The 57246-nt window shown below is 60.3% G+C and carries 53 protein-coding genes and 7 pseudogenes (1 of these 60 only partly in view); 39 read left to right on the top strand and 21 right to left on the bottom strand.

Features of this window, described 5'->3' with window-relative positions; genetic code table 11:
- The 14 genes and pseudogenes from AC0L7P_RS22165 to AC0L7P_RS22100 form a co-directional block, all read left to right on the top strand.
- Window positions 1–637: the 3' portion of a carbohydrate ABC transporter permease gene (locus tag AC0L7P_RS22165; RefSeq protein WP_473436295.1), read on the top strand. 245 nt of this gene lie to the left of the window's left edge; 637 of the gene's 882 nt are visible here — the last part of the coding sequence; the start codon falls outside the window, past its left edge; it ends in the stop codon at window positions 635–637.
- Between the two features lie 12 nt (window positions 638–649).
- Window positions 650–1705: an ABC transporter ATP-binding protein gene (locus tag AC0L7P_RS22160; protein ID WP_473436294.1), complete on the top strand. Its 1056-nt coding sequence runs from the start codon at window positions 650–652 to the stop codon at window positions 1703–1705.
- A complete protein-coding gene (locus AC0L7P_RS22155; RefSeq protein ID WP_473436293.1) occupies window positions 1702–2187 on the top strand; it encodes an ester cyclase in 486 nt (161 codons plus the stop codon). The genes AC0L7P_RS22160 and AC0L7P_RS22155 overlap by 4 nt, the downstream gene beginning before the upstream one ends.
- Before the next feature lie 10 nt (window positions 2188–2197).
- Window positions 2198–3528: pseudogene (hisD, locus tag AC0L7P_RS22150) on the top strand (histidinol dehydrogenase).
- A complete protein-coding gene (locus tag AC0L7P_RS22145) occupies window positions 3525–4280 on the top strand; it encodes an SDR family NAD(P)-dependent oxidoreductase (protein ID WP_473436292.1) in 756 nt (251 codons plus the stop codon). Before hisD (AC0L7P_RS22150) ends, AC0L7P_RS22145 begins: the two are co-directional and overlap by 4 nt.
- On the top strand, window positions 4280–5293 hold the full coding sequence (locus tag AC0L7P_RS22140) for a LacI family DNA-binding transcriptional regulator (RefSeq protein ID WP_473436291.1): 1014 nt from the start codon (window positions 4280–4282) through the stop codon (window positions 5291–5293). The genes AC0L7P_RS22145 and AC0L7P_RS22140 overlap by 1 nt, the downstream gene beginning before the upstream one ends.
- A 2-nt stretch (window positions 5294–5295) precedes the next feature.
- A complete protein-coding gene (locus tag AC0L7P_RS22135; protein ID WP_473436382.1) occupies window positions 5296–6306 on the top strand; it encodes a nuclear transport factor 2 family protein in 1011 nt (336 codons plus the stop codon).
- Window positions 6303–7286 carry a nuclear transport factor 2 family protein gene (locus AC0L7P_RS22130; RefSeq protein WP_473436290.1) on the top strand — a complete coding sequence of 328 codons (984 nt, stop codon included), beginning with the start codon at window positions 6303–6305 and terminating at the stop codon, window positions 7284–7286. The genes AC0L7P_RS22135 and AC0L7P_RS22130 overlap by 4 nt, the downstream gene beginning before the upstream one ends.
- Window positions 7283–8245 carry an ester cyclase gene (locus AC0L7P_RS22125; RefSeq protein WP_473436289.1) on the top strand — a complete coding sequence of 321 codons (963 nt, stop codon included), beginning with the start codon at window positions 7283–7285 and terminating at the stop codon, window positions 8243–8245. Before AC0L7P_RS22130 ends, AC0L7P_RS22125 begins: the two co-directional genes overlap by 4 nt.
- Window positions 8246–8388: 143 nt before the next feature.
- Window positions 8389–9354, top strand: coding sequence for a cupin domain-containing protein (locus AC0L7P_RS22120; protein WP_473436288.1), 966 nt, complete (start codon window positions 8389–8391; stop codon window positions 9352–9354).
- 39 nt (window positions 9355–9393) lie between these two features.
- Window positions 9394–10517 (top strand): annotated as a pseudogene (locus AC0L7P_RS22115) (cobalamin-independent methionine synthase II family protein).
- Window positions 10514–11212, top strand: coding sequence for an alpha/beta fold hydrolase (locus AC0L7P_RS22110; protein ID WP_473436287.1), 699 nt, complete (start codon window positions 10514–10516; stop codon window positions 11210–11212). Before AC0L7P_RS22115 ends, AC0L7P_RS22110 begins: the two are co-directional and overlap by 4 nt.
- On the top strand, window positions 11209–11901 hold the full coding sequence (locus AC0L7P_RS22105) for an RraA family protein (RefSeq protein WP_473436286.1): 693 nt from the start codon (window positions 11209–11211) through the stop codon (window positions 11899–11901). The genes AC0L7P_RS22110 and AC0L7P_RS22105 overlap by 4 nt, the downstream gene beginning before the upstream one ends.
- The gene (locus tag AC0L7P_RS22100) at window positions 11898–13247 is read left to right on the top strand and encodes an amidase (protein ID WP_473436285.1); all 1350 of its coding nucleotides are present in this window, start codon (window positions 11898–11900) and stop codon (window positions 13245–13247) included. The genes AC0L7P_RS22105 and AC0L7P_RS22100 overlap by 4 nt, the downstream gene beginning before the upstream one ends.
- On the opposite strand, the pseudogene hisD (AC0L7P_RS22095) reads toward AC0L7P_RS22100, so the two are convergent.
- Window positions 13232–14523 (bottom strand): annotated as a pseudogene (hisD, locus tag AC0L7P_RS22095) (histidinol dehydrogenase). The gene AC0L7P_RS22100 and the pseudogene hisD (AC0L7P_RS22095) overlap by 16 nt on opposite strands.
- Before the next feature lie 490 nt (window positions 14524–15013).
- Here hisD (AC0L7P_RS22095) and AC0L7P_RS22090 point away from each other — a divergent pair.
- The 4 genes and pseudogenes from AC0L7P_RS22090 to AC0L7P_RS22075 form a co-directional block, all read left to right on the top strand.
- Window positions 15014–15307 (top strand): annotated as a pseudogene (locus AC0L7P_RS22090) (hypothetical protein); the annotation flags it as partial.
- Between the two features lie 149 nt (window positions 15308–15456).
- Window positions 15457–16089 (top strand): Calx-beta domain-containing protein, encoded by a 633-nt coding sequence (locus AC0L7P_RS22085; RefSeq protein ID WP_473436284.1) that lies wholly within the window; start codon window positions 15457–15459, stop codon window positions 16087–16089.
- 40 nt (window positions 16090–16129) lie between these two features.
- A pseudogene (locus AC0L7P_RS22080) lies at window positions 16130–16744 on the top strand (Calx-beta domain-containing protein); the annotation flags it as partial.
- Between the two features lie 107 nt (window positions 16745–16851).
- Window positions 16852–19332, top strand: coding sequence for a Calx-beta domain-containing protein (locus tag AC0L7P_RS22075; RefSeq protein ID WP_473436283.1), 2481 nt, complete (start codon window positions 16852–16854; stop codon window positions 19330–19332).
- Here AC0L7P_RS22075 and AC0L7P_RS22070 read toward each other — a convergent pair.
- The 8 genes and pseudogenes from AC0L7P_RS22070 to AC0L7P_RS22035 all read right to left on the bottom strand — a co-directional run bounded on the left by AC0L7P_RS22070 (window position 19322) and on the right by AC0L7P_RS22035 (window position 27322).
- Entirely contained in the window at window positions 19322–19729 is a 408-nt protein-coding gene (locus tag AC0L7P_RS22070; protein ID WP_473436282.1) for a PIN domain-containing protein, read from the bottom strand. The two genes, AC0L7P_RS22075 and AC0L7P_RS22070, sit on opposite strands and share 11 nt — an antisense overlap.
- On the bottom strand, window positions 19729–19971 hold the full coding sequence (locus AC0L7P_RS22065; RefSeq protein WP_473436281.1) for a type II toxin-antitoxin system Phd/YefM family antitoxin: 243 nt from the start codon (window positions 19969–19971) through the stop codon (window positions 19729–19731). Before AC0L7P_RS22065 ends, AC0L7P_RS22070 begins: the two co-directional genes overlap by 1 nt.
- A 71-nt stretch (window positions 19972–20042) precedes the next feature.
- A pseudogene (locus AC0L7P_RS22060) lies at window positions 20043–21817 on the bottom strand (CocE/NonD family hydrolase).
- A gap of 74 nt (window positions 21818–21891) precedes the next feature.
- A complete protein-coding gene (locus AC0L7P_RS22055; RefSeq protein ID WP_473436280.1) occupies window positions 21892–23469 on the bottom strand; it encodes an ABC transporter substrate-binding protein in 1578 nt (525 codons plus the stop codon).
- A gap of 4 nt (window positions 23470–23473) precedes the next feature.
- A complete protein-coding gene (locus tag AC0L7P_RS22050) occupies window positions 23474–24508 on the bottom strand; it encodes an ABC transporter ATP-binding protein (RefSeq protein ID WP_473436279.1) in 1035 nt (344 codons plus the stop codon).
- Window positions 24505–25470, bottom strand: coding sequence for an ABC transporter ATP-binding protein (locus AC0L7P_RS22045; protein ID WP_473436278.1), 966 nt, complete (start codon window positions 25468–25470; stop codon window positions 24505–24507). The genes AC0L7P_RS22050 and AC0L7P_RS22045 overlap by 4 nt, the downstream gene beginning before the upstream one ends.
- Window positions 25467–26354 carry an ABC transporter permease gene (locus AC0L7P_RS22040; protein ID WP_473436277.1) on the bottom strand — a complete coding sequence of 296 codons (888 nt, stop codon included), beginning with the start codon at window positions 26352–26354 and terminating at the stop codon, window positions 25467–25469. Before AC0L7P_RS22040 ends, AC0L7P_RS22045 begins: the two co-directional genes overlap by 4 nt.
- Window positions 26351–27322 (bottom strand): ABC transporter permease, encoded by a 972-nt coding sequence (locus AC0L7P_RS22035; protein WP_473436276.1) that lies wholly within the window; start codon window positions 27320–27322, stop codon window positions 26351–26353. The genes AC0L7P_RS22040 and AC0L7P_RS22035 overlap by 4 nt, the downstream gene beginning before the upstream one ends.
- Before the next feature lie 130 nt (window positions 27323–27452).
- Between AC0L7P_RS22035 and AC0L7P_RS22030 the strand changes: the two genes are divergently transcribed.
- Entirely contained in the window at window positions 27453–28343 is an 891-nt protein-coding gene (locus tag AC0L7P_RS22030; RefSeq protein ID WP_473436275.1) for a LysR family transcriptional regulator, read from the top strand.
- A 27-nt stretch (window positions 28344–28370) separates the two neighbouring features.
- On the opposite strand, the gene AC0L7P_RS22025 is transcribed toward AC0L7P_RS22030, so the two are convergent.
- Window positions 28371–29528, bottom strand: coding sequence for a replication initiation protein (locus tag AC0L7P_RS22025; protein WP_473436274.1), 1158 nt, complete (start codon window positions 29526–29528; stop codon window positions 28371–28373).
- A 484-nt stretch (window positions 29529–30012) separates the two neighbouring features.
- Here AC0L7P_RS22025 and AC0L7P_RS22020 point away from each other — a divergent pair, with 484 nt between their 5' ends.
- Both AC0L7P_RS22020 and AC0L7P_RS22015 read left to right on the top strand, forming a co-directional pair.
- Window positions 30013–31392 (top strand): AAA family ATPase, encoded by a 1380-nt coding sequence (locus AC0L7P_RS22020; RefSeq protein ID WP_473436273.1) that lies wholly within the window; start codon window positions 30013–30015, stop codon window positions 31390–31392.
- 1 nt (window position 31393) lies between these two features.
- Window positions 31394–32488, top strand: a complete 1095-nt coding sequence (locus tag AC0L7P_RS22015; RefSeq protein WP_473436272.1) for a ParB/RepB/Spo0J family partition protein — start codon at window positions 31394–31396, stop codon at window positions 32486–32488.
- Between the two features lie 26 nt (window positions 32489–32514).
- Here the strand turns inward: AC0L7P_RS22015 and rraA are convergent, their stop codons facing one another.
- The 7 genes from rraA to AC0L7P_RS21980 form a co-directional block, all read right to left on the bottom strand.
- The gene (gene rraA / locus AC0L7P_RS22010; RefSeq protein WP_473436271.1) at window positions 32515–33018 is read right to left on the bottom strand and encodes a ribonuclease E activity regulator RraA; all 504 of its coding nucleotides are present in this window, start codon (window positions 33016–33018) and stop codon (window positions 32515–32517) included.
- Window positions 33015–34532, bottom strand: coding sequence for a carboxypeptidase M32 (locus tag AC0L7P_RS22005; RefSeq protein ID WP_473436270.1), 1518 nt, complete (start codon window positions 34530–34532; stop codon window positions 33015–33017). The genes rraA and AC0L7P_RS22005 overlap by 4 nt, the downstream gene beginning before the upstream one ends.
- On the bottom strand, window positions 34529–35536 hold the full coding sequence (locus tag AC0L7P_RS22000; protein WP_473436269.1) for an ABC transporter ATP-binding protein: 1008 nt from the start codon (window positions 35534–35536) through the stop codon (window positions 34529–34531). Before AC0L7P_RS22000 ends, AC0L7P_RS22005 begins: the two co-directional genes overlap by 4 nt.
- Window positions 35533–36525, bottom strand: a complete 993-nt coding sequence (locus tag AC0L7P_RS21995; RefSeq protein WP_473436268.1) for an ABC transporter ATP-binding protein — start codon at window positions 36523–36525, stop codon at window positions 35533–35535. Before AC0L7P_RS21995 ends, AC0L7P_RS22000 begins: the two co-directional genes overlap by 4 nt.
- Complete coding sequence (locus AC0L7P_RS21990) at window positions 36522–37364, bottom strand: ABC transporter permease (RefSeq protein WP_473436267.1); 843 nt, start codon at window positions 37362–37364, stop codon at window positions 36522–36524. Before AC0L7P_RS21990 ends, AC0L7P_RS21995 begins: the two co-directional genes overlap by 4 nt.
- A complete protein-coding gene (locus tag AC0L7P_RS21985; protein ID WP_473436266.1) occupies window positions 37361–38299 on the bottom strand; it encodes an ABC transporter permease in 939 nt (312 codons plus the stop codon). Before AC0L7P_RS21985 ends, AC0L7P_RS21990 begins: the two co-directional genes overlap by 4 nt.
- Before the next feature lie 67 nt (window positions 38300–38366).
- A complete protein-coding gene (locus AC0L7P_RS21980; RefSeq protein ID WP_473436265.1) occupies window positions 38367–39944 on the bottom strand; it encodes an ABC transporter substrate-binding protein in 1578 nt (525 codons plus the stop codon).
- 147 nt (window positions 39945–40091) lie between these two features.
- Between AC0L7P_RS21980 and AC0L7P_RS21975 the strand changes: the two genes are divergently transcribed.
- From AC0L7P_RS21975 to AC0L7P_RS21940, 8 genes are all read left to right on the top strand, one after another.
- Window positions 40092–41081, top strand: coding sequence for a GntR family transcriptional regulator (locus tag AC0L7P_RS21975; protein WP_473436264.1), 990 nt, complete (start codon window positions 40092–40094; stop codon window positions 41079–41081).
- Complete coding sequence (locus tag AC0L7P_RS21970) at window positions 41078–41779, top strand: creatininase family protein (RefSeq protein ID WP_473436263.1); 702 nt, start codon at window positions 41078–41080, stop codon at window positions 41777–41779. Before AC0L7P_RS21975 ends, AC0L7P_RS21970 begins: the two co-directional genes overlap by 4 nt.
- Window positions 41780–41795: 16 nt before the next feature.
- Entirely contained in the window at window positions 41796–42794 is a 999-nt protein-coding gene (locus AC0L7P_RS21965; RefSeq protein WP_473436381.1) for a ketopantoate reductase family protein, read from the top strand.
- Window positions 42791–43552, top strand: a complete 762-nt coding sequence (locus tag AC0L7P_RS21960) for an SDR family NAD(P)-dependent oxidoreductase (RefSeq protein ID WP_473436262.1) — start codon at window positions 42791–42793, stop codon at window positions 43550–43552. The genes AC0L7P_RS21965 and AC0L7P_RS21960 overlap by 4 nt, the downstream gene beginning before the upstream one ends.
- Complete coding sequence (locus AC0L7P_RS21955; protein ID WP_473436261.1) at window positions 43549–43938, top strand: hypothetical protein; 390 nt, start codon at window positions 43549–43551, stop codon at window positions 43936–43938. Before AC0L7P_RS21960 ends, AC0L7P_RS21955 begins: the two co-directional genes overlap by 4 nt.
- Window positions 43896–44069 carry a M20/M25/M40 family metallo-hydrolase gene (locus AC0L7P_RS21950; protein WP_473436260.1) on the top strand — a complete coding sequence of 58 codons (174 nt, stop codon included), beginning with the start codon at window positions 43896–43898 and terminating at the stop codon, window positions 44067–44069. The genes AC0L7P_RS21955 and AC0L7P_RS21950 overlap by 43 nt, the downstream gene beginning before the upstream one ends.
- A 7-nt stretch (window positions 44070–44076) precedes the next feature.
- Window positions 44077–44817, top strand: a complete 741-nt coding sequence (locus AC0L7P_RS21945; protein WP_473436259.1) for a peptidase dimerization domain-containing protein — start codon at window positions 44077–44079, stop codon at window positions 44815–44817.
- Window positions 44818–44922: 105 nt separating this feature from the next.
- The gene (locus tag AC0L7P_RS21940; RefSeq protein ID WP_473436258.1) at window positions 44923–46257 is read left to right on the top strand and encodes an amidase; all 1335 of its coding nucleotides are present in this window, start codon (window positions 44923–44925) and stop codon (window positions 46255–46257) included.
- Here AC0L7P_RS21940 and AC0L7P_RS21935 read toward each other — a convergent pair whose 3' ends face one another.
- The 3 genes and pseudogenes from AC0L7P_RS21935 to AC0L7P_RS21925 form a co-directional block, all read right to left on the bottom strand.
- A complete protein-coding gene (locus tag AC0L7P_RS21935; protein WP_473436257.1) occupies window positions 46258–46500 on the bottom strand; it encodes a hypothetical protein in 243 nt (80 codons plus the stop codon). It abuts the gene before it with no gap.
- 13 nt (window positions 46501–46513) lie between these two features.
- Window positions 46514–46933: a hypothetical protein gene (locus tag AC0L7P_RS21930; protein ID WP_473436388.1), complete on the bottom strand. Its 420-nt coding sequence runs from the start codon at window positions 46931–46933 to the stop codon at window positions 46514–46516.
- Window positions 46934–46984: 51 nt separating this feature from the next.
- Window positions 46985–47143 (bottom strand): annotated as a pseudogene (locus AC0L7P_RS21925) (LysR family transcriptional regulator); the annotation flags it as partial.
- A 102-nt stretch (window positions 47144–47245) separates the two neighbouring features.
- On the opposite strand from AC0L7P_RS21925, the gene cuyA reads away from it, so the two are divergent.
- The 6 genes from cuyA (at window position 47246) to cuyB (ending at window position 52109) form a co-directional block, all read left to right on the top strand.
- On the top strand, window positions 47246–48310 hold the full coding sequence (gene cuyA / locus AC0L7P_RS21920; protein ID WP_473436256.1) for a D-cysteate sulfo-lyase: 1065 nt from the start codon (window positions 47246–47248) through the stop codon (window positions 48308–48310).
- A 31-nt stretch (window positions 48311–48341) separates the two neighbouring features.
- On the top strand, window positions 48342–49205 hold the full coding sequence (locus tag AC0L7P_RS21915; RefSeq protein ID WP_473436255.1) for an amino acid ABC transporter substrate-binding protein: 864 nt from the start codon (window positions 48342–48344) through the stop codon (window positions 49203–49205).
- Window positions 49206–49266: 61 nt separating this feature from the next.
- Window positions 49267–49983, top strand: a complete 717-nt coding sequence (locus AC0L7P_RS21910; RefSeq protein WP_473436254.1) for an amino acid ABC transporter permease — start codon at window positions 49267–49269, stop codon at window positions 49981–49983.
- 3 nt (window positions 49984–49986) lie between these two features.
- Window positions 49987–50643 carry an amino acid ABC transporter permease gene (locus AC0L7P_RS21905; RefSeq protein WP_473436253.1) on the top strand — a complete coding sequence of 219 codons (657 nt, stop codon included), beginning with the start codon at window positions 49987–49989 and terminating at the stop codon, window positions 50641–50643.
- Complete coding sequence (locus tag AC0L7P_RS21900) at window positions 50640–51368, top strand: amino acid ABC transporter ATP-binding protein (RefSeq protein ID WP_473436252.1); 729 nt, start codon at window positions 50640–50642, stop codon at window positions 51366–51368. The genes AC0L7P_RS21905 and AC0L7P_RS21900 overlap by 4 nt, the downstream gene beginning before the upstream one ends.
- 33 nt (window positions 51369–51401) lie before the next feature.
- Window positions 51402–52109 carry a cysteate racemase gene (cuyB, locus tag AC0L7P_RS21895; RefSeq protein ID WP_473436251.1) on the top strand — a complete coding sequence of 236 codons (708 nt, stop codon included), beginning with the start codon at window positions 51402–51404 and terminating at the stop codon, window positions 52107–52109.
- Window positions 52110–52122: 13 nt separating this feature from the next.
- Here the strand turns inward: cuyB and AC0L7P_RS21890 are convergent, their stop codons facing one another.
- Window positions 52123–53037: a LysR substrate-binding domain-containing protein gene (locus tag AC0L7P_RS21890; protein ID WP_473436250.1), complete on the bottom strand. Its 915-nt coding sequence runs from the start codon at window positions 53035–53037 to the stop codon at window positions 52123–52125.
- A gap of 159 nt (window positions 53038–53196) precedes the next feature.
- Between AC0L7P_RS21890 and AC0L7P_RS21885 the strand changes: the two genes are divergently transcribed.
- The 4 genes from AC0L7P_RS21885 to AC0L7P_RS21870 form a co-directional block, all read left to right on the top strand.
- Complete coding sequence (locus AC0L7P_RS21885; protein ID WP_473436249.1) at window positions 53197–54804, top strand: ABC transporter substrate-binding protein; 1608 nt, start codon at window positions 53197–53199, stop codon at window positions 54802–54804.
- 65 nt (window positions 54805–54869) lie between these two features.
- A complete protein-coding gene (locus AC0L7P_RS21880; protein ID WP_473436248.1) occupies window positions 54870–55847 on the top strand; it encodes an ABC transporter permease in 978 nt (325 codons plus the stop codon).
- Window positions 55848–55905: 58 nt separating this feature from the next.
- Window positions 55906–56754 carry an ABC transporter permease gene (locus AC0L7P_RS21875; protein ID WP_473436247.1) on the top strand — a complete coding sequence of 283 codons (849 nt, stop codon included), beginning with the start codon at window positions 55906–55908 and terminating at the stop codon, window positions 56752–56754.
- Window positions 56751–57246 (top strand): ATP-binding cassette domain-containing protein (locus AC0L7P_RS21870; RefSeq protein ID WP_473436246.1); only part of this gene is annotated, 496 nt, incomplete at its 3' end. The genes AC0L7P_RS21875 and AC0L7P_RS21870, both read left to right, overlap by 4 nt.

Genomic DNA, 57246 nt, shown 5'->3' with positions numbered 1-57246 from the left:
CTGGCGCTCGGTTGTCAATACCGCGTCGATCACCGTGCTGGTGGTTGTCATCTCTCTTACGCTGGGCACGCTGGGCGGTTACGCATTGGCGCGCTCGGGGTACAAATACACGTTCTGGCTGCTGATGGCGGCGCTGGTGTTTCGGGCGATGCCCCATGTGACACTGGTGTCGGGGTATCTGCTGCCGTTCTTCCAGCTCAATATATGGGGTTATCAACTGACCACGGTGATTGTGCTGGTCGCGATCAATCAACCGTTTACTTTGTGGATGCTGCACAGCTTTTTCCTGTCGATCCCCAAAGACCTGGACGAGGCGGCAATGGTTGATGGCTGCACCCGGTTTCAGGCATTCCGTCTGGCGATCATCCCGGTCATGTGGCCGGGCGTCATCACAACAGGGCTGTTCAGTTTCCTGCTGGCCTATAACGACTTTACCGTCACCTCGATGCTGCTGACGCAGGAAAACGCCACCATGATCCCCAAGATCAACGGCTTTCTGGGCTCCACACAAGAGGAAGGCAAAGTCATGTATGCGGTCGCTGCGGTGGTTTCGGCAATCATCCCGCTTTTCGCACTTATCATGTTCTTCCAACGCCAAATCGTGAGCGGTCTGACCGCTGGCGCCGTCAAAGGATAAAGGGGCATCACTATGGCCAGACTTCAACTCAAGAACGTCAATAAGCGCTGGGGCTCCTTTGTTGGTGTCGATAACTTCAATCTCGACATTGCGGATGAAGAGTTTCTTGTGCTGCTCGGCCCCTCGGGCTGTGGCAAATCCACGACCATGCGAATGATTGCAGGGCTTGAAGACGTTACCGACGGTGACATCATCCTGGGCGACCGTGTCGTCAATGATCTTGAACCCAAAGACCGTGATATATCCATGGTGTTTCAGTCTTACGGTCTTTATCCAAACCTGTCGGTCTATGAAAATATCCGGTTTCCGCTGCGGGTGCGCAAGGTTGCCAAGGAAAAGCACGACGAGATGGTGATGAACGCCGTCCGCATGACCGAGCTCGAAGATTTCATGCACCGTCGCCCCGCCGAATTGTCCGGCGGTCAGCGTCAGAGGGTGGCATTGGCGCGGGCCATCGTGCGCAAACCCACCGTGTTCCTGATGGACGAACCCCTGTCGAACCTCGACGCCAAACTGCGCGTCAGCACCCGGGCGCAGATCAAGAACCTGCAATCCAAGCTCAGAACCACCACCGTCTATGTGACCCATGACCAGATCGAGGCGATGACACTGGCCGACCGCGTGGTTGTTATGAACGCGGGCAAGATTCAACAGGTCGGCACACCAACCGACATCTATGACATGCCCGCCAATACATTCGTAGCCAGCTTTATCGGCTCGCCCGCGATGAACCTGGTTCAGGGCAAATTGGCAAACGGCGTGTTTGAGGGCGAAAGCATCCGGGTAGAGGGCCTGCCCACCGGCCCGTCGGGGGATGTCACCCTGGGGTTCCGCGCCGAAGATGCCGAACTGGTCAACAGTGACGGTCAGATTTCGGCGCCGATGTATTCGATCGAACTTTTGGGCGAAGCGTCGATGATCACCTGGCGGCTGGCGGGCGCGCTTGTGTCGGTCAAGACGCACAAGGATTATCGCGCGGACATCGGCGATATCGTTCAGGCCAGCATCCCGGCAGACATCTGCCACCTGTTCGACACCGCAACCGGTGAAAGGATTGCCCTGTCATGAATGCTGTTGAAGTGACCGAAGCGACACGTCAGGTTATCCTGCGAATGGAAGCGGCGCTGGCGGACAATGCCAACGACATGGAACGCCATTTCCACGAAGATTTCCGCTGGATCGGCAATCAGGGGTGCGGCACCAAACATGGCTTGCAGGCCTTTCGCAACAACTGGCAACTGCCCCTGCGCGCCGCCTTTACCGATCGTGACTACAAGACCGACCGGTTTATATGCGAAGGCGAATGGGCATCCTGTTTCGGGCATATCGAAGGCACCCATTCGGGCCTTTTCATGGGCATCGCACCCACCGGCAAACGCGTGAAAATCCCTTATATGGACTTTTGGAAAATCGAAGACGGCCGGATCAAAGACAACTGGGTCTCGGTCGATTTTGCCGCTGTCCTTGCCCAGCTTGGCCGCGACGTGTTCGCCGGTCAGGGCTGGGAACATTTTGATGATGGCACCCTGGTGCCCAACCACCCTGCATGAGGATATTGATATGACTGTAACCTATCTCAAGCGGGGCAAGCCCGAGGCAGAACGCGCAGCAGACGACACGGCGGTGCGCGCCACTGTCGAAGCAGCCCTGAAAGATATCGAAACCCGGGGCGATGCCGCCGTGCGCGACATGGCCGAGAAATTCGACAACTACAGCCCCGAAAGCTATCGCTTGTCGGACGATGAAATTCAGGCGCTGATCGCCAAGGTCGATCCCCGCGATCTGGACGATATCCGGTTTGCACAGACGCAGGTGCGCAATTTTGCCCAGGCACAGCGCGACAGCATGCTGGATATCGAAATCGAAACGATGCCCGGCGTGTTTCTTGGCCACAAGAATATCCCCGTGCGGTCGGTCGGCTGCTATGTGCCGGGTGGCAAATTTCCCATGGTCGCGTCGGCACATATGTCCGTTGCCACCGCCGCCGTTGCCGGGGTGCCCCGGATCATCGCCGCCACCCCCCGTTCAAGGGCGAGCCGAATCCGGCGGTGATTGCCGCAATGCATCTTGGCGGCGCCCATGAAATCTATGTGCTGGGCGGGATTCAGGGCATCGGCGCCATGGCCCTTGGAACCGAAGCGATCGCGCCCGTGCATATGCTTGTCGGGCCGGGCAACGCCTTTGTGGCCGAGGCCAAGCGGCAGCTTTTCGGGCGCGTCGGGATTGATCTGTTTGCCGGCCCGACGGAAACCATGGTCATTGCCGACACAACCGCCGCCGACGCCGAACTCTGCGCCACCGATCTTCTGGGTCAGGCCGAGCATGGCTATAACAGCCCTTGCGTGCTGCTGACCAATTCGGAAAAGCTGGCCCGTGATACGATGGCCGAAATCGACCGTATTCTGAAAATCCTGCCCACCGCCGACACCGCATCGGTAAGCTGGCGGGATTACGGTGAAGTCATCGTTTGCGATACCTATGATGAAATCCTGGCGGTTGCGGATGATATCGCAAGCGAACATGTGCAGATCATGACCGACCGCGATGATTGGTTTCTTGAGAACATGACCTGCTATGGTGCCCTGTTCCTTGGCCCGCGCACCAACGTGGCCAACGGCGACAAGGTGATCGGCACCAATCACACCCTGCCCACCAAAAAGGCCGGGCGCTACACCGGCGGTCTTTGGGTTGGTAAATATCTGAAAACACACAGCTATCAGCGTGTAACGACAGATGAGGCCGCCGCCGACGTTGGCGCCTATGGATCGCGCCTGTGCATGTTGGAAGGGTTCGTCGGCCACGCCGAACAATGCAACCTGCGCGTCCGCCGGTACGGCAGGATCAATGTACCCTATGGTGAACGCGCGCCCTATCGGGATGCCGCAGAGTGACGCTCCCGCAGACGCCTTCCATGCGCCTTGATGGCAAACGCGCCCTTGTAACGGGCGCGTCCTCCGGGATCGGGCAGGCCTGCGCGGTTGCCTTGGCAGAGGCGGGCGCCCATGTGGTCTGTGCGGCCCGGGGCGCGGCCAAATTGCAGGCAACAGTTAATGAGATGGCAAACCGGGGCTGGTCCGCCGAAGTGCTTGTGCTGGATATGTCCGACCTTGACGCCCTGAAAGACACACTGGCACAACAGGCCGCCTTTGACATCGTGGTGAATTCCGCCGGATTGGCGCGCCATTCTCCTGCCCTGAAAACAACGCCTGCGGATTATGACGCCGTGATGGGGCTGAACCTGCGGGCCGCGTATTTCCTGTCGGCCTATGCCGCCGAACGCATGACCGGGGCCGGGTCAATCATCCATATCAGCAGCCAGATGGGCCATGTCGGCGGGGTGGATCGTGCGGTTTATTGCGCGTCGAAACACGGGCTAGAGGGCATGGTAAAGGCGATGGCGATCGAATGGGGCCCGCGCCAGATCCGCATCAACACCATTTGCCCGACATTCATCCGCACCCCATTGACCGCCGCAACATTCGACAACCCCGACCGGGCCGCATGGATCGCCGACAAGATCAAGCTGGGTCGGGTGGGCGACGTCGAAGACATCATGGGCGCGGTGCTGTATCTGGCGTCGGGGGCGTCATCACTGGTCACCGGCACCTCGATGTTGATTGACGGAGGTTGGACAGCCGACTGATGGCCATAGATAAAATCACATCGCTGCAAGTCGCAAAGCGGGCGGGCGTCAGCCAATCCGCCGTCAGCCGTGTCTATACGCCGGGGGCTTCGGTTTCAAAGGCGACACGGGAAAAGGTTCATAGCGCTGCCGCCGCATTGGGGTATCGCCCCAATATTCTGGCGCGTGCAATGATCACCGGGAAAAGCCGGATCATCGGCCTTGTCGTGGCATATCTGGAAAACCAGTTTTACCCGGAAGTGGTTGAACGTCTGTCCATTGCCTTGCAGGCCAAAGGCTATCATGTGCTGGTGTTCATGTCGTCACCGACCGTTGGTGATGTGCAGGGTGTCATGCGGGAAATCCTGGATTATCAGGTCGATGGAATCGTGCTGGCGTCGGTGTCCATGTCGTCGGAACTGACGGCCCGGTGCCATGACCATGGCATTCCCATCGTGCTGTTCAACCGCGATCAGGACGATCCTCTCATGTCGTCGGTCACGACCGACAATTATCGGGGCAGCCGCGAAATCGCGGCGCATTTTGCGGCCCTCGGTCATACAAAGATCGGATATATCGCCGGGTTCGAAGGGGCATCAACCCAACGGGACCGCGAAAAAGGGTTCCGCGACGGGCTGGAAGAGGCCGGGCTTGCCTTGTCGTTCCACGAGGTTGGCGGATTCGAATACAAGATGGCCCGCAGCGCCGCACTTGAGATGTTCGCCGGTCGCAACCGCCCCGATGCGGCGTTTGTCGGCAACGACCATATGGCGTTTGCGGTGATGGATGTCTTGCGCAGCAAATTGGGTTTGCGCGTCCCCGATGACGTGAGCATCGCAGGTTTTGACGACGTGCCGATCGCCGCCTGGCCTGCCTATGATCTGACCAGCTATCGCCAGCCGATCAACCGGATGGTCGCCCAAACCGTGGATATATTGCTGACACGCATCGCCGACGCCGAAACGCCGGCGCAAAAAATCAAAATACAGGGTGAACTGATCTTGCGCGGTTCAACCAAGGCAACAGAGGGATGACAATGCACGGTTTCGATTCAAAATGGCGCGATGTGCCTGACTTTATCATCGGCATCACCAAAGAAATTTGGGAGGATCGCAAAATCGGCGCGTTGCGTGGCCTTTACGCGGATGGGCTGATCGTGCGCTCGCCTGCCTCTGTGGTCGTTGACAATTCCAACGTGATCGCGGCCACCATGGCGACGCTGGCCGAATTTCCGGATCGCGAATTGCTGGGCGAAGATGTGATCTGGTGTGACGATCCGGCCGGTGCAACGGAAACCTCAGACGCTTATCTGTCGTCGCACCGGCTGATCTGTACGGCAACGCACACCAACCCCGGCATGTATGGCCTGCCGACAGGGCGGCGTGTCGCGTACCGGATTCTTGCCGATTGTGCGATCCGCGACGGGGCGGTTTATGACGAATGGCTGGTGCGTGACCAATCGGCAATCGTGCGCCAGCTTGGGTTTGATCTGGTGGAGTGGACCCGCGATCTGATCGCGCGCGAAGGTGGCCCCGACGCCTGTGTGCGCCCCATGACCCCCGCCACTGACATCGCCGGCCCCTATGACCGGGCGGGCAACGACAACCCTTGGGGCCAACGCTATGCCGACATAATCAACGCGGTAATGGCGGCCGATCTGGATGTGATTCCGCGCCATTATGACCGCGCCTGCGCCCTGCATTACCCTTGCGCAACCGACGGTCAGGGATGGCGGCAGGCCGATGAATTCTGGATGGGGTTACGCGCGGCGTTTCCCTCTGCGACGTTCAAAATGGAACACATCATTGGCCGCGACGATCCGATGATGCCGCCCCGCGCCGCACTGCGCTGGTCGCTGCATGGCACCCACAGCGGATGGGGCCGTTTCGGCACGCCCACGGGGGCCGACGTTTATATCATGGGCATGTGTCACGCCGAATTCGGCCCATTCGGGGCAGGCGAACCGACGATCCGCCGCGAATACGCATTGATCGACGAAACTGCGATTTGGAAACAGATACTTCTGCATACAGGACAGCACCCATGAAGGGCTTTTCAAACCAGTTCAAAGATCTTCCCGATTATATCCTGAAGATCACCAAGGAAATATGGGAGGATCGCGGCCTTTCGACCCTGCATCACTATTATGGCAAAGATATTCCCATGCGCTTTCCCTCGGGGTTGGTCACGGGCAATGCGGGTGTGATTGACGGCACGCTGGCGACGCTGGCGGAATTTCCCGACCGGCAACTGCTGGGCGAGGATGTGATCTGGTCACAAGATGCCACGGACCCTGACCGCTATCTTTCGTCGCACCGTGTGCTTACGACCGGCACGCACACCGGTCATGGCGCGTTCGGGCCGCCCACCGGCAAAAGCTTTGTCATTCGTGTCGTCGCTGATTGTGCCGCCAAAAACGATGTGATCGACGACGAATGGCTGATCCGCGACGTGGGCGGAATCGCGCGGCAACTGGGCTGGGAACCGGCAGAATACGCACGGTTTCAGATCGCACAGGAAGGCGGGCCGGAAACCTGCCAGCGCCCGTTCCACCCCCGTGACGATGTGACCGGCCCCTATACCGGCCGCGGAAACGACAACGAATGGGGCGCGCGGCTGGCCGATATCCTGACCCGGTTGATGGACAAGGATTTCACCGTCATCCGCAGCGAATACGACCGCGCGGTGCGGTGTGAACATTGGGGGTCGCGCGGTGGCTGGTCCTTTGATTTTGCCGAAACCGATTGGATGCGCCTGCGGTCATCCTTTCCCACGGCGAAATTTGAAATTCACCATGTTGTCGGGCGGTCCGACCCCGGCACGCCGAACCGCGCCGCCGTGCGATGGTCCCTGACCGGCAAGCACAGCGGCCACGGGTTTTTCGGCGCACCCACAGGGGCCGATATTCACGTCATGGGCGCGACCCATGCGGAATGGGGTGAATGGGGCCTGCGCCGCGAATTCACAATTCTGGACGAAGTCGCGATCTGGAAACAAATCCACTTGCACACCGGAGATGTCGCATGAGCCGCTTTGCAAATCTGCCCGACTATATTCAGGGCGTCACCTATGAGATCTGGGAAGGGCGCCAGATTGCGTCACTGCACAAATCCTATGGCAAAGATATGGTCATGCGGTCTTCGGCCGCCCTGATCATTGGCACCGAGGGCGTGATCAAAGACACCCTTGCCAGTCAGGCCGCCTTTCCTGACCGCGAAATTCTGGGCGATGATGTGATCTGGTCGGGCAACGAAAAAGACGGCTATCTGTCGTCCCACCGTTCGGTCATCACCGGGCGGCACACAGGGCATGGCGTGTTCGGCGCGCCGACCGGCAAGGTGGTGACCACACGTTGCATCGCCGATTGTTTTGTCCAGAACGATGTCATCACCGATGAATGGCTTTGCTATGATTTTTCGTCGATGGTTCAGCAATTGGGCCATACACCGCGCGATTGGGCGGCGGCGTCGATCATCCGCGAAGGCGGCGCAGACAAGGCCGTGCGCCCCTTTACCCCCGATCAGGATCGCCCCGGGCCTTACAAGGGCACGGGCAATGGCCATGAACTGGGCGACCGGCTGGGCGATATTCTGACGCGCATAATGGATTATGATGTTGCGGTGATTGGCGAAACCTATGACCGCGCCGTCAGCATCTATCACGCCGGTGGCGTTACCGGCTGGACCCGCCCTTTTGCCGAAGCACAGTGGATGCAGTTGCGCAGCGCCTTTCCCGACGCCAAATTCAAGGTGCATCACCGGATCGGGCGCGACGACAAAGGCGAGCCGGATCGTGCCGCCGTCCGCTGGAGCCTGACGGGCCACCACACCGGATATGGCGTGTTCGGCGCGCCGACCGGTGCGCCGGTTCACATCATGGGCTTTACCCATGCCGAATTCGGCCCCTGGGGGCTGCGCCGTGAATGGAGCCTCTGGGACGAAGTCGCGATCTGGAAACAGATCCTGCTGCACGAGGCACAGAAATGATCTGCAAGGCGCGCAGACTTTTGCATCGTCACGGCTTTCTGGCCAGCCGCCGCGCGCGCCGGCTGAACCTGCGCCCACCGGGATAAACCACCCCCCGAAAGCAGCATGACCAGACCCTCACGACATTCTCAGGAGAGACCAGGATGACTCCATCAGAAATGGAAAAACGCATCGTTCGCTATGGCGATCTGATGCCCTGCAAGACAGCCTTTATCGACGCCCATACCCCGGGCAGCGATCAAAAGGAAAATTTTACCATCATCGGCGGCGGTGTGTCCGAAAGCGCGGATCAGCACGTTCATATCGCCGATCAGGTCGGTTTCAACATCGGTGCAGCGGGTCAGCCGCCCCATTGCCGCAATTCTTTGCACAGCCACCGCACGGCAGAGGTGTTTTTTGTTCTGTCCGGGCGCTGGCGCTTTTTCTGGGGGCGTTGGGGGGACGCGGGCGAGGTGATCCTAGAAGAAGGCGACATCATCAATATCCCGACAGGCATCTTTCGCGGCTTTCAGAATGTCGGCACCGATTACGGAATGATCATGGCGGTGCTTGGCGGTGACGACGCCGGGGGCGGTGTGATCTGGGCACCGCAGGTGATTACGGACGCTGCCGATCACGGGCTTGTTCTGGGCGAAAACGGCAAGCTTTATGACAGCAAGAAGGGCCAGAGCCTGCCGGATGGCGTAAAACCGATGCCCCTGCTGAGTGACGAGCAGTTGAAGGATTACCCCGAACCCACAACCCGCGACGTGATCCCGAACTACGTCGCGCGCTATTACGATCTTTATGCGATGGGCGATTCAGAGCCTGCAAAGGTGATCGGCGAAAACGGCATTCTGCGCGACAAACCGGGGTTCGAGGTTGATTTCATCACCCGCGGTTCGGCCCCGTCGGAAATGCACAGCCACGACAAGAACGTTGTTCTGATGCCCATGCGCGGTCACTGGAAACTTGACTATGACGGCGGCAGCGCCACGCTCAACCCTGGTGATACGGTGGCGATTCCGCCCAATGTCGCGCACCGGATTGCGCCGTCGATGACCGGTGAGGCATCGCTTTACCGCGTCACCCAAACCGCCGATCCCGCTGGCCTGACCTGGCAGGGTTAAACCCTGAATCAGCCCGGACCCAAAACAAAAGAGGCCCCCATGACCAAAATCCTGACCAGCCACGTTGGCAGTCTTCCCCGCACCCAAAAAGTGGTGGATTTCATCTTTGCCCGCGAAAATGGCGCGGATTACGATCAGGGGGCCTTTGACACCGCAATGACGGCGGCGGTATCGGAAACCGTCCGCCGGCAGGTTGCGGCGGGTGTCGATATTGTCAGCGACGGCGAAACCTCCAAGATCAGCTATGCCACCTATGTCAAAGATCGCTATACCGGCTTTGACGGCGACAGCCCGCGCAACGCGCCTGCTGACCTCAGGCAGTTTCCGACATTCCTCAAACGTCTGGCCGCCGAGGGGGATCGCCGCAATACGCCCGGCCCATGTGCGTGGGCGAGGTAAGGTCGAAAGGCCAGAACGAGCTGGAAAAGGACATCGCGAACCTCAAGGCGGCGATGGCCGAACACGGGGCGGAACGGGGGTTTATGAATGCGGCCAGTCCCGGTGTGATTTCCCTGTTCCTGCAAAACGATTTTTACCCGACCCGCGAGGCCTATCTGGCCGCTTTGGCCGATGCCATGAAGGCGGAATACGAAACCATCGTGGCCAGCGGCCTTGATCTGCAACTGGATTGCCCTGATCTGGCGCTGTCGCGGCACATGCTGTTCAATGACCTGAGCGATGATGAATTTCTCAGCATCGCCGCCAGCCATGTCGAGGCGTTGAACCACGCCCTGCAAGATGTGCCGCAAGACAAGGTGCGCATTCATATCTGCTGGGGTAATTACGAAGGGCCGCATGTTTGCGACATCCCGATGTCCAGGATGTTCGACACGCTGATGAACGCCAAGGCACGCTATACGCTGTTTGAAACCTCGAACCCGCGTCATGGCCATGAATGGGCCGTGTTCCGCGACCGCGCGGCCGATATTCCCGATGACAAGGTGCTGGTGCCGGGCGTTGTCGATACCACAACCAATTTTGTAGAACATCCGGAATTGGTGGCCGAACGCCTGCGCCGGTTTACCGATATCGTCGGCAAGGAACGCGTCATCGCCGGAAGCGACTGTGGCTTTGGCACCTTCGCGGGGTTCGGCGCCGTCGATCCCGACATTGCCTATGCCAAGCTTGCCTCGATCGCCGAAGGCGCAAAGCTGGCCTCATGATACCGCTGGTTCTGCTGCCCGGAATGATGTGTGACGCGCGATTGTTTGCGCCGCAGATCGCCGCGTTTTCGGCGCATCGCGTGGTGCATGTCGCGCCGATCAACGGGGCCGATAACATTGCCGCACTGGCGGCGCATGTTCTGGCTGCCGCGCCGCCGCGTTTCGCACTGGCCGGACTGTCGATGGGCGGCATCGTGGCGATGGAGGTGATCCGGCAAGCGCCCGACCGGGTGGACAGGATCGCCCTGCTTGATACCAATCCCAAGGCCGAAACCCCGCAGGTCGCGGCGATCCGTGAACCGCAGATTACCAAGGCACTGGCCGGGCAGATGCGCGCCGTGATGCGCGACGAAATGAAGCCGCGCTATCTGGCGGATGGCCCTGCACGACAAGAGATCCTGGATATGTGCATGACCATGGCCGACGATCAGGGCGCCGAGGTGTTCGTGCGCCAGTCCCGCGCCCTGCAAACCCGCCCCGATCAGCAGGACAGCCTGCGCCGCATCAAGGTGCCCACGCTGGCCCTGTGCGGGCGCGAAGACACGCTTTGCCCGATTCACCGGCACGAACTGATCTGCGACCTGGTGCCGGGGGCCACGCTGGCCGTGATCGACGGCGCGGGCCACCTGCCGACGCTGGAACAACCTGAATTCACAAATGCCGCGCTCACCCGCTGGCTGGAGGCTGACATATGACACCCGATCTTCTTGCGCTGTTGCGCTCTGTCGATACACCCACCGTCTGCAACGCCATCGAGGTGGCGCAGGGCAAACGCGGGTTCAACGCCTTTACGCGCGGCACGATGTTGATCAACGACCCGCAGGGCGTGATTGTCGGCTATGCCAGCACGGCCAAAATCGCCGCCGTGACCCCGCCAGACGAAGCGCCGGATGTGATCCGTGCCCGGCGCATGGCCTATTACAAACAAATGGCCGAGGCGCCCCAGCCTTCGGTCTGTGTGGTCGAGGACGAGGATTTTCCCAATGCCATCGGCGCCTTTTGGGGCGAGGTGAATACGACGATCCACAAAGGGTTTGGCATGTCCGGCACACTGACCAACGGGGTGATGCGCGATCTGGGCGATATGGCGCCGGATTTCCCCGTCGTCGCCGGATCACTTGGCCCAAGTCATGGATTTGTGCATGTCACCGCGCTGAATGGCCCTGTCGCGGTGTTCGGCCTGACGGTGCGCCCCGGTGATCTGATTCATGCCGACCGGCACGGCGCCGTCGTTGTCCCCCCCGAGGTCATCGGCCAACTGGCCGGGGCCATCGGCAAGATGCAGGACACCGAAGGATTGGTTCTTGGGCCGGCACGGGAACCGGGATTCGATTTCGCCCGCTTCGAGGCCGCCTGGGCAGAATTCGAGCGCGCCCGGACATGACCCGCAACCCTGCCGACCTGTCGATCACCGAGGCAGGGGCGGCCCTGCGGTCAGGCACCTTGTCGGCTGTCACGCTGACCAGGGCACATCTTGACCGGATTGCCGAACGAAACCCGGTCATCGGCGCGTTTGTCCATGTGGCAACCGAAGATGCGCTGAGCGCTGCCCGCGCCGCCGATACCGCCCTTGCAGAGGGCCGCGATTGCGGGCCGCTGCATGGTATTCCGTTTGGGATCAAAGATATCTTTGACGTGGTCGGTTGGCCCGTGCGCTGGGGATCGCGCCTGCAACAGGCTCGTATCGCCACAATCACCGCCCCGGCGGTGCAAGCGATGCTCGATGCCGGGGCCATTCCGCTGGGGCTGGTCGCGACATATGAACTGGCCACGGTCGGCCCAGATCTGCACAGCCTTTATCCGCAACCGCGCAACCCCTGGAACCATAACCACGTTACCGGCGGGTCGTCGTCGGGGTCGGCAGCGGCAGTGGCATCGGGCATGGTGCGCGTGGCCCTCGGAACCGATACCGGCGGATCGGTGCGCAGCCCTTCGGCCTATTGCGGGGTTGTCGGGCTGAAACCCACCTTTGGGGCGGTGTCGCTGGATGGTGTGATGCCCCTGGCAACAGCGTTGGATCATGTGGGGCCGATAGCGCGACAGGTGACTGAGGCCGCGTTGGTTTTTGCGGTTCTGTCGCAAAGCGCCCCGGCAGATCGGCGCGACATTTCGGGAATGACCATCGCCTATGGGCGCAATTGGTGTGCCGACACGGCCGCCGATCCGGCCTTGCCTGCCATGATGGATGACGCCGCATCGGTGCTGACCCTTTGTGGCGCGCAAGTGGCCCTGACCGATCTGCCGGATTACGCGGCGGTTGAGGCCCCGGCCGCGCAGATCATTCTGGCAGGTGAATTTGCATCACATGGTGCCGCCATCACAGCGCATCCCGGCGTTGTCGGCCCGGCGGCGGCAAACAGCATTCTGTCGGGGCAAGCCATCTCAGCGGCGCAATTGGCGGCGGCGCAGAAATCCATGCGCAGCTTTGGCGATGCCGTCGATGCCATACTGGCCGTGCATGACGTTCTGATCCTGCCCACAACGATGGCCCCCGCGCCATTGTTCAGCGCCTTTGCCGACGGCAAAACCGTGTGGACAGCCATGCGCACCCTGCCCTTCAACGTAACAGGCCACCCGGCGCTCAGCATTCCGATGGGGTTTGCCGATGGCCTGCCACTTGGGGTGCAGATCATCGGGCGGCACGGTGACGAAGCCACCCTGTGCCGGGTCGGCGCGGCGTTCGAAGCCGCCACCGACCACAGCGCGATTGATCCCTACTTGTCAGCCTGAAGCCGGTCCAGCCGCAATTGCGCCGCGCGCCGGTGACCGTCCAACCCCTCGCTTGTGCTCTGACGTACGGCGGGGGGGCCACGGCCATTACGCCTTCGGGTTCCATCCACTGATGGGTCGCGATCTTGACATATGTGCCAACCCACAGCCCCCCGGTATAGCGCCCCGCCGCCATGGTTGGCAGCGTATGGTTCGTGCCACAGCATTTGTCGGAATACACCACACTGGCCAGCTCACCGATGAACAACGACCCATAGTTGCGCAGCTTTTTCGCAAAGGCCTTGGGATCAGCGGTGTGAATTTGCAGATGCTCTGCCGCGATGTGATCGGAATAGGCGATCATCGTCGCCTCGTCCTTGCAAACGGCGATTTCGCCGTAGGCACGCCAGGCCTGTTCGGCAGTTTCGGCGGTGGCCAATTCCGCAAGCTGGCGCTCGACTTCGTCCTTAACGGCCTGCGCCAATGCGCCATCGGTGGTGATCAGGCCCACCCGCGTGCGCACATCATGTTCGGCCTGGGCCAGAAGATCGGTCGCGATCATTTCGGCATCGCCGGTGTGATCGGCAAGGGTGTAAATCTCGGATGGCCCGGCAAGCTGATCAATACCGACCGGCCCGAACACCTGACGCTTGGCTTCGTTGACGAATGCATTTCCCGGCCCGACGATCTTGTTCACCGCAGGCACGGTTTCGGTGCCGAATGCCATTGCCGCAATCGCCTGCGCGCCACCAATGCGGAAAATCCGGTCCGCGCCCGCCAGATGACACCCGGCAATCATGGCGCGATGGGCGTTCGGCGGCAAACAGGCGATCACCTCGTCCACACCGGCGACCTTGGCCGGCACGATGGTCATGATCGGCGCCGACAGAAGCGGATAACGGCCACCCGGCACATAACAGCCCACCCGTTCGATGGGAATTATGCGATGCCCAAGGTGAACACCCTTGCGCACCTCAATTTCCAGCGGCAACATTGTTCCCAGTTGCGCTTCGGCAAAACTGCGTACGTTTGCAATAGCAAATTCAGTGTCTTCCCGCGTTTGCGGGTCAAGCTCGGCCAGGGCCGACTCGCGGTCCTCAAGGGACACCTCAAAGGCCGTCAGATCGCTCTTGTCGAATTTCGCGGCAAACTCGGCCACCGCCGCATCACCCCGATCCATGACCGAAGCAAGGACTTTACTGACGGTTTCAGCGATATCTGACACATCAGACCCACCGATAGGCTGCGGCGTACAGATTTGTTCAATTCCGTCAAATGATGTGGCAGGCGAAGACATGGGGTGTTTCCTTTGCAAGTTTGTGTGTCACACGAGCTTGCCGCACTTTACCGAAAGCCGGACTTAATGCAATCGTATTCATAAGCTAAATCGCCACCCTCTTCACCATACGCCGGGCACGGCAGGGGTGCCCCTGCTCACGCAGGGACAGGTTTGACAACGCACGCGGGCGTACTATCCACTCGCCGTCCGCGCCGTGACGACGCGGTTTGGCAAAGCCACACGTCGACCCGCGCTTCGCATGCTTCACGAGCATTTGCCGGACCGCGGCTCAGGTGGCGTTGCGAAATCACCCGACGCCTGAAAGCGGCCAGCAGTATCGCCAGACCTGCCCGAAACAGCGCCAGACCCAATCATGTTCAGTGCATATGACACGCTGTCAAAGGGCTTGATCTGATCGGCTTAGTGTCACAATGTTTCAGCAATTGCGTTTCTTTCGTCGATATTGCCTGAAGCCTAATAAAATCGATAAATTTCAGAGGAGAGAATTATGATTCATGTTTCGATGTCCAGCGATGCGGTTGCCGAAAGCTCCAGCAATTACCTGCGGTTTGTCGTGACCCTGTCAGAGGCCCCGGTCAACGCCGTGACGATGAATTACCGGACCCTGCTGAACGGCACCGCGACCGACGACGATCTCTATTTCAACTCGACCCATGGCAACACCAACGGCACCGTGACATTCGCCGCCGGTCAAACCTCGGCCAGCATCTATATCAACGTGGCCTCTGACACCGTCGACGAAATCGACGAGTCAGTCACCATGGAATTGTTCAATCTTTCAAGCGGCGCCACATTCGCGGGGGGCAACCCCTGCTGCGCGCGACAGGCATCATTCTGGACAATGACGGGGCCGGGTCCAACCTCGCGCTGCATGTCTCAGACCCGGTGTTGGTCGAGGATGACAGCGGCAGCCAGGACGCGATCTTTGAAGTGCGCCTGTCGCAACCTGCGGCCAGCGCATTCACCGTCACCTATACCACAGCGGATGGCAGCGCGGTGGCCGGTCAGGATTACACGGCGACCTCCGGCAGCCTGTCGTTCGCCACGGGCCAGGACGTGGCCTATGTGACCGTGCCGGTCTCTGGCGACATGACGCCCGAATTCACCGAGACATTCGATCTCGTGGTCACCCCGCCCGCCAACCCCTCGATCGGAACCACGGGCGCGGCAGGCACCGCCACCCTGATGGACGACGACAGCGGCGCCGGTCCGGTGGTTTCCATGTCCGGCGATGCGGTTGTGGAAAGCTCCAGCAATTACCTGCGGTTTGTCGTGACCCTGTCAGAGGCCCCGGTCAACGCCGTGACGATGAATTACCGGACCCTGCTGAACGGCACCGCGACCGACGACGATCTCTATTTCAACTCGACCCACGGCAACACCAACGGCACCGTGACATTCGCCGCCGGTCAAACCTCGGCCAGCATCTATATCAACGTGGCCTCTGACACCGTCGACGAAATCGACGAGTCAGTCACCATGGAATTGTTCAACCTCTCAAGCGGCGCCACATTCGCGGGGGCAACCCCTGCTGCGCGCGACAGGCATCATTCTGGACAATGACGGGGCCGGGTCCAACCTCGCGCTGCATGTCTCAGACCCGGTGTTGGTCGAGGATGACAGCGGCAGCCAGGACGCGATCTTTGAAGTGCGCCTGTCGCAACCTGCGGCCAGCGCATTCACCGTCACCTATACCACAGCGGATGGCAGCGCGGTGGCCGGTCAGGATTACACGGCGACCTCCGGCAGCCTGTCGTTCGCCACGGGCCAGGACGTGGCCTATGTGACCGTGCCGGTCTCTGGCGACATGACGCCCGAATTCACCGAGACATTCGATCTCGTGGTCACCCCGCCCGCCAACCCCTCGATCGGAACCACGGGCGCGGCAGGCACCGCCACCCTGATGGACGACGACAGCGGCGCCGGTCCGGTGGTTTCCATGTCCGGCGATGCGGTTGTGGAAAGCTCCAGCAATTACCTGCGGTTTGTCGTGACCCTGTCAGAGGCCCCGGTCAACGCCGTGACGATGAATTACCGGACCCTGCTGAACGGCACCGCGACCGACGACGATCTCTATTTCAACTCGACCCACGGCAACACCAACGGCACCGTGACATTCGCCGCCGGTCAAACCTCGGCCAGCATCTATATCAACGTGGCCTCTGACACCGTCGACGAAATCGACGAGTCAGTCACCATGGAATTGTTCAATCTTTCAAGCGGCGCCACATTCGCGGGGGGCAACCCCTGCTGCGCGCGACAGGCATCATTCTGGACAATGACGGGGCCGGGTCCAACCTCGCGCTGCATGTCTCAGACCCGGTGTTGGTCGAGGATGACAGCGGCAGCCAGGACGCGATCTTTGAAGTGCGCCTGTCGCAACCTGCGGCCAGCGCATTCACCGTCACCTATACCACAGCGGATGGCAGCGCGGTGGCCGGTCAGGATTACACGGCGACCTCCGGCAGCCTGTCGTTCGCCACGGGCCAGGACGTGGCCTATGTGACCGTGCCGGTCTCTGGCGACATGACGCCCGAATTCACCGAGACATTCGATCTCGTGGTCACCCCGCCCGCCAACCCCTCGATCGGAACCACGGGCGCGGCAGGCACCGCCACCCTGATGGACGACGACAGCGGCGCCGGTCCGGTCGTTTCCATGTCCGGCGATGCGGTTGTGGAAAGCTCCAGCAATTACCTGCGGTTTGTCGTGACCCTGTCAGAGGCCCCGGTCAACGCCGTGACGATGAATTACCGGACCCTGCTGAACGGCACCGCGACCGACGACGATCTCTATTTCAACTCGACCCATGGAAGTAACAACGGCACCGTGACATTCGCGGCGGGCCAGACCTCGGCCAGTATTTACATCAATGTAGCCAGAGACACCATCGACGAGATCGACGAGTCGATCACGATGGAATTGTTCAACCTTTCCGGCGGCGCCACATTCGCGGGGGGCGTTACCGCATTAACGTCAACCGGGTTCATTCTGGACAACGATGGGCCAGGACTGAATACAACCTTGACCGCGCATCCACATACCCTGCGCGAAGGCGCATTCGGGTCTGTCATTTATGATGTTCCTGTCGAGTTGTCCCGGCCATTCGCTGGGGATGTGATGTTTGACGTCGCAATCAATGGCGGCACTGCGGTTCTTGGTCAGGATTACCGCCTTTTGGATTCAACCGTTTCCTTGGCTCCGGGCCAGACGAAAACGTCCCTGCGTATTGAGGTTCTTGCAGATACAATCGATGAAGCGCCTGAAACCTTGCAGTTGAGTTTCACTCCGACCAACGGCACGCCGCTACCTGGGCCATTCGCCCCTATGATCGTGACGCTGCTAAGCACGCTCCGCTCCACCCAAGACCTTTTGGTCAATGGCGACGCAAGCCCCGAGATACTCGACGGTTTTGGCGGCAACGATACCATATACGGGGGCGGCGGCAACGACACCATCTCTGGCGGCGCCGGGAATGACTTCATCGGTGGCGGATACGGCAACGACACGATTCACGGCGGGCCCGGCAACGACACGGTTTACGGTGGACCGGGCAATGACACGGTACGCGGCGGTGACGGCAATGACGTGATCCATGGCAGTGCCGGGCGCAACCAACTGTTCGGCGAAGACGGCGACGACCGGATCTTTGCAGGGTCCGGCGGCGATCTTGTTGGCGGCGGTGCGGGAAATGACCAGATCCAGGGCGGGGATGGGGCGGATACACTCTATGCAGGCGTTGGCGACGATACGGTAAGAGGTGGCGGCGGCAATGACGTGATCCACGGCAATGCGGGGCAAAACCAACTGTTCGGTGATGGCGGGGCCGATCAGATCTTTGCAGGGTCCGGCGGCGATCTTCTTGGTGGTGGCGCCGGAAATGACCAGATCCAGGGCGGCGTTGGGGCAGATACCATTTACGCCGGCTTTGGCAACGATACGGTTCTGGGCGGTGACGGCAATGACGTGATCAACGGCAGCGCGGGGCGCAACCAACTGTTCGGTGGTGCGGGGGCTGACCGGATCTTCGCAAGTGCAGCCGGCGATTTCATTGGCGGTGGCGCGGGCAATGACATGATACGCGGCGACGACGGCCAGGATACGATCTATGCTGGATTGGGCAATGATAACGTCGGTGGCGGGGCCGGAAATGACCAGATATTCGGTTCGGCGGGTGCAAATGTCATCTATGCCGGATTGGGCAATGACACAGTTCAGGGAGGATCGGGCAGCGACACGATTCATGGATCGTCCGGTCGGAACCAGCTCTTTGGCAACGATGGAAATGATTTAATCTACACCGGCGATCTGGGCGATCTGGCGGCTGGCGGGGCCGGCAATGACACCATCTATGGCGACGAAGGGGCCGATGCAATTTATGCCGGGCTCGGGAATGATTTCATCGGCGGCGGGGCCGGGAACGATCTGATTGTGGCGGGCGCTGGCTCCAACCGGATCTATGGCGGCGTTGGGGATGACAGGCTTGTTGCCGGGACAGGCAAGGATTTCCTGAGCGGCGGATTGGGCAGCGATGTTTTTGTCTTTCAATCCGCCGCGCAGATTGGGGTTGGCTCGAACCGGGATGTCATCAATGATTTCAACCATGGAACAGACACGTTAGACCTTTCTGCCCTTAACGCTCAGTTCAACGGGGCGGCCGGAATTTCAGGCGGCGGCACCGCTTCGTTTTATTATCTTGCGCCGGCTGGCTTGCTGATCGGTGACGCGGACGGAAATGGCAGCGTCGATTGGGTGCTGGAGATCAGCGGCGCGCCCGCCATTTCAGCAGGTGATTTTATCCTGTGAAAGGGTTTTCGACGGCAACGCCCGTCGGCGCGAAATCACTGTCGTTCCCGGTCACGACGGTTGCACCACGACACAGCGCCGACGCCGCGATCATCAGATCTGCGCCGTTGTGGCCAATTTCGGCTGAAAGTCTGCCCCAGATGCGCGCATCTTCCGCCTCGAAAGGCAGCAACCGATCCGAGAACAACAAGACGGTACGATCAAGCCAACCGCGAAGATCGCCCGCAAACGCGGGGTCGCGCGTTTCTTGTCGGCGAATACCCCGTTCAATTTCACCTATCGTGATAACACTGAGGAAAAGATCCTGCTCTGCCTTGCCGCGCAACCACGCCGCCACCTGGGGCGCACGATCCGGGCGGCGCACCGCCGAAATGACGTTGGTATCCAGAAGATACATCAGAAGTTTACATCGCGCGGCGCGACCTCGGCGCGCGCGATGTCACCCCCCGGAAAGGCCATCAGATGGTCGGCAAAGCTCTGACGCGATTGCACGGCACCGGCCAGAAGCCGGTGATATTCCTCGGATGACAGAATAACCACTGCGGGCCGCCCCCGGCGCGTCACCTCTTGCGGCGTACCCGCAAGCGCCGCTTCGACAACAGCGCTGAATTTGTTCTTTGCGTCCTGGACCGTCCACATTGCAGGCTCCGATATGGCTAGCTTGATAGCTAGACAGAATGATAGCCATTACGCCAAATGTCAAGGATACCTCAGCCGCCTTCGGGCAGAACCATCAGTTCAATCCTGGTCTGTTCCCCTAAAAACACCCGGTTCATCGCCACGCGCAGCGCCCGCCCGGTGCCTTCCGGTGCGCCGGTGTTCGGGTTCACGTCGAACTTTGGAAAGTTCGAGGATGAAATATCAAGCCGGATGCGATGCCCCGCCCGAAACCGGTTGGCGGTATCAAACGGCGTGACCGTAATGTCGAACGGCCCCTCGCCCGGTTCGGCAAGGCGGGGTGTTTCGTATCCGTCACGATAGCGCAGCCGGAAAATGCCATCGCTCAGGATCATCGCATAGCCGCGCGGATAATCCTTTGAGGGCGGATGTACGTCGATCAGCTTGGCCGTGAAATCTGTGTCGGGCGCGTCGGTGTCCACCCGCAGATGCACGGTGACCGGTCCGGCGATCACCATGTCACGGTCCAGCGGTGGCGTCTCGAACGACACCACATCACGGCGCGCCTTCAACGGCAGGCCCGGTGTGGTGCAGCCGTGAAAGCCATCACTCTCGACCTGATCGACCGGCCCGCCGGTAAAGATCGGTTCGCCCGAGGTCAGCGCGCCGCCCAGCGTCGGCACCGGATCGGCAGGGTCGAACGACCATGCAATCTCACCCCCTGCCCCACGCCATCGCGCAGCGACATGTCGCGCTGCGGATAAAGCGTCAGCGGCCTTGCCTGCTCGGGCGGCCACGTATTGGCCTGCGCCCAGGCACCACCATGGTCCAGATGCCCACCAGCGGTGCGCCGCCCGCTGCCGCCGCCCATGACAAAATACCAGACCCGGCCGCTTTGGCTATCGGCACCGCCACGCAGCGCCATGTCGAACCATTTCAACCGCCACGTCAGCCAATTCTCATCGACCTGCCCGTCAAAGGTGGCCGCGATGCCAAAATCCACATCCCCGAACACTTGCGACGACCGGTTGCCATGGGTCCACGGCCCCAGGATCAGCGCGACAGGGCGATCCTCGCGCAGGGCGCGGTAATTTTCCAGCGTCGTCGGCACATAGGTATCGTACCAACTGCTCATCAATGCCACCGGCACCTTGGGGATGGCATCATAGTAACCGGCGGCCCAGATGCCGGTGCGTTTCCAGAAGGCATCAAAGGTGCCATGCTGCCATTGGTCCACCAGATAGGTTTCGTAATCGGGGGCCCAGCGGATCGGCGACCGTTCGCGCGTCCAGGGCATATGCGCGAACCAATCGTGCAAATTTTCCGCCCGGATCGCCCCGGCAACCAGCGGATCGCGCGCCTCGGGCGATTCCAAAGCGTGGTTATAGGCCCATGTCGCCTGTTTCAGCTCAAACGCACCGCCCTGCCGGATACCGCAGGTAAAGGCATTGGAAAACCCACCCGAATCCAGAACCATGCAGGCCAGCGCGGTTGGCGCAAGACAGGCCGCCGCCAGTTGCGTATGGGCATCATAGCTCAGCCCCATCATGCCGACCTGGCCGTCGCACCACGGCTGCTCGGCAATCCATGCAATCGTATCGAACCCGTCTTCGGCCTCATTCACATATTTCGTGAAGGTGCCGCCGGATTTGTGCCGTCCCCGGCAATCCTGCCAGACCATGACATAGCCTTCGCGCACCAGCCGCATCGCCAGCGCCTCGCGGCTCAGCGGATCAGGCGACGCGACCGAACGTTCCGAGCGCGACGTGCCGGCCTTGTCATAGGGGGTACGTTCCAGAATCACCGGGCGCGCCCCGCCCTGAACCGGCAGATAAATATCGGTGGCCAGCGTCACGCCATCGCGCATGGGGATCATGACGTCGCGCATCACCGCAACATCCGGGGCCAGCGCGCGTGCTGGCCCCATATCGACGACATCGCTCACTTGGCCGAACTCACATCCTGGGGAAGCGTGCCTTCTGACAGGCCACCCACGATGGTCAGGCCCTTTTTGGCCGCCCAATGGGCCTTTTGCCAGTACAGCGGCACAACCGGCGTGTCGGCAAACACCATCCGCGTCACATCTTCCAGCATGGCGCGTTGTTTCTCGGGGTCGAACTCCTCCATCGCCGTGGCCAGTGCCGCGTCAAAATCGGGGTTGGAATACCGCACCCGGTTGAACGCACCCTTCCCCGCAGCCTTGTCATAGGTGTGCAGCAAGGATTGCAGCAGCGTCGCCGACGTGGGCGTAGACGCCCCCAGGGAAAAGACGAAAGCGCCGTAATCGCCCGCCGACGCCGCCTTGGAATAGACGTTATAAGGCAGCGCCTCGACACCCGTTACCTTCAGACCACCCCGCGCCAACATCTGGCCAATGGCCTGCGCCAGATCGCCGTCGCCCGGAAACCGGTTGTTCGATGATGAAATGGTAATGCCAAACCCATCGGGATACCCCGCCTCGGCCAACAGCGCCTTGGCCTGTTCCACATCGGGGGTGTCAGCGGCCAGATCATCGGCATGGCCCCCAAGACCCGGCGCCGCAATCTGACCCGCCGGAATGCCCGACCCGCCAAGAATGCGGTCAACGATCAGTTCGCGGTCAATCATCAGCGAAATCGCCTTGCGCACCCGCGTATCGCGGAACGGATTTTCCGGCAGCGGATTGCCCGCCAGATCGGTGACACCGGGCGCCGCATCAAAACGCATGGACAGCCCAAGGTAAATCACCCGGCCAGAGGGCGTGGAAATCACCGTGTAATCATCGTTGTTTTTCAGACGCGGCACATCGGCGGGCGGCACCGCATCGATCAGGTCAACCGACCCCGACAGCAGGGCGGCAACCCGCGCGGCATCGTTGCTGATGAACCGGATCTGCACATCCTTGAATTCAGGTGCATCGCCCCAGTATCCATCATAGGCCTCAAGCTCCATGGTTTCGCCCGGGGTCCAGGACACATATTTGTACGGCCCGGTGCCGATGGCAGCGCCCGTTCCGGCATTGGCGAAATCATCGCTGCTTTTGCCTTCGGTTGCGGCCTTGGAAATGATGAACACCCGCCCGATGGATTCCATGAACGATGGCGCCGGCGTGTTGGTGGTGATCCGCAGGGTGGTGTCGTCAACCTTTTCCATGCCGGCGACATTCGACACCATGTCGGTGAACGGTGCGGGGCTGTTGGGCACCTCGTCCGTGCGTTCGATCGAATAGATCACATCCTCGATCGTCAGGGGCGAACCGTCGTGAAAGGTCACACCGGGGCGCAGTTTGATTTCCCAGGTCAGCGGGTCGATGTTTTTCCAGCTTTCGGCAAGGTCCGGCTTCATTTGCAGGTTCTCGTCGAACTCGGCCAGACGGCCAAAGATCATGTCGCCGGTCATCTGGTTGTTGCCCGTGCGGCTGAACTGCGGATCGATCGAGCTTGGCTCGTTTGAGCGGCCAATCACCAGATCGGCCGCCAGCGCCGGCAGGGCCGTGGTGGCCAGCAACCCTGCCAGCAGGATAGATTTCATATGCAGCATTTTCTTACTCTCCCTTTGATTTCGATTGGTTCGGGGTCAACCCCTGCCCGCCGTTCAGATGACAGGCGACATCCAGCCCCGACGCCAGCGTCGTCAATGGCGGGCGTTCCAGGCGGCAACGGTCAAACGCATGGGGGCAGCGGGGGTGAAAATGGCACCCCGACGGCGGATTCACCGGCGAGGGAATTTCCCCCTTGATCGCGGAAAACCGCCGCGCCCGCCGGTCGATCCGCGGAATTTCATCCAGCAGCGCGGCCGTATAGGGATGGCGCGGGGCATCGAACACCGTATCGGCATCGGCCACCTCGACCACCCGGCCAAGGTACATGATGACAACCCGGTCCGCGATATGGCGCACCACGCCCAGATCGTGACTGATAAACATCAGGGTCAGCCCGAAATCCCGGCGCAATTCCATGAACAGGTTGATCACCTGCGCCTGAATCGACACATCCAGCGCCGCGATGCTTTCGTCGCAGATCAGAAAATCGGGTTTCACCGCCAGGGCGCGGGCAATGCCGATCCTTTGCCGCTGACCACCGGAAAACTGGTGCGGAAACCGCTCGGCCATAGCCGGGTCCAACCCCACGGTCGTCAACAGATCGCTGACCTGCTGCCCCACAGCGGCGCGCGGCGTCAGACCATGCACGCGCGGCGCCTCGCCAATGATCTCGCCCACCCGTTTGCGCGGGTTCAGCGATGACATCGGGTCCTGGAAAATGATCTGCGTCGCCAGCCGCATCCGTTTTGCCTCGACCCCCTTCAGCGTGGCAATATCGTCACCATTCCGCCGGATTGTGCCGTCGCTGGGCGCCAGCATTCCGGCCATGATCCGGCCAAGGGTGGATTTGCCACAGCCTGATTCCCCGACAACGCCCAACACCTCGCCCCGGCGGACCTGCACGTTCACACCGTCCAGCGCCCGGACCACCGGCGGCGGCGATGCCGCGCCCAGCCTGATCGCCAACCGTTCGGCAAAATCCGGGGGCGTGCGGAAATTCTTTGAAACATTCTCGGCGCTGGCGACAATATCGCTCATTGGTTTTCCCCCAGCGGATGAAAACAGCGCCACCGCCGCCCGTCCTGCACGGTTTCGCCCGGCTCCTGCCCACAAAGCGTGGTGGAATAGTCACAGCGCGGCGCAAAGGCACAGCCAGCGGGCCGGTTCAACGGCGGCGGCGCCGAACCCCGGATCTGGCGCAGGGGCTGACCGCGTTCATTGGCCAAAGGCGTGCTGGCCACCAGCCCGGCGGTATAAGGATGGCGCGGGCGATCCAGCACATCATCGGTCGCGCCCTCCTCGACGATCCGGCCCGCGTACATCACCGCGATACGATCCGCCAAACCGGCGACAACGCCCAGATCGTGGCTGATCCAGATCAGCGCCATACCCATATCGGCAACCAACCCCTGTACCACCGACAGGATTTGCGCCTGAATCGTCACATCCAGCGCCGTTGTCGGTTCATCCGCGATAATCAGATCGGGTTCGTGCAACAGCGCCATGGCAATCGCCACACGTTGCCGCATTCCGCCGGAAAATTCGTGCGGATAGGCCGACAACCGCTCTTCTGGGCGGGGTATTCCGACCCGGCCCAGGGCATCGCGCGCCTGCGCCCGCGCGACACCGCGCGATACCTTGCGATGGGCCTGCACCGTTTCAACCATCTGGGTGCCAATGCTCAGCACCGGGTTCAGGGTCATCATCGGATCTTGAAAAATCATCGCAATCCGGTCACCGCGCAGCTTGCGAAACTCATCAGCGCCCAATGTTGCCAGATCGCGCCCCTTGAACAGGATCTGCCCCTCGGCCACCCGCCCCGGCGGATCAAGCAGCCCCAGAACCGAAAACCCGGTGATCGACTTGCCGGACCCGGATTCACCCACCAGCCCGACAATCTGACCCGGCTCCAGGGTCAGGCTGACCCCGTCCACCGCCCGCACCGTGCCGGCCGCGGTTTCGAAAACAGTATGCAGGTTGTCGATATGCAACAGGCTCATTGGCTCAGCCTCGGGTTCAGGACAATGCGCAGACGGTCGCCCACGATGTTGATGGCGAACACCAGAACCAACAGCAAAAGGCCGGGATAGACACTCATCCAGTATATGCCGGCCAGCAAAACCTGATACCCGTTGGCAATCAGCAGCCCCAGCGACGGTTCGGTGATCGGCAACCCGATCCCAAGAAACGAAAGCGTCGCCTCGGCGGCAATCGCGTTGGCCACCTGAATGGTGCCGATCACAATCAGCGGCGGCAGGCAGTTGGGCAGAAGATGCCCAAACAGGATGCGCGGCGCCGACAGGCCCAGACACCGCGCCGCCTCCACATAATCCTTGGCCGCCTCGACCATGGCCGTGGCCCGCACCGCGCGGGCGAAATAGGCCCATTGCACAAAGACCAGTGCCAAAATCACCTTGCCGGTGCCCTGCCCGAACACAACAAGGATCATCAGCGCCACAAGGATCGTCGGAAAGCCCAACATCAGGTCAACCACCCGCATGATGGCGGAATCGACCCGCCCGCCAACGTAAGCCGCCAACAGGCCCAGCGACGTGCCCACCGCCAGCGCCAAAACCCCCGCCGTCACCCCGACGGCCAGCGAGGTCCGCAACCCATAGAGCATGGCCGACAGCATACCGCGCCCCTGCGTATCGGTGCCCAGCGGGTAAAGCTGGCCCTCATAACCCCGGCTCATCGGGGGCAGTTTGCCGTCGAACAAATCAATCTGGGTCAGATCATAAGGGTTTTGCGGCGCCAGCATCGGCGCAAACAGGGCCGATACCACCAGCAACAGGCAAATCACCAGCGCAATGGCCGCCTTTGGGCTGGCCACCACACCGCGCACCGCCCGCGCGAACAACCCCTGCCCCGCCAGCGCGATCATGCGCTGCGCGCCCGCACACGCGGGTCAAGAAGCGAATACAAAATATCGACGCACAGGTTGATAACGATGAACATCGCAACGATCACCAGAATATACGCCACAACAATTGGCCGGTCCAACGCGCCGATACTGTCGATGATCAGCTTGCCAACCCCCGGCCAGGCAAAAATCGTTTCGGTCACCACGGCAAAGGCAATTAGCGATCCGAATTCGACCCCGATCACTGTAACGATCGGAATCAGAATGTTCTTCATCACATGGACCATCAGGATACGCCCCTCGCTCAGCCCCCGCGCGCGGGCGAATTTCACAAAATCCAGCGGCATGGTTTCCTGCACTCCCGTCCGGGTCAGCCGGATCACCAGCGCCAGTTGCCCAAGGGCAAGGTTGGTCGCCGGCAGGATAAGATGCGTGATCCCGTCCCAGGTGCCAAAACTGGTGCGCATACCAAAAACAGTCACGGTTTCACCACGACCGGTCGACGGCAACCAACCAAGGGCAACCGAAAACACCATGATAAGCATCATCCCCTGCCAGAAATTCGGCATTGAAAACCCAAGGATGGAACCGGTCATGATGGTGTCATCCACCGCCGACTGCGGATTTGTCCCGGCCCACAGGCCCAGCGGAATGCCAAGGATCAACGAAATCGCCAAAGCAGTGATGGCCAGTTCAAGGGTGGCGGGCAATCGTTCAAGGATCACATCCACCGCCGGACGGTTGTAAACGAACGACCGCCCGAAATCGCCCTGCACCGCATTGCCCAGAAACGTGACAAACTGCACCGGAAGCGGCTTATCCAGCCCCAGCGATTGCGCCACCGCCGCCCGTTCTGCCATGGTGGCATCGCCGGGCAACAGAATCTCAAGCGGATCACCAATGGCATAGACCCCGATAAAAACGATCACCGCCGTCGCCAACAGGACAAGCACAGCCTGAAATATGCGGCGAATCACAAATGCGGTCATGCTGGCGGCCCCGGTCAACTATTGTTAAGCAGGGTGACGCGGTGATAAAACTTATGCAATACTATGAAATATATGTGTATATCTATGCACCATCCGCATAACCCCGGAGAACCCCCTGCGCCTTGATCTTTTGGAAACCTACGCCACGGTCCTTGCCACCGGATCGACCCAGGCCGCCGCGCACCGGTTGGGCCTGACCCAACCGGCCGTCAGCCGTCGTCTGACCCAATTCGAAGACTCCCTCGGGATCAGCCTGTTTCGCCGCGAAAAGGCCCGGCTGATCCCCACCCGCGAAGGCCTGATGCTGAATGAACAACTGCAAGGGCTTTTGGAAAATGCCCGCCGTCTGAGCGCCCGCGCCGAAGAACTGCGCAGCGGCAATTCCCCGGAAATCGCCCTGCGCGTCGCCTTTCCCGCCAGCCTCGCCCTGCGGATGGTGCCACAGATCGTATCGCGTTTCCTGGCCACCCATGACCGGGTCCGGATCGAACTGCACACTGGTCCCTATGACACCATTGAACGGATGCTGATGGATGCCCGGGCTGAAATCGGTTTTCTGCGGGTGCCCGTCAGTCACGCGGGGCTGCGCCTGACCCCGCTGATCACCTCGGATACTGTCTGTGTCATGCCACAGGGCCACCCCCTGACCCAAAAGGCCCGCATCGGGGTTGAGGATCTGCGCCAGGTGCCGATGATCCTGCTGGCGCGGATGCGGGCGCCGCGCCGCTCGATCGACGATCTGTTCCAATCGCGCGGTGTCCGGCCCGATATCCGGGTTGAGGCGCATTCCGTCTCATCCGCCTGCGCGATGGCGGCGCAGGGCATCGGTGTGACGCTGGTGAACCGTCTCATGGCTATGGATTTTGCCGATATGTCGGTTGAAATGCGCCCGTTCCACCCCAGAATAACCCATGATTTCGCCTTTGCCACAGCAGACCGGTCCCCGGTCGGGGCCACGGCAGGCGCGTTCATCGAAACCGCCTCGGCCTTCTTTCGCACCCTCCCCCATGGGGCCGCCTGACGAACGGCAGGTTTCGCGGCGAAACCGTCAGTCCGCGCTCAACCGTTCCCAAAAGGCAAAGATCGCCTTGGCATTGACCGGCGACATCCAACCGTGGCGTTCAAAATCTGCCCGCGCGGCGCCATCGCTCAGCCCCGCCAGAAACAGCCGCCGGTCGGCATCGCGCTGGGTTGGCGTGCGCGCCGCCAGCAGGTCACGCACACGCGCAAGCTGCGCCGCCCGCCCGCTGACTTCGGGTGTGGCGACGGGGGTTTCGGGCCGGTAATCGTCGCGCAAGGCCGCGCGCAGATACCGCATCGGGCTTTTCACTTCGCCCTGCGCCGCCACATAGGCCAGCTTTTCATCCACATAGCGTTCGCCATGTTCGCCGATCCATTGCCGCGCCAGCCGGTCTTCCACCCCCAGCGCCCGCAACCGGCCATAGGTGGCCCCGCTGCGCACGGCACCGCCATCATCAATATCCAGAATCGCCAATTGCGGATTTTCGGCGATGCGAAACCGGATGTCCGTCACCGCCCTGCCCCGCTTGCGCGTTTCCGGCGTGACCAGAATGTTCGACGTGCGGTTCACCTCGGCCACCGCGGGTTTGATGATCTTGGCATTCAGATGCTTGAAAGATTCATAATAGGCACTGTCGGCCACCCCCATCAGCCTGCGAAACAGTTCCAGCGACCACCACCCTGTGCTGCCCGTGCGCACAAAGCGATAACAATTTTCATACAGGGCCAAGGCGTGCCCGCTGGTGAACCGCCGCTGAATATTCAGACTGATCAGGGCAAAAACCTTTGGATCATTCAGCTTTTCCGCCAGCGCCGGAGAATAGGCATATTCGCACACACCCGCCTTCAGTTTGGCATAGCTCAACAGGCTCGACACACCCCATTCCTGTTGCCCGTCGCCATCCAGCATATCCCATTCCGCAATCGTCTCTGCCAGCCCGCGCAGTGACTGTTTCAGGGTCTCCATGTCGTTGGAATTATACCCGATCATCATACAAAGCGTTCGCGCGTCAATCTCGTGCTTGCCCTGGGTGGTCAGCGTGTCATAGGCATTCAGCAACAGAACATTGCTCAGCTTGCGTTGCAGCAGCGTCAGTTTGCCGGATACATGGATTGCCGCAACGTGTTTTTTCACCGACCCACGCCGCAGCGCACCCGTCAGCCGTTCGTCGGGAATATCATCCATCTGTCGCCCTCATCCCGGCCCGTCTTTGCGGCCCTTTGCACAGCATGCCGCAAACGGAACCCAATAACAACCGTGCCATGGGTGCCTCAGGCGTTGAACCCAACATAAGCAAAGGAACCCATATTCAGGATTGCCCGAATCGGGTTGACAGAGAAACAGTCACAATTCCGTGGAAAACCGCAGTTTGGCGCCCGAAATCCCGGAATCGGCGTCCCATCATCCTGTAAAAGGGTGCCTCTGAACCCGTGAACGGGTATCTTTCATCCCGGATACGGGGCCTCAAGTTAGTCTAATACATTGTATTATCTTGCTTATATTCACCGAAAGATTCTAAAGATCTGAAAGATTCTACAGTTTGTCCCTGTGTCTTTTTCTTAATAAGACCCTATTTTCATGTCTTGTTCGCCTTCTGATTCCCATCATCCTTGTAATGTGTGATAATCACAGGAACATTCACCAAAACCACGCACATCACCGAGGTAACATGACATCTTCCAGCAAGCCTCCTCTGCCGCCCTATGCGAGTATTGCCCCCAGCGACGCGGCCGGAAAGTTGGCTCAGCCTATCGACACCGCCCGATTCGCCAAAGCGGCAAGTTTCGCGGCGAAAGGGCGCGATGATCTGGCGCGGCGCGGCTATGCGCCCGATGGCAAGAAACGCCTGCGCCGGTTTTCAACCTGGGAGGTCTGCCGCTATCTGATACCCGTCGCCCCGGCCCACCTGCGCCGGGTTCTCAAGGCGCATCCCGACCTGCCCCAGGGCACGGGCGAGGGGGGCGCAAAATGGTACAGCCTCGAAGAAATCCTGACCCTGCGCGAACATTTTGCCAAAGACGGGGCCGCCAACCGGGAATATCTTCCGTGGCGGCCAAAGGGGCTTCCGGCCAAGGTGGTTGCCGTTGCCAACTTCAAGGGCGGTGTCGGCAAAACCAGCACAGCGGCACATCTGGCCATGTCCGCCGCCCTGGATGGTTACAAGGTGTTGGTGATCGATCTGGATTCCCAGGGGTCGATGACATCGATTCTTGGTGGAACAGTGACGGATGAATGGGAAACCGCCTTTCCCCTGATCGCCCGTGATTACGCCCGTCATGTGACAGATGAAAACACCGTGCGCGCCGCCACCGGTGCAGCCCCCCTGCCCCTTGACGAAACGCTGAGCGAGGCGTTGAAGGTTTCGCCGCGAAACCTGATTCAATCCACCCATTGGCCCAACATTGATCTGATCGGCGCGCAGTTGAACTTGTACTGGGCCGAATTTCAGGTGCCTGTCTGGCGGATGCAGCTGAATTCTTGGCCGCTGTGGGATGCGCTTGCCTCTGGTCTGGCCGAGGATAACATCCTTGAAAGCTATGATATCGTCTTTCTCGACACGCCTCCGGCGCTTGGGTATCTGACGATCAATGCCTTGTCGGCGGCTGATATTCTGCTTGTTCCGCTGGGCGCGTCGTTTCTTGAATTTGATTCCACCGGGCGCTTTTTCGATATGCTGTATTCGACCTTTGCCAGCATCGAAGACGGTGAAAATGCCGCCCGCCGTCGCGGTGGCCTGCCGGAAATGCGGTTCGAATGGGATGCCGTGCGCACGATTATCACCCGGTTCGATGCGGCCCAGCAGGCCGACCTTGCCAATGTCATTCAGGCATATTTCGGTGATTTCATGACCGCGTTTCGTCAGGAAATGACGGCCATGGTGGGGCAGGCGGGGGAACAGGTGAACGGCATCTACGAGGCCGATTACCGCGAGTTCAACCGCGATACCTATGTGCGGGGGCGCGAAACGTTTGATCGTACCTGGGCCGAGGTAAAGGAAATCATTCTGGGCGCCTGGTGGCGCGATCAACAGATGGACAAGGAAAGCTGACATGGTGAAACGCCGCCGTCTTGAAACCCCCAGCGCCGAAGATCTTTCGAAATACGAAGAAGAGTTTCGCCGCGAAACCGCGCCCCGGCCCAACCCGGGCGCGGCGCCCATCGCAACGGTGGCGGCACAATCGGCCGATGCCCATGAAACCGCCAGTGCCGGTCTGCGGGCCGAACTGGCACGGGACAAGGCCGATGCCGGGCAATATCGTGATGCGCAGGGCAGGGGGCTGGTGATGGTTGAAATCCCCCTGTCCGATATTGCCGCCGATGCGCTGGTGCGGGATCGGACGGTTCTGGACCGGGGCGAGCTGGAAGAGCTTAAATCCTCGATCGCAGAGAACGGTTTGCGCCTGCCGATCGAGGTGTTTGCCCAGGGCGACGGCGCCAATGCCGCCTATGGGCTGCTGTCGGGGTATCGCCGTTTGATGGCGGTGCAAGAGCTGTTGACCCTGACGCAGGATCCAAAATATCGCGCCATCCGTGCCCTGGTTCGCGATCCGCGTGATTCCGGTGCGCGCTTTGCCGCCATGGTCGAGGAAAACGAGGTGCGCGCCGCGCTGAGCCATTATGAAAGAGGCCGGATTGCCGCGCTTTCGGCCAAGCAGGGCGCATTTGTTGACACCGAGGCCGCCGTTGAAAGGATGTTTTCGCAAGCGAGCAAGGCCAAGCGATCAAAGGTGCGGTCTTTTGCGCTGATCTTTGAGGATCTGGGCGATATGCTGTCGTTTCCCGAAAACCTTACGGAAAAGCAGGGGCTGCGGCTGGCTGGCGCCTTGCGCGACGGGGCCGGGCCGCGCCTGCGCGAGGTTCTGGCCTCGGGGCAGGGGGGCGATGAGGCAGAAGAATGGGCGCTGATCGAGGCGACCCTGGCCGAACTTGACCGGCCCGAAGCCGCTGCGCGCCGGGGTGGGCGGCCCCGGCGGCTTCCTGAGCCGGGCTGGCAGAATAACACGACATTGCGCCTGTCCAACGGCACCGTTCTGCGGCGCGAGGCCGACAGTCGCGGGCATTTTCTGCGGATCGAGGGGCGTCAGGTGGACACCGAGATGATGGAAACAATCATGACCGAGGTTGGCCGCATGCTGGAGCGGTAGGATAGGCCCGGCTTGCGGGTCTATCCCTAGCCGGTATCGGTGCCAAAAAGGTTTTCCGCCGCCACGATCACGCAATCCCTGTCTGCGTAAACCCAGTTGCCGGTCGCAAAGGATGCGCCGCCGAATGTCACGGGGGCGCCCTGTGTCGTGGGGGCTGGCGCCCAGCTCCGGCGCGCTGTGGTGCCCAATGCCTTGACCCCGAGGGGCAGGGCATCAATGCCCGCGCTGTCGCGGATCGCGCCGTTGATGATGACGCCGCGCCAGCCATTTTTGGCACCAATTTCGGCAAGCCGGTCGCCCATGACACCGACGCGCAGTGATCCCTGCCCGTCAACCACGAGGATTCGGTCCTGACCGTCCAGTTCCAGGGCGCGCAGAACGGGCGTGTGGTCTTCGAAGGTTGTTACGGTCAGGCAGGGGCCAAAGAAGCTGTTGATCTGCCCAAAACTGCGGAACTGTAATTCGCAAACCCCGAGCCTTTCGTGGTGGATATCATAAAGATCGGCGGTGACGATCTGATCCTGGGTCATGCGCCCAATCCTTTAACCTTGGCGGTGAGGTCTGCGATATAGGGGGCGACGTCCAACCCGCCGCCGGTCACCCGTTGCAGGGTTTCCTTGCGCGAGGATGCACGCCCGTGACGATAGATGTTTTCAACCAACCAGCCGTGCAGGGGGGCATAATCACCGGTGTTCAGCCCGGCTGCAATTTCCGGGACGTTTTGCGCGCGGGCAAAGAACTGTGACGACATGATATTGCCCAATGTATAGGTCGGGAAAGAGCCGACAAACCCATGGGCCCAATGGACATCCTGCAAGACGCCAAGGGTGTCGTTGGGCACCTCAAGGCCCAGATAGTCGCGCATGCCCTCGGCCCAGACGGCGGGAAGATCGGCAACCTTTATATCATCGGCCATCAGACGCGCCTCGATCTCGGATCGCAGGATGATGTGCATGTCATAGGTCAGCTCATCCGCCTCGACGCGGATAAAGCTGGGGTTTACACGGTTGACGGCGCGCCAGACATCTTTGGGGGTGCATGAGGCGAGCTGATCGTGGAAATGATCGCGGAATGTGGCGAAATGCAGATCCCAGAATTTCTCTGAGCGCCCGACGCGGTTTTCCCACATGCGCGATTGCGATTCATGCATGCTGAAACTGGCACCGGCGACGGCATAGAGATTGACGATATCAGTGGTGAAAATGGTGCGGGTGAATTCGGGCGCGACGCCCTGTTCATACATGCCGTGCCCGGCCTCGTGCCACAGCGCAAAGATGCCACCGGGCGCCCAGTTTTCGCGGAACCGGCTGGTGATGCGCACATCGTCGCGGGTGAAGGAGATTTCAAACGGGTGAACGGTATCGTCCAGCCTGCCGCGATTCATGTCATAGCCCATACGTTCGGCCATCATCAGGCCGAATTTCTTTTGCATGTCCACGGGAAAGGGCCGGGTCAGGAATTCGGCGTCGGGCTGGGGCGCGGCCTTGGCGCGTTCGATCAGTGGCACGAGCGCCGTCTTGAGGCGGTCGTAGATGGTGCGCAGTTCGGCCAGGGTCATGCCCGGTTCGAACATGCCCACCATGGGGTCATAGGGGTGATCGCCAGTGCCGATTGCGGCTGAAATCTCGCGCTGAAGCACCATCATCCGTTCCAGCATCGGCGCATAGGTGGCAAAATCATTCGCTGCGCGGGCCTCGGCCCAGGCGGCATGGGCGCGGGTTTTCAGCCCGGCCATTTCAGAAATGATCGGGGCCGGTATTCGCGACAATGTTCCAATCTCGGCCTCTGCCTGGGCGAGGGCGCGGCGGCGGATGTCGTCCGGGGCTGCGTTGGCCAGTTCACCTTGCGCGGCGTCCATGGCCCGGCGCATGTCATCGCCGGTGGCAAGATCGCGGGCAAGGTCGGTCAGTGTTGTCACCTGACGCCCGCGCGCCTCAACCCCGCCCGCAGGCATCATCGTGCGTGAATCCCATGCCAGCAGGTTCACGGTGCAGATGATATCGTTTATTCGGGCCATTTGGGCCTGAAAGGTGGCGTAACTCATGGTGTGGTCTCCGGTTTGCCGAAATCGGTCAGGTGGCAGGCTGCCTTGTGATCTGGCCCGCGCGGGGTGAGAACGGGGCGGTCAACCCGGCATCGGTCAAACGCATGGGGGCAGCGGGTGTGAAACAGACAGCCCCGGGGCAGGTTGATCGGGCTGGGCAATTCCCCGCGCGCGGCAACGGTGCGGTTGCGGCGGGTGGGGTCAAGTTCGGGCGCGGCATCAAGCAACGCCCGGGTATAGGGGTGGCGGGGGGCCGAAAACAGGGCCTCGGTCGGCCCGATTTCGATTACTTCGCCCAGATACATCACCGCAACCCGGTGCGAGATATGGCGCACCAGCCGCAGATCATGGGCAACGAACACCACGGTCAGATCCAGACGTGTCTGCAAATCCAGCAGCAGATTCACCACCTGCGCCTGCACCGACACATCCAGCGCCGAAACCAGTTCATCCGCGACCAGCACTTCGGGTTCGACCGCCAGCGCCCGGGCGATGCCGATCCGCTGACGCTGACCGCCGGAAAATTCGTGGGGGTAACGGTCGGCGGCATCGGGGTTTAGCCGAACCAGTTCCAGCAACTCGTTGATCCGGGACGGAATTTCGGCAGTCGGGCGCATCCGGTGAACGGCAAGCGCCTCGCCCAGAATACGGCGCACTTTCATGCGCGGGTTAAGCGAGCTGTAGGGATCCTGAAAGATCATCTGAACACGGCGGTTGAAGGTGCGCCGGTTCTGGCCCGTCAATGCGGCGATGTCCTGATCCTCGAACAGGATGCGGCCCGTGTCGCAATCGTGCAGCCGCACGAGGCAGCGCGCCAGTGTCGATTTTCCGCAGCCCGATTCACCGACCACGCCCAGGGTTTCGCCGCGCCTGATCTGAAAGCTGACCTCGTTCAGGGCATGAACGGCGGGGGCGGGTTGACCGGACAGGCGGCTTACGATGCCCTGGGGCAGGGCAAAGTGTTTGCCGGCGCCATCAACCGTGATCAGCACATCATCTGTCATATTACCGACCTCGCAGCGGCGACTGTTTCGTGGTTATGGCAGGCGACGCTTCGGTCTGGCCCGATGTCTTGCAGGGGCGGAACACTGGCGCGGCACGGGTCGGTTGCGAAGGTGCAGCGCGGGTTGAAGGCGCAGCCGGCGGGAATTTGATCAAGCGGCGGCGGGGTGCCATCAATCGACATCAGCATGGTGCGCTGGGTTCCGGCATGGGGCACCGACCCAAGAAGGCCCCGGGTATAGGCATGCCGGGGTTGGGCGAAAACATCGGCCACACTGCCGGTTTCAACGATGCGCCCGGCATACATCACCGCCATGCGGTCACAGGTGGCGGCCACCACGCTCAGGTCATGGGTGACAAGAACCACGCTCATGGCCAGTTCGTCGCGCAGATCGAGGATCAGGTTCAGGATCTGGTCCTGAATGGTGACATCCAGCGCCGTTGTCGGTTCATCGGCAAGAAGCAGCTTTGGATTGCTGGCCAGCGCAATGGCGATCATCACCCGTTGCCGCATGCCGCCGGAAAACTGGTGCGGATATTCCCGCAGCCGCCGGGCCGCGTCGGGGATACCCACAAGATCCATCAGATCGCGGGCGCGGGCGGTGCGTCCGGCGCGGTCAAGATCGGTGTGCGCCCTGAGGTTTTCCTCGATCTGGCTCCAGACGGGCAGAACCGGGTTGAGCGCGGTCATCGGTTCCTGAAAAATCATCGAAATCTGGCCACCACGGATGCCGCGCAAGGCGCGGTCGCGCATGGTCAGCACATTCTGCCCCTGCCAAAGCACCTCGCCCGAACTTTCCCCCGATTCAGGAATAAGCCGGATGAGCGAACGCAGGGTGACGCTTTTGCCTGATCCGCTTTCCCCGACAAGGCCCAGCACCTCGCCGGGGCGCACCGCAAAGGACACGTCATTGACGGCGGTAAGATGCCCGTGACCAAAGGTTGTGGTCAGGTTGCGCACCTCCAGCAGCGGTTCGGGCGGGTTGCTCATCGTTTGGTCCTCAGAAGTTCCGCCAATCCGTCGCCGGTCAGGCTGAACCCGAGGCCGGTCACGATGATGGCGATGCCCGGGAACACGGATATCCACCAGGCGGTCGACATGAAGTTTTTGCCGTCGGCAATCAGCACCCCCCATTCGGCGGCGGGCGGCTGTGCGCCAAGGCCGAGATACCCAAGGCTCGACCCAAGCAGGATCGCCAGCGCCATGTCGGTCATCCAGTAAACAACGGCAGGGGTGATCGCATTGGGCAGCAGATGCCAAAAGATGATCCGCAGGTGGGTATAGCCCATCGCGCGCCCGGCATCGGCATAATCGAGCCGCTTTTGCACCCGCACTTCGGCGGCGATGATGCGGGCATAAAACACCCATCCGACAACCCCGACGGCGATGTACATGTTGGTCAGCCCCGGCCCCAGAACCGAAACGATGGCGATGACCAGAACCAGGAACGGAAAGGTGATGACAGCATCCACAACCCGCCCGAACAATGCCTCGGCAAAGCCCCCGGCATAGCCCACCAAGGCCCCGATCATGGTGCCGAAAACAAACGGAAAGATGGTGGCGAAGAACGCGATCTGCATGTCGATCGTATAGGCGTGGATTACCCGGCTCAGCATGTCGCGACCGAAATTGTCGGTGCCCATGGGGTGTTGCAACGACGGTGCCTGCAACAGGGCGTTATAATCGAACGCGTTCGGATCATAGGGCGCAAACAGCGCCGGAAACGTGGCGACACCCAGACTGGCAAGCAGGATCGCCCCGCCAAAGATCAGCGGCCGGGGAACCACCAGACGGCGGGATCGGGGCATCGGGGCGGGATCGGCGCTCATCGTGATACTCTCGGGTCAAGCCAGGCCTGAACCAGATCGGTCAGCAGGAACGTGACCGACACCAGCACGGCCAGCGCAATGGTAAGGCCCTGAACAACCGGATAATCGCGGCCATAGATGCTGTCGATCATCAGCCGCCCGGCGCCGGGAATGGCAAAGACCGTTTCGGTGATAACGGCACCACTGAGCAGGGTGCCGATGGACAGCCCGAACAGGGTCACGGTTGAAATCAGGGCGTTGCGCAGGACATGGCGAAACAGCACCAGCTTGGGCGCGAGCCCCTTGGAGCGTGCGAACTGAACATATTCCGCGTCAAGCACATCAATGATCGCAGACCGCAGATTGCGCATCAGAATGGCCGACAGGCTGAGCGCCAGGGCCACCGCAGGCAGGAACAGATGATAAAGATTGTCAAAAAAGCCATCGCCATAACCGCCCACGGGAAACCAGCGCAGCTTTGCGCCAAAAACGGTCAGCAGGATCAGCCCGAGATAAAAGACCGGCATCGACAGGCCAACCTGAAACGCACCGCGCACCGCGCTGTCGGCGGCCCGCCCCCGGCGCAATGCCGCGACAAATGCCAGGGGAACGGCCATGATCACGGCGATGATCGCCGCCATCACCGTCAACGTGATGGTCACCGGCAGGCGTTGCGCGATAAGCGTGGTCACGGGCAGTTTGAGATGGATCGAATTGCCAAGATCGCCTGTGGCCACCGATTTCGAAAAGGCCCAGAACTGTACCGGCAGGGACCGGTCAAGCCCCAGATCGTGGTTGATCCGCGCGACATCGGCCTCCAGGGCGCGATCCCCGAGAATGGCACTGGCCGGATCTCCGGGCAGCAGCCGCACCAGCGTGAAGACCACAACCAGAATGAACAGCAATGTTGGTATAAGTTGCACGAGGCGTCGTGCGATATAGCCGATCATTTGCATGATGCAAGGCTCCCGGTCTGCTGGGCATCAGGGGCGCGGCAGGGGATGCCCTGCCGCGCCCGGATCATCACTTGTCGAGCCACGTCTTGGTAAAGATGTTGTTGCCAAGAGGCAGCTGATAGAAGCCGTTGACATAATCCCGCAGCGCGACCGGATAGGGCGTTTCATAAAGCGGAATGGTCGGCCCGGTGGTGTTGAAGATTTCCTGGATGCGGGCGAATTGTTCGGCCCGCTTTGCCGGGTCCATCTCACGCTGGGACGCCTCGAACAACGTGTCGGCCTCTTCGCTTTTCCAGCCGGAATGCAGGGCATCGATCGTGGGGCTGTAGGCAAAGTATGACGTGATCTGGCTGGGATCAGAGATATCATTGGTCCAGCCGCCGGTGCGCATGTCAAAGGTGCCCGCGCGATATTGTTCGGTGCGCGAGGCATTGTCCACCTGGCGGATTTCCAGATCAATACCAAGGGCCGCCCACATCTGTTGCAGACCGGTGGCAATGCCCAGATCATCCTGGTTGCCGGCAATTGTCAGAACCGATGTCTTGAACCCGTCGGGATAGCCCGATTCGGCCAGCAGCGCCTTGGCCTTTTCAAGGTCATAGGGGAACAGCGGCCCGTCGCCGGAATGCATGGGCGTGGTCGATGACATGAAGGATGACAGGGGCGTGCCGACGCCGAATGTCACGACCTGCACGAGGGCCTCTTTGTTGACGGCATAATTCATCGCCTGGCGGACCTTTTCATCCGACAGCGGGTTCGGTTTGCCGTTCAATTCGGGGCGCACGTTGATGATCACGTCCCAGATCCGGGTGCCGGGGAACAGCTCCATCTTGATGCCCGGGTCAGATTTCAGTTCGTTGACCCGTGCGAAGGGGATGAATTCGGCACCGTCGATATCGCCCGATTGCAGTTTGAGGATGCGGGTCGCGTCATCCGGGATCACCTCGAAGGTCAGCCCGTCAAGATAGGGCAAAGGTTTCCCATCGGCGCCGGTGGCCCAGTAATAGGGGTTCTTGGCCATCTTCATCCTTGATCCGCGATCCCAGCTTTCCAGCATGAAAGGGCCGGTTCCGATGGGTTGCTTGCCGAATTCCTGCGCCTTTTCGGCGTCGGTTTCGCCCGGCATCGCCTCGAACGCTGCCTTTGGCATGATCGCGGTGTTGAACACGCTGAGCGCGGCCAGAATTGTCGGGTCCGGGTATTTGAGGTTTACCGTGATCGTCTGCGGATCAGGCGATGTCACCGTGTCGATCGACGCCACGATGAAGTTCCAGATGCCGTTATCGGGGTTCTTGGCCCGGTTCAGCGACCAGATCACATCGTCGGCTGTCATCGGGGTGCCGTCCGAGAATTTCACGCCCTCGCGCAGCTTCAGGGTAACTACGTCGCCGGCCTCGTTCAGGCTCCACTCGGTGGCCAGCCCGGGTTTCAGGGTCATGCCGTCCTCGCTCGACATGATCAGGGTTTCGTAGAAATTGGTCATGACCCAGATGTCGACGTTGGCGTCGTTCAGGACCGGATCAAGAAACAGGCTATCGGTATAGCGGCCATAGGTCATGACGCCGCCGCGCTCTTGCGCGAATACGGGCGTCTGCCCGGCTATGAACAGCGCCGCAGTCAGTGCGGTAATCGACAGGAACTTCATTCTACACCCCTCCCAGGTTTCAACGAGCGTTATGCCTTGGTAGAACGTTTCATGCCAGAAGTTCTAAGTCAATGATACGATTCTCTGGATTTCCCGCCATAACCGTTTTACCATGTACCTTTGTGGTGTGATGGCAGAGGTAAATTCATGAAAATCGCGATCGACCGAAATTCCGTGATTCCCCTGCATCAGCAGTTGCGTGGCGCGATCGAGCACGAGATTTCATTCGGCGGCAAGGCAGCGGGCGATCCCCTTCCGTCAGTGCGTGATCTTGCCGAACAGCTGGGCGTGGCGCCGGTCACGATCAGCAAGGTTTATGCCGAACTGAAGGCCGCGGGGCGGATTGCGACCCGCTCTGGCTCGGGCACCTTTGTGGCCGAAAGCGTGCTGACCCGAATCGCCGGGCGCAACGAAATGCACCGTCTGACCCGCCAGATCGATACGGCCATCGACCTGGCGCTGGAGGCCGGATGCGCGCCGGGCGATGTGCCGCTGGTGATTGCCGCGCGGGTGATGCACCGGCTGGGGGCGCGCGCGAACGGAACCGTCTTCATGCTGGGCCTTTTCGAGAACGCAACGGCCAGCTATGCGCGCTGCATCGAAAATCAGGTGGGCCATCTGGCCTCGGTTGAACCGGTGACGCTGGAACAGATCGGTGGCGATGAAACCCTGCGGGACCGGGTGCGCCGTGCCGATCTGGTGCTGACATTCTCCACCCTGGAAGAAGAGATCGAACGGCTGTTGCCCGGCGTGCCGGTTCTGTCGCTTCAGTTCATTCCGTCCGAGGCAACGCGGATGGCCATGGCGGCGATTGATCCGATGTGGCGGGTCGGGGTCGTTTCGCGGTTTGCCGATTTCCTGCCGATTCTCACACTGGGGGTGCGCCGCTTTGCCCCGCATCTGCAAAGCGTCACCGCCCACGCGCTTGATGATCCGGCCCTGCCGGTGGCGCTTGCGGCCTGCGATGTTCTGGTGCTTTCCACCGGCGCCGGCACTGCCGCCGATCATGTGCGCCACGATACGCTGACGATTGAATATCGCCACATTCCAGACCCGGGCGACATCGACCGGCGTGTTATTCCACGGCTCGTTCCTTTGGACGTGCCTTCAGACAGCAACATAAAGGAAGCGTCATGAAAGTATCCGACATGAACTGGGGCCAGGTCGAAGACTGGCTTAAAGACAATGATCTGGCGGTTCTGCCCCTTGGCAGCACCGAACAGCACGCCGGGCTGTCGCTGTCGGTTGATTCAATCCTGTCCGAAAAGATCGCGCTGGATGCCGCCGAACCCCTGGGTGTGCCGGTGTTTCCGGTGCTTGCTTATGGGCTTACCCCCTATTTCCTTGGCTATCCCGGTACGGTCAGCCTGCGCGTCGAAACCTATGTGCGCGTGGTTCGCGATATTCTGGACAGCCTGCGCGGGCAGGGGTTTCGCCGCATCCTGATCGTCAATGGCCACGGGGGCAACGCGCCGGCCGGGGCGCTGGCCATCGAATGGATGGCCGATAACCCCGATTGCGCGGTGAAATTCCACAACTGGTGGAACGCGCCACAGACCTTTGCCAAGGTACAGGAAACCGACACTGTCGCCTCGCATGCCTCCTGGATGGAGAATTTCCCCTGGACGCGGCTGCAAGGCGTCGACATGCCGACCCAACAAAAGCCGATGATCGACACTGACAGGATGCGCACCATGTCCCCCGCAGCGGTGCGGACATATCTGGGTGACGGAAATTTCGGCGGCTATTATCAGCGGCCAGATGACGAGATGCAGGCGATCTGGGATATCGGGGTGGCCGAAACCCGGGCGCTGATGAGCGAAAGCTGGTCATGAGCGGCCCCATCGTAATCTGGGGGCTGGCGCCATCGGCGGCAGCCTGGGTGCGGGGTTCCTGCGCAAGGGGCATGATGTCATCTTTGTGGACAACGTGCCTGCGCATGTGGACGCAATCAACCAAGGCGGGCTGAAAATTGTTGGCCCCCTTTTCGAGGATACGGTGCATGCCCCGGCGTTTCTGCCTGCTGATCTGAAGGGAACCTTCGGGCAGATATTTCTGTGTGTAAAGGCACAGCATACCGATGCGGCAAGTCAGGAACTTGCGCCCCACCTTGCAGAGGATGGTTATGTCGTTTCGGCCCAGAACGGATTGAACGAAGCGATCATTGCGCGCCATGTGGGGGCGCCACGGACGATCGGCTGTTTCGTCAATTTCGGTGCCGATTATCTGGAACCGGGGGTTGTCACCTATTCCGGGCGCGGCGCGGTCGTGGTTGGCGAATTGGACGGGGCGCAAACCGACCGGATCAGGGCCTTGCACGGTCTGATGCAGGAGTTCGACAAGGATTCGGTGCTGACGACGAACATCTCGGGGTATCTCTGGGGCAAGCTGGTTTATGGTGCGTTGCTTTTTGCCACGGCGTTGACGAATGACAGCATTGCCGACGTGCTTGACGATGCCACAACGCGGCCGGTGCAGGTGCGGCTGGCGCAGGAAGTCGGGCGCATTGCCGCCGCCGAGGGCATTCGCACCGAGGCCTTCAACGGGTTCGATCCGGCGGCGTTCCGGCCCGGCGCAACGCAAGACGCAATCGCAAAGTCGTTTGATGATATGGTTGCCCACAACCGCCGCTCGGCCAAATCCCATTCGGGAATCTGGCGCGATCTGGCGGTGCGCAAACGCAAGACAGAAGCGGAATCGCAACTTGGCCCGATTGTCACCCATGCGCGCCAACAGGGCATTGCCGCGCCGCTGACCACGCGCCTGATTGAAATGGTGCGCGAGATCGAGCAGGGCGAACGCCCCCTTGCCAAGGAAAACCTGACCGAGCTTATGGGAGTGATGCAGTGAATATCGGATTTCAGAACCGGCGGATAATCGTCACCGGTGCCGCGCATGGGTTTGGCCGGGCCATTGCCCATGCCTTTGCCGCCCATGATGGCGCGCAGGTTTACGCCCTTGATGTCAACGAGGAAGGATTGCGCGAAACCGTCGCGCAGGCCAAGGGACGCTGCACAAGCGCCGTCGTGGATGTTGGTGATCGCGACGCGGTGCAGGCCGCCGTTGCCGCGATCGAGGGCGAGGGCGGCGGCATCGACATTCTGGTGAACAACGCAGGCGGCGTGCGCGGCCAGGTCGGGCGCCCCATCGAAGAGATCAGCGCCGCCGACTGGCAGACCATTTTTGACGTGAACCTTGCGGGCACCTTTTTCATGACGCAGGCGGTCGCGCCCGCAATGAAAACAGCCGGAAAGGGCAGGGTGGTCAATATTTCCAGCGGGGCGGGGCGCGGGATCAGCCTCACCGGGATTCAGGCCTATGCCAGCGCCAAGGCCGGGCAGATCGGCCTGACCCGGCAACTCGCTCATGAACTCGGGTCTTTCGGGATCACCGTGAACTGTATCGCGCCGGGGTTCGTGCTGTCCAACCCCACAAGCGAAAAGCAGTGGCATGCGATGGGGGCCGATGGCCAGAAGGCATTGCTTGAACGTATCGCGATGCGCCATCTGGGCGCGGTCGAGGATATCGCCAATGCGGTGATGTTCTTTGCCTCGGATCAGGCGGGGTGGATCACCGGCGAAACGCTGGGCGTGGATGGTGGCAAATGAGTGCTGTCGAACAATGGCTGAGTGACCACGAGGCAGACGGCCTTGAGAAGATCACAGAATTCTGCCGGATTCCAAGCGTCAGCGCCGATCCGGCCTTTGCCGATGACATTGCCCGCGCCGCCGGCTTTGCCGCTGACTGGCTGCGCGCTGCCGGGTTTCCGTTGGTCGAAATCGTCGAAACCCCGGGGCATCCTTCGATCTTTGCCGAGTGGATCGTTGATCCTGCGCTGCCGACTATCCTTGTCTATGGGCATTATGATGTGCAGCCGCCTGACCCGCTGGAAAAATGGCAATCGCCCCCTTTGACCCAGAGGTGCGCGAAGGCCGTCTTTATGCGCGGGGCGTGTCCGACGACAAGGGGCCGCTTGGCATTGCGTTGCATGTGATGCGGGCCTTTCACGAAACGGCGGGTCAGCCCCCGCTGAACGTGAAATTCCTGATCGAGGGCGAAGAGGAATCGGGCAGCCCGAATTTTGCCCCCACGGTCGAACGGATGCGCGAGCCGGCTCGCCTGTGATCTGGTGGTGTCGGCCGACGGTGCCATGTGGCGCGCCGACCTGCCGTCAATGACGGTGGCCAGCCGCGGATTGGCCGCGCTGGATGTTACGGTCGAGGGCGCGGCCAAGGATCTCCATTCGGGCCGTCACGGCGGGTCGGCCCCGAATGCGATCCGCGCACTGGTGGGAATGCTGGCAACCCTGCATGACGGCGACAGCGTGGCGGTGCCCGGGTTTGCAGATGGCGCGCAGCCCCCTGACCCGGCCATCGAACAGGCGATCCGATCTGTGGGGTTCGATACGGGCGCCTATTTCGATTCCATCGGTGCCACGCGGCCCGATCCGTTGCCTTCGGGCGTCGATCTTCTGACCCGGCAATGGCTGATTCCGACGTTGGAGTTCAACGGGGTGTCCGGTGGTTATGCGGGGCAGGGCACCAAGACGGTGATCCCCTCAACGGCCATGGCCAAGATTACCTGCCGGCTGGTGGCGGGGCAGAATCCCGCCCATGTCAAAGAGGCAATCGAAACCCATCTGCACCGCGTTCTGCCCAGCGGTTACCGGTTGTCGGTCACGGGCCATGGCCCGGGGTCGGCTGCATTCTCGCTTGATCCCGATTCCCGGGGTTTGGCCATCGCTGAGGACGTGCTGGGCGATGTTCTGGGACAGCCCCCTGCGGGTGGCCATGGGCGCGACGATCCCGATTGGCGAGGTGTTCGCGCGGCATCTGGGCGTTGGCACGGTGTTCTTTTCCTTTTCCACCGCTGACGAAGATTATCACGCCCCGAACGAATTCTTTCGCCTGTCCAGCTTTCATGCCGGTCTTATCGCCTGGGCGCGGTTGCTGACGCGGCTTGGCCAAGCGTCGTTGCGATGAGCGGGGCTGATCTGCGCACCCTTGGCGCGGCCTACCGCAGTGGTGCAACCACGCCCCGTGCGCAGATCGACGCCGCGCTTGCCCTGATTGCGGCGCGTGAACCCGAGTTGAATGCCTTTGCCACGGTTCTGGCCGACAGCGCCCGGGCAGAGGCGGACAAGGCAGGGGCAGATCTGCGTGCGGGCCGGGATCTTGGGCCGCTTCACGGCGTGCCCATTGCGATCAAGGATCTGATCGAGGTTCGCGGCGCACCGACCGGCTATGGCACGCGGGTGGTTGCGCCGCGGATCGCCGAGGGTAACGCCACATTGGTTGCCCGGCTGCGCGAAGCCGGGGCGATCATTATCGGCAAGACCAACCTGTTGGAATACGCTTACGGCGTTGCCCACCCCGACATTGGCCAAACCAACAATCCGCTGGACCTAACCCGCACTGCCGGCGGCTCAAGCGGCGGGTCCGCCGCCGCCGTGGCCGCAGGTATCGTGCCGCTGGCCGTCGGAACCGATACTGGCGGTTCAATCCGTATTCCCGCCGCCTATTGTGGGATTGTCGGGGTCAAACCAACCTATGGCCTGATCCCGCTTGACGGGGTTTTTCCGCTGTCCCAAAGCCTTGATCACGCCGGGCCTCTGGCGGGAAACATTGACGATGCGGCGCTTATGCTGGGTGTTATGGCCGGGTGCGACATGCCCTTGCATGACGTGCCGCTGGCGCAACTGCGGCTTGGGGTTGTGCGGGCGCAGTTCCCCGCCGACCCGGAAAATCAAGGCGTGGCGGCGCATATCAACCGTATGCTGGACAGGCTGACCGCCGCTGGTGTGACCTGCGTTGATGTTGAAATCCCCGGCCTTGCCGCCGCCAATGGGGCGTTGATTGATATTCTGCTGCCCGAGGCATCGGTAATTCACCGCGATCTTGTTGCGCGCAATCCCGGTGGTTACGCCCCCGGCACCCGGCGCCAGATCGAATCCGGCTTTGAAACCCGCGCTGTGGATGTTGTTCTTGCGCGTCAGGTGCAAAAATCCCTCCGCGATGCGGTGACGGCAACGCTTGATACCGTGGATGCGCTGATTGCGCCCAGCGTGCCTTTTGTGGCACCGCGCGAAGATCCCGAAATTACGGACGCGGGCGACAGTGAAATGCTGGCAAGCGGCTTTGCCAACCTGACCGGCCATCCCTCGGTCAGCATCCCCGTCGGGTTGCATGGGGGCCTGCCGGTCGGTCTTCAGCTTACAGGGCGGCTTGGGGGGGATGGCGCGCTCCTGTCCGTTGCTCGGGCGGTCATGGCAGGGACGAACGAACATCCGACCACCGCGTCCCTGATTGGGTGATCAAAAGGCCAACGACAATCGTTCGATGACAGACCGGGCACGCGTGTTCAAATTGTGAACGAAGAAAACGATATCGAGGGGGATGCGCCCGTAATCCTCGGACAGGATGACGGCCTCCCCCGACATGATCTCTCGGTGAGCGATCGAATGGGGCACCCAGGCGGCGCCGATGCCCGCAAGAACCAGCCGTGCAATGCCCATGGCGAAGGCGGATTCAAGGATGGTTGGCCCGTCTAGATGCACATCGTTACGTTCTTCATGGTCGCTGAGGATCTTGCCAAAGAAGCTGCCTGTCGGGAACCGGATGATGTTCGTATCGGGCGGCAATCTGCGATCTTGCGTCAATGTATGCCGTTTGTCCCCCCACGATCGGCACCAGAACATCCCGGTGCCAGACATGGCGCGAAATACTGTCGTCAAACGGCAGATGGGCCTGTCGTTGATGTTCATAGGCAATCAACACGTCCGCTTCCTTGCGCAGGAATACTGATGTTGCGTCGTCCTGGTTCTGCGTACGCAGCAGGCTGACAACCGGCGGTGTCATGGCGGCCAGCGATTGGCAGATCTCGGGAAAGCAGGACAGGGACAGTGAATGCTGTGAGGCGAAAACCAGCGGTTCGCCTGAAGCCTGAAAATTCCTTAGCTGGCTGCGAAGTTGTTGAAGATGGGCCAGCATTGCACGGATCTGCGGCTCACAGGCGGCCAGAGACGGTGAAATCACGATCCGGTTGGGGCCGCGGACAAGCAACTCGTGCCCGATCCAATCCTCCAGGGTTCGGATGCGGCGGGAAAACGCGGGTTGGGTAACATTCCGCCGGGCCGCAGCGGCGCTGAAGCTTTTTTCCTCAAGCAGAACCAGAGCGTCTTCAAGAAGGCGGGTATCCATCGTTTACCCATATCATTGGTATGGGCAGGCTGCAATATTGGCATTTTGACGGCGCGGTTTTCCCGGTTAGGCATAGCAAAGATATAACCTAGGAGAACCCCGATGACGAAAGCGGCCACTGCGACCCCGGACCAGGATATTCTTTTGGTCAGGCGCGCCCTGCAAAAGCATCCCCGCGAACGGTTTGCCCATCTGCCAACCGCGCTGGAGCCGATGGACCGCCTGAGCGAGGAGTTGGGCGGGCCGCGCATCTGGATAAAACGTGATGATTGCACCGGTCTGGCCACCGGCGGCAATAAAACCCGCAAGCTGGAATTTCTGGTCGCCGCCGCGCTGGAGCAAGGGGCGGACACCCTGATCACCCAAGGTGCGACCCAATCGAACCATGTTCGGCAAACGGCGGCAGCGGCGGCAAAATATGGCATGGCCTGCCACGCATTTCTGGAAGACCGGACAGGATCAAACGATCCGCAGTACAATTATAACGGCAACGTTCTTTTGGATCAGATGCTTGGCGCGACCATTGTAAAGCGGGCAGGCGGCGTTGACATGAACGCCGAGATGGCAAATCTGGCGGATGATCTGAAGAAGCAGGGCAAAAAGCCCTATGTCATCCCCGGCGGCGGATCAAATTGCGTTGGCGCGTTGGGCTATGTGGATTGCGCGGTCGAACTGGTTGAACAGGCCGCCGGGATGGATCTGAGGATTGATGCGCTGGTTCATGCAACCGGCAGTTCAGGCACCCAGGGCGGTCTGGTTGCCGGGCTGAGCGGGTTGAAAAGCGACATCCACCTGTTGGGCATCGGCGTGCGCGCCCCCCGTGAAAAGCAAGAGAGCATGGTTTACGACCTTGCCTGCAAGACTATGGATTATCTTGGCATGGGCATGACGATCGAGCGCGATAGTGTCCGTGCCAATTCTGACTATGTCGGTCCCGGTTACGGCTTGCCGACCCCCGGCATGCGCGACGCGGTCAAGATGCTTGCGCGGCTTGAAGGGCTGCTGTTCGATCCGGTCTATTCCGGCAAGGGGCTCGACGGGCTTATTGATCAGGTTCGCAAAGGGTATTTCGACGGCAAGGACAATATCGTGTTCCTGCACACCGGGGGCAGTGCGGCCCTGTTCGGATATTCCGAAATCTTCGATCTGCCCGGGTATCAGCCATAAAAAACCACGCATCACAACAGGGAGGAACAAGATGCATTATATGAAAGCTGCTTTGGCAGGGGTGTTGGCCATGGGGATGGCCACACCGCTTTTCGCACAGGAAACCACCGGCACATTGGACAAGATCGCCGCCTCGGGAGAGATTTCCATCGGTTATCGTGAAAGTTCGGTGCCGTTTTCCTATCTCGACGCGGATCAGAATCCGATCGGTTATTCCATTGATCTTTGCCAAAAGATCGTGGCAGCGGTGAGCGAGGAACTGGGCAAGGACATCACCGTCAAATACGTTCCGGTGAACCCGAAAACACGCATTCCGCTGATTGCGAACGGTACGATCGATCTTGAGTGTGGCTCGACGACCAACACCCTGACCCGTCAGGATCAGGTGGAATATCTGCCCACCACCTTTATCACCGGCACCAAACTTCTGGTGCGCAAGGATAGCGGCATCAATTCGATTGCCGATATTGACGGCAAGGCGATTGCCCTTGCCCAGGGCACAACCAACGAACGGGCCATCATCGCTGAGATCGAAAAGCGCGGGTTTGATGTCAAGGTGCTGCCGGTGCGTGATCATGCCGAAGGAATGCTGGCGCTGGAAACTGACCGGGTCGACGCCTATTCGACCGATCATATTCTGCTGTTCGGCCTGATCCAAAAATCAAAGAACCCCGGTGATTTCGCGGTGGTCGGTGATTTCCTGTCCTTCGATCCCTATGCCATCATGCTGCGTCGCAATGACAGCGCCTTTGAACTGGTGGGAAAGAAGGCGCTGGCCGCGCTTTTCCGGTCGGGTGAAATCAATGACATCTATGCAAAGTGGTTCGACCCGATGGGTGTTGCGCAAACTGATCTTCTGGCGGCTGCATTTCGGATCAACGCCCTCCCTGAATAAGCGGGGCGGATTTGGTGCCGGGGGTGGAAACGCCCCCGGCATATCCATGGGGAGAGCATAGATGGATTATCAATGGGACTGGGGCGTATTGTTCCAGAAAGAATATTTTGGCTGGATCCTGGATGGGGTGGCCTGGACATTCGCGATTGCACTGGCCAGTTGGTGTGTGGCCTTTGCCGTTGGCGTATTGGTTGGAATCGGCAGGACATTGCCCTCACGTCCGATTGCCTTTCTCTGCGCGGCCTATGTTGAATTGTTTCGCAATGTTCCTTTGCTGGTGCAGCTTTTCCTTTGGTATTTTGTTCTGCCCGAAGTGGTGCCCGATGATTTCGGGCGCTGGCTAAAGCGTGATATGCCTCAGCCCGAATATGTCAGCGCTGTCGTTGGTCTGGGGCTTTATACGGCCAGTCGCGTTGCCGAACAGGTGCGCGCAGGGATAAACGCGGTCGGCCCCGGGTTGACCGCGGCGGCCTATGCGGGGGGTATGTCCACCGCTCAGGCATACCGCTATGTCCTGCTGCCGATTTCATTCCGGCTGATTGTGCCGCCGCTGACATCCGAATTTCTGACGATCTTCAAAAACTCGTCTCTGGCGCTGACCATCGGCCTGCTTGAACTGACGGCACAAAGCCAGCGTATCGCGGAATATACCTATCAGGGGTTCGAGGCCTATACCGCCGCGACTGTCATTTATATCATGATTGCCCTCGTGGCGACACTGGTGTCGCAAGTGATCGAAAAACACACCCGCGTTCCGGGTTTCATTGGGCAGGGTTGAGCCATGGGTGCATTTGACTTTTCGGTCGTAACCGACAACCTGCCGTTCCTGTGGGAAGGGTTGCAGCTTTCGCTTTGGCTGACGTTTCTTGCCATTATCGGGGGCATCTTTTTCGGAACGATCCTCGCCTTGATGCGCCTGTCAGCCAGCAGGCCGCTTTCCTGGCTGTCGGCGCTGTATGTAAACCTGATCCGCTCGGTGCCGTTGATTCTGGTCATCTTCTGGTTTTATTTCCTGGTGCCCCTTGCGCTGGGGCGGCCCATTGGCAGTTTTTATTCGGCCCTGATCGCCTTTGTGTTGTTCGAGGCGGCCTATTACTCGGAGATTATTCGTGCCGGAATTCAATCGGTTCGCAAGGGCCAAACCCACGCCGGTCAGGCAACAGGCATGACATATGGGCAAATCCAACGCCATATTGTGTTGCCGCAGGCGTTTCGCAACATGATCCCGATCCTGGTCACCCAGGGGATCATCCTGTTTCAGGATACCAGTCTCGTTTTTGTGGTGTCGCTGCGCGATTTCATGACCGTCAGTTCGATTGTCGCCCGCACCGAAGGGCGTCTGGTTGAAATGTACGTCTTTGCGGCAGTTGTTTACTTCATCATCTGCTTTGCAGGTTCTCTTCTCGTCCGGCACCTCCAAAGGAGCAAAACCGCATGATCGACGTCACGAATATTTCAAAATGGTACGGCAGTTTTCAGGTTCTTGATGATTGCTCCACCTCGGTTGCCAAGGGCGAGGTTGTGGTCGTCTGTGGCCCGTCCGGTTCGGGGAAATCGACGCTCATCAAATGTGTGAACGGATTGGAACCCGTGCAGAAAGGGCAAATTAAGGTTGATGGGGCCGATGTGACCGGCAAGGGCGTGAACCTGACAAAGCTGCGCGCCCGGATCGGAATGGTGTTCCAGCATTTCGAACTTTACCCTCACCTTACCGTGCGCGAAAACCTGTGCCTGTCACAGCAAAAGGTGCTTGGCCGCTCGCGTGACGAAGCCGTCGCAAAGGCCGAAACCCTGCTCGATCGGGTCGGGTTGCGCACCCATATCGACAAATACCCCGCCGGGCTGTCTGGTGGGCAGCAACAGCGCGTTGCAATCAGCCGCGCATTGGCGATGGACCCGATTGCGATGCTGTTCGACGAACCCACGTCAGCCCTTGATCCGGAAATGATCAATGAGGTGTTGGATGTGATGGTTGGTCTGGCCGGTGAGGGCATGACCATGATGGTCGTCACCCACGAAATGGGATTTGCCCGCAAAGTGGCCGACCGGGTGGTTTTCATGGATGCGGGCAAGATCATCGAAGATCGCCCGACCGAGCAATTCTTTGGCAACCCGGAAAGCGACCGGGCCAAGGATTTCCTGTCAAAAATCCTGAACCATTGAACCGTTTGAAATCAGACAGGAGGCCGGAAAATCATGAATAATCTGCGCCCTGTGGGTGTTCTCGGGGGGATGGGGCCACAGGCCACCGTCCTGTTTCAGCAACGCCTGATTGATGCCGTGGATGCGGCGGATGACGCGGATCACGTGCCGCTTTTGATCGACATGAACCCGCAGGTTCCCTCGCGCCTTGGGTATATCCTTGAGGGGCGGGGCGAAAACCCGGGGGCCACACTGGCCCGCATGGCGCGTGGGCTTGAACAGGCCGGGGCAGGGGCCCTTGTCATGCCGTGCAATACCGCCCACCATTTTGCCGATGATATACGCGCAGCGGTTGATATTCCTCTTCTTCATATGGTCGATCTGGCCTGTGAGGTCGTGGCGGCAAGCCTGTCTGCGGGGGGCAGGGTTGGAATTCTGGCCTCGCCCGCGACCGAAAAGATCAGGCTGTTTCACAAGGCATTCGCGCCCTATGACCTTGAGCCGGTCTTTCCGGACGACACCGATGCCGTGCTTGGGGCAATTCGTATCATCAAATCCCGGGGTGCCACCGCCGGGGCCCGTCAGGCGCTGTCCGATGCGGCCATGAATTGCGTCGCAAAGGGCGCCGAATGCCTGTTTGTCGGCTGCTCAGAGTTTTCACTGATTGCAGATGCGGCAGCGGGAGCTGTTCCCGTTGTCGATTCAGTTGATGTGCTGGTGCAAAAGACCTGCGCCTTTGCGGGGGCAAAACTGCGGACCTGAAAAAGGATCAAGTTCAGTTCAGGCTGGCCCGGATCATTTCCATGAACGAAATCACGGCAGGAGAACGCGGCCTGTCTGAGGGAAACAGGAATGACGCGCGAAACTCGATCGAGGGAACGAATGGGCGAACCTCCACACCACTGCGAATATGATCTATGATTGGAAAGGGGTTCAGAATGGCGATCCCCAATCCCTCTTGCACGAATTGCGCAGCGGAAACTGCGGTGGCCGTTTCCATCACAATCTTGCGCCGCACACCGGTTCTTTCAAACACGCGGTCAATGCTTATCCGTTCCGAATGGCGGCGCATTGATGCGATGAAGGGTTCGTCTTTCAGATCTTTTGGCACGATGACCTTGCGTTCAACCAACCGGTGGCGACTGGGCAACAGGCATATCGCCTCTGTGGTCAACAGCAGGTCTGTGGTGACGCCGGGGTGCGCCGGAATCGTGCTTGTCAGGCCAAGGTCGAAACGGCCATCCGCGACACTGCTGACCAGAACATCACTGGAAACCACATCGAATATTACCTCAAGGTCGGGGTTATGTTTCATGAACCGGGCGATTTTTTCGGGCAAAAACCGGTGTCCGATGGTGGGTGGCGCAACAATCCGCAATGGCCCCGAATGCGCGGCAGGGATCAATGCCTGGCGATCACCCAGGCGCGTCAACGCCGCAAAGACCGGGCTGAGTTCGTTGTTGATTGCCAACGCCTCGCGCGTTGGAACCAGACGCCCGCCCGTCCGCTCAAACAGTTTTTGGCCCAACGTCTTTTCAAGCTGCGCAATGCTGCGGCTGATCGCAGGCTGGGACAACCCAAGCAGCAAGGCCGCCACGGTGGTTTTCCCCGCGCCGATGAGAACGTGAAAAATCTCCAGCTCTCTTAAGGTAAAGCCGGGAAGTGCCTCGTATTTCGAAGTGTTGGGCATGCGGCTCGCCTCTTATCTATGCGTTAACATTATATGGTTACATATTTTGCATATTAATATCACATAGTACGGTCCGTGACGTTGAGATGTCAAACCCCGAGTGCCGGAATGGGCAGCCCAGGGTTTGCCCGCAACACCGGAGAAGACTGGGAGGACGTCATGAGACCGTTATCAACAACAATCACTGCCGTGATACTGGCAGCCGCCGGCGCAGTGCCGGCCCAGGCGGCCGAGGCGGATTTGACCATTGGCGTCAAATCCGAACCAACATCAATGGATCCGCATTTTCACAATGTCGCAACCAATGTGCAGGTGTTGCAAAACATCTTTGAACGGTTGGTCTCGCAAGATGCGGCGCAGGATCTTGCGCCGGGTCTGGCCACCGAATGGAAATCGATCGACGACACCCATTGGGAATTCAAACTGCGCAAGAACGTCAGGTTTCACGATGGGGGCGATTTCACGGCCAATGATGTGATCTACAGCATCTGCCGGATTCCGCAGGTTGAAAATTCGCCGTCGTCCTTCTCGATCTACACCACGGGGATCGTGGATATGCAGGCGAAAGATGCCCACACTCTGGTCATCACCACCGCCGCGCCCGATCCGCTTATACCTGTTAAATCTGCCAGCCTTGCAATTCTGTCGGCCAAGGCAAGCGGGGGCACCGACAATGTCGTTTATCATGCTGCCGGGTGCGACGGGATGGGTGATTTACCAGATTCGATGGCATTCAATTCGCCATCCGTGACCGTGGGCACCGGCCCTTACAAGCTGAAAGATTTTACGCGCGGCACGGAAATGACCCTGACGCGCAATGACGATTACTGGGGCGATGCACCGGATTGGGAAAATGTGATCATTCGCCCGATCAGCAGCAGCGGCCCGCGCGTTGCCGCCCTGTTGGCCGGTGACGTGGACATGATCGAATCGCCCCCCATTCAGGATACCAAACGTATCGAGGATGCCGGGTTCATGATCGTCGGCGCGCTTTCCAACCGGGTCATTTATCTGGCCATGGATCAAGAGGGCGACGCCCCGGGCCTGACAGGCACCGATGGCAAGAACCCGCTTCTTGACAAACGGGTGCGCAAGGCGCTGTCCCTGTCCATTGACCGGGACGCAATCGTCAAGCGTATCATGGGCGGACAGGCTGAATCCGCTGGCGAATTCCTTCCGCCGCCCATGTTCGGCACCTCGGGGCGCAGCGTCGATCCCTATGATCCCGAACAGGCAAAGGCACTGCTGGCCAAGGCCGGGTATCCCGATGGTTTCGGGTTGGTTCTGGGCACGCCCAACGACCGCTATATCAACGATGCGCAGGTGGCACAGGCCATCGCACAGATGTTTGCCCGTGTCGGCATCAAAGCCGAAGTCGACGCGTCGACCGCAAGCCAGTTCTTTTCAAAGCGGAACAATTTCAAGTTCACGGTTTATATGGCTGGCTGGGGTGCGACCACGGGCGAAATGTCTTCGCCGCTGCAATCGCTGGTCGGTACGGCCAATCCTGCCGAAGGGTCGGGCGCTGCCAATTTCGGTCGCTACTCCAACCCTGCGTTCGACAAGATGATAGGCGAAGCCGTTGTCACGATCGATGATGCCAAGCGATCAACGCTGCTTCAGGCCGCTGAAACACTGGCGTTGGACGATTACGGTATCCTGCCGCTGCATTATGAAAAAACCATATGGGCGATGGCGCCGGGCGTGTCGTACGAACCGCGCGTCGATCAGTTTACTGTCGCTTCGCAGGTTACGAAAGCCGACTGAGCCACCTTCACAGGCATCCGTTGGGGTGCCTGTTCAGCCAGCCCCCCATTTTCCCGGAGACCGACGTGATCGTTTATCTCATCCGGCGCATAAGCCAGAGCCTGGTCGCCGTCATTGTTATGGCCACCCTTGTTTTCATCGGCGTTTATGCCATCGGAAACCCCGTTGATATTCTTGTCAGCCCCGAGGCCAGCCAAGCCGAAATTCAGGCAACCATCATCCGCCTTGGGCTGGACAAACCCCTTTGGGAACAATTTTTTGTCTTTGTCGGCAATGCCCTGCACGGTGATCTGGGCCTGTCTTTCGTGTATGGCCGCCCTGCGCTTGACATCATTCTGGAACGGATGCCTGCGACGTTTGAACTGACGTTCTTTGCGCTTTTTCTGTCGGTCTGCATTGGCGTGCCATTGGGCGTTTATGCGGGCCTGAAACCCGACAGCATCAGTGGCCGTTCGATCATGGCGGGTTCGATCCTCGGGTTTTCGCTGCCGAACTTTTGGCAGGGGATGCTGATGATTTTGATCTTTGCCGTTCTTCTTGGCTGGCTGCCGGCTGGCGGGCGCGGTGATACGGTTGATGTGCTGGGCGTGCCGGTCAGTTTTCTGACCCTTGACGGGCTAAGCCACATTATCCTGCCTGCCCTTAACCTCGCGCTTTTCAAGATGTCGCTGGTGATCCGGCTGGCCCGGGCAACCACCCGCGAGGTGGCGATGCAGGATTACATCAAATTCGCCCGCGCCAAGGGGCTTTCGAATAACCGGGTTGTTCTGGTTCATATCCTCAAGAACATGATGATCCCCGTCGTCACCGTTCTGGGGCTTGAGCTGGGCGCCATGGTGGCCTTTGCCGTCGTGACCGAAACCGTCTTTGCATGGCCCGGCATGGGCAAGCTGTTGATCGACTCGATCAACCTGCTCGACCGGCCTCTGATCGTTGCCTATCTGATGATAACGGTTCTGATCATCATCACCATCAATCTCGTGGTTGACATGCTTTATTCGGCGCTCGATCCGCGCATCCGGCTGTCGGAGGTAAAGGGATGAGCGACATTGCAGTTCCCCCGAATCCCCCGCAGCGAAGGAAAGCCCCGTCAAACGGCTGGTGATTTCATTCTTTGAGGACCGGTTGGCGGTTATCGGCCTTGCGCTTTTCACCGTCATTACGCTGATCGCAATCGCGGCATCGTGGCTATCGCCACAAAACCCCTATGACCTTGCACAGCTCAGCATCATGGATGGGGGTCTGCCCCCCGGCGACTCCAGCTTCGAGGGCATGACATACTGGCTCGGGACTGATCCTCAGGGGCGCGATATGTTGTCTGCCATCATGTATGGTCTGCGGGTCAGTTTGATGGTTGCGATCATCTCGCTTGGGGTGGCGGCAACGATCGGCGTCGCCGCCGGGATCACCGCCGCCTATTTCGGCGGGCGGGTGGATGCCCTGATCATGCGAATTGTCGATCTGCAACTTTCGTTTCCTTCGATCCTGATTGCCCTGATCCTGTTGGCGCTGTTCGGGCGCGGCATCGACAAGGTGATCCTGGCGCTGGTTATCGTGCAGTGGGCCTATTATGCGCGCACGGTGCGAAGCTCGGCCATTGTCGAGCGGCGCAAGGAGTATATTTCGGCGGCGGTCTGTCTGGGGTTTTCCCACCGGCGCATCATGTTCCGGCATCTGCTGCCCAACTGCATTCCGCCCCTGATCGTTGTCATGACAGTGCAGATCGCCCATGCGATTGCGCTTGAGGCAACGCTTTCGTTCCTTGGTGTGGGGGTGCCAATCACCGAACCTTCGCTTGGGCTGCTGATTGCCAACGGATATGATTTCCTGCTGTCGGGGCAATATTGGGTCAGTGTTTTTCCCGGCGTTGCGCTGGTTCTGACCATCATCTCCATCAATCTTGTCGGCGACCGATTGCGCGACATTCTGAACCCGAGGTTGCAAAAATGACCGAAGTTCTCAGGGTAAATAAACTCAAGACGCATTTCTTCACCCGCGATGGCGTGGCCAAGGCTGTGGATGGCGTTGACTTTTCGCTCAACCGTGGCGAGATCCTCGGGCTGGTCGGTGAATCCGGCTCGGGCAAAACCGTGACCGGCTTTTCACTGCTTGGGCTTGTCGATCCTCCGGGGCGAATTGTCGACGGCGAAATCCTGTTGAACGGGAAAGACCTGTTGAAGGTGGGCGAAGCCAAGCTGCGCCATCTCAGGGGCAAAAAGATCGCGATGATCTTTCAGGATCCGATGATGACCCTGAACCCGACCCTGCGCATTGATACACAGATGGTGGAAACGGTGCTGGCCCATGAAAAGATGCCCCGCGCCGCAGCATTGAAACGCGCCCGCGAAACCCTGACCATGGTGGGCATCTCTGCCCCTGACGAGCGGTTGAAAAGTTACCCGCATCAGTTTTCCGGTGGCATGCGGCAACGTGTGGCCATTG

Source organism: Oceaniglobus sp. K40-3 (assembly GCF_055808395.1).
The sequence above is the reverse complement of the archived record's forward strand: the minus strand, read 5'-3'. Positions and strand labels throughout refer to the sequence as shown.

What these genes read in the sequence shown, in the direction of transcription:
- AC0L7P_RS22160 (WP_473436294.1), top strand. Translation starts at nt 650, where the DNA reads ATGGCCAGACTTCAACTCAAGAACGTCAATAAGCGCTGGGGCTCCTTT.
- AC0L7P_RS22155 (WP_473436293.1), top strand. Translation starts at nt 1,702, where the DNA reads ATGAATGCTGTTGAAGTGACCGAAGCGACACGTCAGGTTATCCTGCGA.
- AC0L7P_RS22140 (WP_473436291.1), top strand. Translation starts at nt 4,280, where the DNA reads ATGGCCATAGATAAAATCACATCGCTGCAAGTCGCAAAGCGGGCGGGC.
- AC0L7P_RS22135 (WP_473436382.1), top strand. Translation starts at nt 5,296, where the DNA reads ATGCACGGTTTCGATTCAAAATGGCGCGATGTGCCTGACTTTATCATC.
- AC0L7P_RS22130 (WP_473436290.1), top strand. Translation starts at nt 6,303, where the DNA reads ATGAAGGGCTTTTCAAACCAGTTCAAAGATCTTCCCGATTATATCCTG.
- AC0L7P_RS22125 (WP_473436289.1), top strand. Translation starts at nt 7,283, where the DNA reads ATGAGCCGCTTTGCAAATCTGCCCGACTATATTCAGGGCGTCACCTAT.
- AC0L7P_RS22120 (WP_473436288.1), top strand. Translation starts at nt 8,389, where the DNA reads ATGACTCCATCAGAAATGGAAAAACGCATCGTTCGCTATGGCGATCTG.
- AC0L7P_RS22110 (WP_473436287.1), top strand. Translation starts at nt 10,514, where the DNA reads ATGATACCGCTGGTTCTGCTGCCCGGAATGATGTGTGACGCGCGATTG.
- AC0L7P_RS22105 (WP_473436286.1), top strand. Translation starts at nt 11,209, where the DNA reads ATGACACCCGATCTTCTTGCGCTGTTGCGCTCTGTCGATACACCCACC.
- AC0L7P_RS22100 (WP_473436285.1), top strand. Translation starts at nt 11,898, where the DNA reads ATGACCCGCAACCCTGCCGACCTGTCGATCACCGAGGCAGGGGCGGCC.
- AC0L7P_RS22070 (WP_473436282.1), bottom strand. Translation starts at nt 19,729, where the DNA reads ATGTATCTTCTGGATACCAACGTCATTTCGGCGGTGCGCCGCCCGGAT.
- AC0L7P_RS22065 (WP_473436281.1), bottom strand. Translation starts at nt 19,971, where the DNA reads ATGTGGACGGTCCAGGACGCAAAGAACAAATTCAGCGCTGTTGTCGAA.
- AC0L7P_RS22055 (WP_473436280.1), bottom strand. Translation starts at nt 23,469, where the DNA reads ATGCTGCATATGAAATCTATCCTGCTGGCAGGGTTGCTGGCCACCACG.
- AC0L7P_RS22050 (WP_473436279.1), bottom strand. Translation starts at nt 24,508, where the DNA reads ATGAGCGATATTGTCGCCAGCGCCGAGAATGTTTCAAAGAATTTCCGC.
- AC0L7P_RS22045 (WP_473436278.1), bottom strand. Translation starts at nt 25,470, where the DNA reads ATGAGCCTGTTGCATATCGACAACCTGCATACTGTTTTCGAAACCGCG.
- AC0L7P_RS22040 (WP_473436277.1), bottom strand. Translation starts at nt 26,354, where the DNA reads ATGATCGCGCTGGCGGGGCAGGGGTTGTTCGCGCGGGCGGTGCGCGGT.
- AC0L7P_RS22035 (WP_473436276.1), bottom strand. Translation starts at nt 27,322, where the DNA reads ATGACCGCATTTGTGATTCGCCGCATATTTCAGGCTGTGCTTGTCCTG.
- AC0L7P_RS22025 (WP_473436274.1), bottom strand. Translation starts at nt 29,528, where the DNA reads ATGGATGATATTCCCGACGAACGGCTGACGGGTGCGCTGCGGCGTGGG.
- AC0L7P_RS22020 (WP_473436273.1), top strand. Translation starts at nt 30,013, where the DNA reads ATGACATCTTCCAGCAAGCCTCCTCTGCCGCCCTATGCGAGTATTGCC.
- AC0L7P_RS22015 (WP_473436272.1), top strand. Translation starts at nt 31,394, where the DNA reads ATGGTGAAACGCCGCCGTCTTGAAACCCCCAGCGCCGAAGATCTTTCG.
- rraA (WP_473436271.1), bottom strand. Translation starts at nt 33,018, where the DNA reads ATGACCCAGGATCAGATCGTCACCGCCGATCTTTATGATATCCACCAC.
- AC0L7P_RS22005 (WP_473436270.1), bottom strand. Translation starts at nt 34,532, where the DNA reads ATGAGTTACGCCACCTTTCAGGCCCAAATGGCCCGAATAAACGATATC.
- AC0L7P_RS22000 (WP_473436269.1), bottom strand. Translation starts at nt 35,536, where the DNA reads ATGACAGATGATGTGCTGATCACGGTTGATGGCGCCGGCAAACACTTT.
- AC0L7P_RS21995 (WP_473436268.1), bottom strand. Translation starts at nt 36,525, where the DNA reads ATGAGCAACCCGCCCGAACCGCTGCTGGAGGTGCGCAACCTGACCACA.
- AC0L7P_RS21990 (WP_473436267.1), bottom strand. Translation starts at nt 37,364, where the DNA reads ATGAGCGCCGATCCCGCCCCGATGCCCCGATCCCGCCGTCTGGTGGTT.
- AC0L7P_RS21985 (WP_473436266.1), bottom strand. Translation starts at nt 38,299, where the DNA reads ATGCAAATGATCGGCTATATCGCACGACGCCTCGTGCAACTTATACCA.
- AC0L7P_RS21980 (WP_473436265.1), bottom strand. Translation starts at nt 39,944, where the DNA reads ATGAAGTTCCTGTCGATTACCGCACTGACTGCGGCGCTGTTCATAGCC.
- AC0L7P_RS21975 (WP_473436264.1), top strand. Translation starts at nt 40,092, where the DNA reads ATGAAAATCGCGATCGACCGAAATTCCGTGATTCCCCTGCATCAGCAG.
- AC0L7P_RS21970 (WP_473436263.1), top strand. Translation starts at nt 41,078, where the DNA reads ATGAAAGTATCCGACATGAACTGGGGCCAGGTCGAAGACTGGCTTAAA.
- AC0L7P_RS21955 (WP_473436261.1), top strand. Translation starts at nt 43,549, where the DNA reads ATGAGTGCTGTCGAACAATGGCTGAGTGACCACGAGGCAGACGGCCTT.
- AC0L7P_RS21940 (WP_473436258.1), top strand. Translation starts at nt 44,923, where the DNA reads ATGAGCGGGGCTGATCTGCGCACCCTTGGCGCGGCCTACCGCAGTGGT.
- AC0L7P_RS21930 (WP_473436388.1), bottom strand. Translation starts at nt 46,933, where the DNA reads ATGCTGGCCCATCTTCAACAACTTCGCAGCCAGCTAAGGAATTTTCAG.
- cuyA (WP_473436256.1), top strand. Translation starts at nt 47,246, where the DNA reads ATGACGAAAGCGGCCACTGCGACCCCGGACCAGGATATTCTTTTGGTC.
- AC0L7P_RS21915 (WP_473436255.1), top strand. Translation starts at nt 48,342, where the DNA reads ATGCATTATATGAAAGCTGCTTTGGCAGGGGTGTTGGCCATGGGGATG.
- AC0L7P_RS21910 (WP_473436254.1), top strand. Translation starts at nt 49,267, where the DNA reads ATGGATTATCAATGGGACTGGGGCGTATTGTTCCAGAAAGAATATTTT.
- AC0L7P_RS21905 (WP_473436253.1), top strand. Translation starts at nt 49,987, where the DNA reads ATGGGTGCATTTGACTTTTCGGTCGTAACCGACAACCTGCCGTTCCTG.
- AC0L7P_RS21900 (WP_473436252.1), top strand. Translation starts at nt 50,640, where the DNA reads ATGATCGACGTCACGAATATTTCAAAATGGTACGGCAGTTTTCAGGTT.
- cuyB (WP_473436251.1), top strand. Translation starts at nt 51,402, where the DNA reads ATGAATAATCTGCGCCCTGTGGGTGTTCTCGGGGGGATGGGGCCACAG.
- AC0L7P_RS21890 (WP_473436250.1), bottom strand. Translation starts at nt 53,037, where the DNA reads ATGCCCAACACTTCGAAATACGAGGCACTTCCCGGCTTTACCTTAAGA.
- AC0L7P_RS21885 (WP_473436249.1), top strand. Translation starts at nt 53,197, where the DNA reads ATGAGACCGTTATCAACAACAATCACTGCCGTGATACTGGCAGCCGCC.